Here is a 57,671-nt window from a genome sequence, read left to right on the forward strand (position 1 = left end):
GTATCCAGCACGACTCGTTGATCACTACGTCTACTGCAGAGCCGATCCGAAGTCCACCACTCCACGGGGCACTATCCGGGACTCGGCGTCGCGATACGGACGGTGTCGAAGCGGACGGTCTCCAAGGGACTCGCCCGGCGGCGCTGACACACAGCGAACGGGTCGGACCGGCGCCCGGGTTCGGCGGGCCTGGGTTTGGCGGGCCGGGCATCGGAAACCCGATATCCATGAACAGCACCGAAGGACCCGCAGACCGTTACGACCCCAGCCAGGATCCGGACGCCGATCCAGAGAATCTCCGGTCCGGCGCACCCCTGCAGCCGGACCAGGCCGAAGGGGAAGACGATCCCGAGGAGACCGATCCCGAGTGACGTACAGGGCCGCCGGGGAGCGGCTCCGCGGGGGGAAGGCACCACGATGACAACGATCGCACCGGGTAGCGACACACTCGGCCACCGCCTCGCCCGGCTTCACGGCTCGCTGAATGTCGCCGGAGGGCTGTGGCCCCTTGTACACAGGCAGAGTTTCGAAGCCGTTTTCGGGGCGAAGGTGGATCGGTGGCTGCAATACACCGTCGCCGGGCTCCTAGTGGGCAACGGGATCGCGCAATTGCGGGCCGAGGACAGTCCCGAAGGGCACCGCCATGCTCGACGGGTCGGCGTGGCCACAGCCGCGACCCTCCTGGCCGTGGACCTGATCTACGTGCCGGCAGGCAGGATCCCCAAGACCTACCTGCTCGACGCCGCGATGGAAGCCGCACTGCTGGCGGGCTGGGGGATGCACGCCGCCGGTGGGGGAGGGAAGCGTTAGCGTCCCTGCACACGAGTGGGGCCCGAACCTTGGAAGGTTCGGGGCCCCACTCGTGATGAAACGTGCCGGTCAGTGCTTCGTGTCGGGCAGGTTCGTCGTCGTCTCGGAACCGTTCGACTCGCCGTGCACGCGCTCCTGGTACTCACGGAGCGTGGTGCGCAGTTCGGCCTCGGCCTCGTGATGAGCCGCTTCGAGTGCAGCCGTCTCCTCAGCGGGGTCCGGACGCCACCAGCTGCCGGCCCCGGGCTTACCGGCGGTACCGAGACGGTTCATCGTCTTCGGGATCGCGGCGCCCTGGTACTCGAGCGGAACCGGGTGGCCGTGCTCGTCCACCGGGCCGAGCGGCTGGTGGATCTCGACGTACTCACCGTGCGGCAGGCGACGGACGATGCCCGTCTCGATGCCGTGCTCGAGGACCTGGCGGTCGCTGCGCTGGAGGCCCAGGCAGAACCGGTAGGCGATGTAGTACGCGAGCGGCGGCAGCACGACCAGGCCGATACGGCCCATCCACGTCGTTGCGTTGATCGAGATGTCGAACTTGTACGCGATGATGTCGTTGACACACATGATGGTCGCGACCGCGTAGAAGGCCAGGGCCATCGCGCCGATGGCGGTACGAACCGGCACGTCGCGCGGACGCTGCAGCAGGTTGTGGTGTGCGTCGTCCTTGGTGAACCGCTTCTCGATCCACGGGTAGATCGTCAGGATCACGAACACCAGGCCCATGATCAGGGCGATCCAGAAGGGCTGCGGGATCGTGTAGCGGTTGAACAGGTACAGCTCCCATGCCGGCCAGATACGTGCCAGGCCGTCCGTCCACATCATGTAGATGTCGGGCTGAGAACCTGCGGAGACCTGCGATGGGTTGTACGGGCCGATGTTCCAGACCGGGTTGATCTGGAGGAGGCCGGACATCAGCGCGAGGACCGCGAAGGTCATCGCGAAGAACGCACCGGACTTCACTGCGAAGACCGGGAGGATGCGCACGCCGACGACGTTCTGCTCGGTGCGGCCGGGGCCGGGGAACTGGGTGTGCTTCTGGTACCACACCAGCGCGAGGTGCGCGGCGATGAGCGCCAGGATGATGCCCGGAACCAGCAGGACGTGCAGGACGTAGAAGCGCGGGATGATCAGGTCACCCGGGAAGTCGCCACCGAACAGGGCCCAGTGCATCCACGTGCCGATGACCGGGATGCTCAGCGTGATGCCGGAGAACGCGGCGCGGAGACCGGTACCGGAGAGCAGGTCGTCGGGGAGCGAGTAACCGAAGAAGCCTTCGAACATCGCCAGGATGAGCAGCAGCGAGCCGATCACCCAGTTGGCCTCACGAGGACGCCGGAACGCACCGGTGAAGAAGATGCGCAGCAGGTGCACCACGATGGACGCGGCAAACATCAGGGCAGCCCAGTGGTGGATCTGCCGGACGAACAGGCCGCCACGAACCTCGAAGGACAGGTTCAGGGTGGTCTCGTAGGCACGGGACATCCCCACGCCGCGCAGCGGCTGGTAGACGCCGTCGTACACGACGTGAGCCATCGACGGGTCGAAGAACAGGGTCAGGTAGACACCGGAGATCAGCAGGATGATGAACGCGTAGAGCGCGATCTCGCCCAGCAGGAACGACCAGTGTGTCGGGAAGACCTTGTTGATCTGCCGACGGATGCCTGCCGACAGGTGATACCGGGAATCGATGTTCTCGGCGGCCTGTGCGGCGCGGGATGGAGTTGCAGTACTCACGGGCGACGCTCCCAAAATGCCGGGCCGAGTGCCTCGGTGAAGTCACCGTTGGCGACCAGGAAGCCCTCTTCGTTCACTGTAATAGGCAGCTGCGGCAGTGCACGAGCAGCGGGACCGAAAATCGGCTTGCAGTACTCGAGTGCGTCGAACTGCGACTGGTGGCACGGGCAGAGAATGCGGTTGCTCTGCTGCTCGTACAGCGAGGTGGGGCAGCCGAGGTGGGTGCAGATCTTCGAGAAGGCGAAGTAGTCGCCGTAGTTGAAGCTCTCCTGGCCCTTGCGCTTGATGGCGCGTTCGGCATCCTCCGTGCGCAGACGGATGAGCATGACGGCGTTGCGGATGCCGCGAAGGCTCTGCAGCAGCGCGTGGTCGTCGCCACGGTCGGATTCACGGAACGGGAAGACCGTCTCCATGCCGCCGGCGTCGAGATCCTCCGGGCGAACCAGGACGATGTCCTGGGGCCGTCCGGTGTCGCGGCGCAGGTAGATGGTTTCGCCCTCGTAGTTCGGGGTCCAGCCCGAGACCCACAGCGGAGACTTGTCGCCCTGTGCCCACGGGTTCTTGATCAAGCCGCCGAGCGGCATGATCAGGCCGACGCCCAGTGCGCCGCCGCCGAAGATCGCGGTGCGCTTGATCAGCTTGCGACGCGGGAGCGTCGACGTGTCGAGCGAATCGGCGAGCTCGGCGACGATCGTCTTGCGATCGACCTCCGTCGACGGGCCGTCGTGGCGATCCTGGATCGACACCTCTTCGGGGATGAACTTCTTCGTGAACTGCACCGCGCCGACACCGATACCGAGGATCGACAGACCCAGGGTGAGGCCGAGCATCGGGGTGTACAGGTTGTACAGGGTGTAGTTCGGGTCGCCCGGGCCCTGGTACTCCCACGGCCAGAACAGGTAGATCGCGATGAACGCGATACCTGCGATGCCGGCGAGCGCGAACCAGATCGCGACGCTTCGCTCGGCGCGCTTCTCGGCGCGGGTGCCCTCGACGGGCCACCGATCCTTGCGGAATGCGACATCGACACCGTCGAGATTCGTCCCGAGCGCGACGAGGTCGTCGCGGCTCATCTGTTCGAGGTTCTCGACCGAGTGCTTGTTAGTCGGCGTTTCGCCGCCACTCATGACCTTGCTCCGATCCACAGTGCAGCGCCGACGACGGCGACAATGCCGATGACCCACATCGTCGGACCTTCGGCGGCCGGGCCGAACCCGCCCAATCCGTAGCCGCCGGGGTTCGTCGTCTCGCTGGCCGACTTGACGTACGCGATGATGTCCTGCTTCTCCTCGACCGTCAGCTGACGGTCGGAGAACTTCGGCATGTTCTGCGGCCCGGTGAGCATGGCCGTGTAGATCTGCTGTTCATTGGCCGGATCGAGGTTCGGCGCGAACTTTCCGGACGACAGCGCGCCGCCGCGGCCGGTGAAGTTGTGGCACGAAGCGCAGTTCTGGCGGAACAGTTCCGAACCGCGGCCGATGTCGTTGCCACGGAGCGAAGACTGGGAGATCTCGCCGTCTTCGTCACGGATGACCGTCGGGCCGCCGCCGTTCGCCTGGATGTAGGCACCGAGGGCGTCGGTCTGGGCCGCGTTGAACTTCGGTTCCTTGCGGAGCGCCTGGGCCTCGTTGCGCGAGGCCGGCATGCGACCGGAGGACACCTGGAAGTAGACGGCTGCCTCACCGACACCGATCAGGGTGGGACCGCGGTCCTGCACACCCTGCAGGTTGATGCCGTGGCATGTCACGCAGGAGGTCTCGTAGAGCTGCTTGCCCTCGCGGATCAGTGCGCTCTGATCGTCCTGCGCAGTGGCCACCTGCGGGGCAGGGGTCAACGCGGAGGCGAGGAAGCCGGCGCTGAGCAGGCCGACCGCCAGAACCAGGGCGCCCGTGACGCGCCGGCGGAATTTGCGCTGGCGGCGGGACTTGGCAGCGGAAGCTGTCGAGGATCGACCGGGCATGTCACCCTCGGAACCGAGAGGTGGGGATGAACTCATCTGTATCCCTTTTTGTTTTGGGACGGACTGGACGTCAGGGGGCTGCCTGTGCGTTCAGCTGGCTAACGGATGAAATAGATCGTGGCAAACAGTGCGATCCACACGATGTCGACAAAGTGCCAGTAATACGAAACGACGATGGCTGCGGTGGCCTGCGCGGGCGTGAACTTGCTGACGCGGGTACGGACCAGCAGGAACACGAAGGCGACGAGGCCGCCGATCACGTGGAGGCCGTGGAAGCCGGTGGTGATGTAGAACACCGAGCCGTAGACGCTGCTCGAGATGGACGTGCCGTCCGAGACCAGCGTGATGTATTCGTAGCCCTGCCCGAGCACGAAGAACGTGCCCATGGCGAGGGTGATCAGGTACCACCGTCGCAGCCCGAAGACGTCGCCGCGCTCGGCAGCGAACACGCCCATCTGGCATGTGAAGGAGGAGGCGATCAGCACCGTGGTGATCGGAACCGCCAGCCACAGGTTCAAGTGGGTGGGCGGCGGGGGCCACATGCCCTCCGGCGCCTGCGCCCGTGCCACGAAATACATGGCGAAGAGCCCTGCGAAAAACATGAGCTCGCTGGACAACCACACGATGGTGCCGACGCTGACCAGGTTGGGCCGGTTCAACGAGTGCACGCGCTGTGTGATTGCAGATCCTGAAGTCCCTACTGCGCTCGTCACGCTGGCTAGTATGACCCGTCGTAGTACGTCTTGGGCAATCGGGGCCGAAATAGGCGCGTCAGTGCTGGTCGCGCCCAGATAATTTCCCTGGTGGGGTCACTGTGCGGGCCTTCGGGGGACGTGCGAACCTGGTGCTATGAGTACCGGAAGTGGCTTGTGGGACCGGCTCCGCGCGATGGTGTCCAGGCGCCGGGCCCCCCTCGACCGGGAGCGTACGGATCTCGTCGTAGTGGTGTCCTCGTTCGACGACGCCGAGGCGTGTTCGACGGCCTTGACGCGCGGTGCCGAATCGGAGCCGTATTGGACGGAATCCGACGAGGCGGTACTGCGCCACCATCTCACCCTTCCGCCCGACGCTGTCGACCGAGCCGTCGAACTGGCCGCACAGGACGGCTATACCGTCAGCGGCGCCCCGATGGAGGCGCCGGTCGCCGGGGACGAAAGCCTGACAGCACTGGTGTTGCAGCGCACCCAGGTTCTGGACGCGATGCACTGCGCCCAGGAGAAGTCCCGCATGGTCTCGCTCGCGCAGCGACTCGGTGGCACCGCGCTGGGGTGGGACGCGCTACAGCCCCCGGTATCGCCTGACTAAGCTTCGCGGCGGAGGGCACACCGGTGCCCGGTAGGGAGCGGCATGCGGCGAGGTCAGGTGCGATGAACGCGACTCGAGTGGTGGACGGGACGGGGACCACCTGGTCGTCGGTCCTCGGTGCGCTGACTGCCGGGCACGATCTCTCGCGCGAACAAGCACAGTGGGCGATGGAGGAGATCTTCTCCGACAACGCGACCGCCGCGCAGATCGCCGCCTTCGGTGTCGCGCTGAAGATGAAGGGGGAAACCCCCGACGAGCTGCGCGCGCTCGCGGACACCATGCTCGGCTACGCCCGGCTCGTGCCCGTCGACAACGACGTGGTCGACGTCGTCGGCACCGGCGGTGACCGCGCCGACACCGTGAACATCTCGACGATGGCGGCGATCGTCGTCGCGGCGTCCGGCATCCGCGTCGTCAAGCACGGCAACCGGGCGGCATCGTCGAAGAGCGGCGGCGCCGACGTGCTCGAGGCACTGGGCGTCCACATCGACCTCGGGCCGGAGGCGGTGGCCCAGTCGGTCGCCGAGGCAGGCATCGGTTTCTGCTTCGCGCCGGTCTACCACCCCGCGCTCCGGTTCGCCGCGGCCCCGCGCAAGCAGATCGGCATCCCGACAGCGTTCAACGTGCTGGGGCCGCTGACCAACCCGGCGCGCCCGCGCGCGGGTCTGATCGGATGCGCTTTCGAGAACCTCGTCGGCACGGTCGCCGGTGTGCTCGCCCAGCGCGGGAACTCCGCGCTGGTGGTACGCGGCGACGACGGCCTCGACGAACTCACCACGTCGACCACATCCACCGTCCACATCGTGCGGGACGGCGAGGTCCGGGTCGTCACCCTCGACCCGACCGATCTCGGCATCACCCGGGTACCGCTCGAGGCGCTACGCGGCGGAGACGCAGAGAAGAATGCCGCCATCGCCCGCGCGGTCCTGGCGGGGGAGACCGGGCCGGTGCGCGACGCGGTCCTGCTGAACGCGGCCGGCGCGATCGCAGCGTTCCGGGGGATCGGCGACAGTCTCGAGGAGGCACTCGCGGCCGGACTCGAGGCCGCTGCTGCCGCGATCGACACCGGCCGGGCCGAAGAAGTCCTCCGCACGTGGTCCGAGGTGACCACCCGGCTCGGTGCCGCGCCGGGAATATAAGGAGTACGCGAACGGAGTGTGGGCCCGGACTCGTCGGAGTCCGGGCCCACACTCGTCCGCCGGGCGGATCAGCTACCGATCGAGAAACCCGCGTCCACGTCCGCGCTGGAGTAGGACTGGAAAGCGATGTGCGTGACGGTCTTCGTCACGCCTTCGACCTTGTTGATGCCGCGCGTGACCACTTCGGCGATCTGCTCGTGGTCGCGGACGCGCACCAGGGCCACCAGGTCGACGTCCCCGGCGCACGAGTACACCTTGTCTACCCCGGCCAGGTCGGCCACCGCTTGCGCGGTCTCCGGAATGCGGTGCGCTTCGGCGTCGATCAGGACGATGGCGTTGATCATGAGGGCTCCTTGCCTTCCTCGGGTTCCATCAGACTAGGTGGTCGTCCGCTCGTCGGGCGCCACCGCCGATACCGCGCGGGCGTCACGTGCCTTCTCGGCCCACTCGTTCCAGCGACCGGCGCCGAGAGCCGGTTCGCACCACCCGTGGCTGGTGCGGACGATACGGACGCCCCCGGAGTCCAGCCAGCGTGCCACCAGACCCAGTTCTTCGGGTGAGGCGCCCCGGAACGGCCCCGGGATCGGTCGCACCGTCTCCGCAGCCGCGACGATCGCGTCCACGACGGGCATCGGCGGCACCCCCCGAGGCGCCACCCCGGCGGAGGCGAGTCTTCCCGCCCGCACGACCGCGAACTCCCACCCGCCCTCGTCGCGTGGACGCGCCGCGACGAGTTCGTCCACCGCGGCGAGCGCGGCGAGTCGCTGGGTGCGTCGCAGGGCCAGCAGCGTGCCGGCCGCGCGGTCGCGCAGACGTGCCGCATTCTCGAACAGTTCGTCGAGAACGAGCCGGTCGAGCCGGCCGTGCAGGTCGCGGAGAACCTCGTCGTCGCTACCCCGGATCACGGCGCGGGCCCGTTCGACCTGCGTCGAGTACGCGGCCGCGTCCTGAACTCCGAAGGTCGCGGCTGCACACGCACCCACGGCCTCGGGCAGGCACCGGTCCCCGTGCTTGCCCGTACGGCCGATCCGGCGCGTACAGGTGCGGATCCCGCACAGTTCGGCGAGGTGGGCCGCGACCTCGGACGCCGCTGTGCGCGCCGAGAACGGCCCGATCGCATCGGTCGCGGGGGTGCGGCTGACCGCGAAACGCGGGAACGGGTCGTCTGTGAGCACGATCCACCACCCGCGGGTGGGGTACTTCGAGCGGCGGTTGTAGGGCGGCGCATGCGCTGCGAGCAACCGGAGTTCGCGCACACCCGCTTCGAGGCCGTGGGCGCACTCGACGTGGTCGATGCGGGTGGTCACCGCGACCATTTCACGCAGCCGTGGACGCGTCTCCGACCCGGTGAAGTAGGAGCGGACCCGGCGGTGGAGATCGACGGCGGTGCCGACGTAGAGCACTTCGTCCGACGGTCCGCGGAACATGTAGACACCCGGTCGCCGGGGCAGGTGCGCGGCGAGCGTGCGCTTGGCCCGTTGTTCGCTGGTGACGGCCGGGATGTAGTCCCGGAGCTCGGTGAGACTGTGGACGCCGAGATTGCCGACGCGCTCGATGAGCGCGTGCAGGACGTCCACGGTGGCGCGGGCGTCGTCGAGCGCGCGGTGTGTCGGCTGCGTCGAGACGCGGAAGAGCTGGGCGAGTGCCGAGAGTTTCACCGAGGGTGCCTCGTCGCGGCCGAGGACGCGACGCGCCAGTTTGACTGTGCAGACCACGGGGAAACGCGGCCACGCCGCGCCGCAGTGGGCAGTCGCGGCCTTGAGGAAACCGACGTCGAATCCGGCGTTGTGGGCGACGAGTACCGAACCCGCGGCGAACTCGAGAAACGCCGGCAGCACCTCGTCGATCTTCGGTGCGGCGTACACCATCGCGGTGGTGATGCCGGTGAGCTGCACGATGTGCGGTGGGATCGCACGTCCCGGGTCCACCAGCGTCGCGAACTCGCCGAGGACCTCTCCACCGCGGATCTTGACCGCGCCGATCTCGGTGATCGCGTCGTCGCCCGCCCGGCCCCCGGTAGTTTCCAAGTCGACGACGACGAAGGTGGTGTCTCGGAGCGGGGTGTCCAATTCGTCGAAGCCGAGCTGGACTCCGCGACCGGATTCGGTGAACCGTGGCGGCGACGTCATGCGGCGAGCCTAGGAATCGGCACCGACACGGCCTCCGGCCCCTCCGTCACGGCGTGTGCCCGGGCCGTGACATCACCTCGGAAAACGACGCCGGCAGGGGTCTGGACGGGCGCAAGAGACGAGCGTCACAGGGGTCTTTCGGTTTGGGACACAGGGCCGTTGGACTGCCCCGAAACATACCGATCGGCCCGGCGCGGGAGCCGCGCCGGCACGGGGCGACCGTGGGGGCACGCCCGCCGGGATAATAGGCCGGAGACCTGGGAAGGCGTCCGCACGGACGTCGTAGGAACCATGGTGGGCCCCGCCGCGGCGCGCGCGGCGGCAGCGGTAAAGCAGACCGGTCGTTATTGCTTCGTTACCGAAAGGGAGCGCCGGGCGAAAAAGTGACGAAAATTAAACCAAAAGGGACAATGCTCACGCGAGGCACTCGACTTCTCCGTTGCCGTTTCGTAATCTTCTCGAGACCAAGCGGAGAGTTTTCCGGCCCACTCCCGTGTCGGAGCCGCTCGGTCACCGCCTAATCGGAGGCTCCAGTCGCGGAGCATCCGAGCCGGGGACCCACTTAGTACCTGGGGTGAATCCCTTCAGCCGCTCGCCGGCGAAGGGTAGGGCTGACTTCCGGCCCGAACCCGTCAGCTAACTCGGTCGGCGGGTGAACGGAAGAAATGGAGCACCCCCCTCGTGGTTTCGCAGAACAACAAGCGCACCGTTCGGCGCGCGCTCGTCGCCGGAGCCATCGCGCTCGGCGCAGTCACCGTCTCGGCCGGCCCCGCCATGGCGGACACCGTCACCATCCCCGGTGTGGGATCCTTCGACCTCCCCGCCGGCGTCACCCTGCCGCCCGAGGTCGCCAACCTCATCCCCCAGCAGGCCGGAACCGCCCCCGCGCCTGCGGCATTCACCGCTCCGTACACCTCGGTCGGCCAGCGTGCGGCCGACGCCGCCCAGAGCAAGATCGGGTCCCCCTACGTGTACGGCGCCGCCGGCCCGAACTCGTTCGACTGCTCCGGTCTCGTGCAGTGGGCCTACCAGCAGGCCGGACTGAACGTTCCCCGCACCAGCTACGACCAGGCATCTGCCGGTCAGGCCGTGAACATCTCCGACCTGATGCCGGGCGATGTCGTGTCGTTCTACGGCGGAAGCCACACCGGGATCTACGTCGGTGGCGGCAACATCGTGCACGCGTCCACCTCGAGCCAGCCGGTGAAGATCGCGCCGCTCGACTCGATGCCGGTCGATGGAGCACGCCGCTTCTGATCCGTCGGTATGCAGCTACGTGAGGGTGGGTCCGGCTCAGGCCGGGCCCACCCTCACGTCGTAGTCCGGGTTGCTACCACCGGGTAGACACAAACGTATGCCGTTCCGTAACCTCATCGAGACCTTTGGAAAGGATGCGCCTTCGTGGTTTCCGATAGGACGAAGCAGGCAATTCGTGCGTTGCTGGCGGTTGCGGTCTTGATGGCACTGGCCGTCTCCACCTCGCCCGCGGGGGCGCAGCCGGTGGACGACAGCCCCACAGCAAAGCTCGAACACCTGGCGGACCTGTCCCGTCGGTCCGAACAGACCACCGAAGCCCTTCACAACGCCGGGCTGGACCTCGAGAAGAAGATCGCCGACCAGCAGTCCACCGAGGCGGTCGCCGCCGAGGACCGCGACGCGCTGGATCTGGCGCGCGCCGAGGTCGCCCGGTTCAAGCCCACCGTGGACAAACTCACGCAGGCGAACTACCGGGGTGCCCGCACCAACCGGCTCTTCGCCCTCATGGTCAGTGATTCCCCGCAGCAGATGCTCGACCAGATGGTGCTGCTCGACGTCCTCGGCGCCCAGACGGCCCGCGACGTCGAACGATTCAAGGTCGCCACGGCCGCGGCCGCCGAAGTGGCCGCCTCGTCACAGCGATCTGCGGAAGCCGCCGCCGTCGCCGCCGAGGAGGCACAGGTACTCCGGGACGATCTGCAACGCCGCAAGGCCGAACTCGAATCCGATATCGCCGGCGTCCTCGACGCCTTCGACGCGCTGAGCGACCAGGAAAAGGAAGTGCTCGCGGGCACTCCCTTCCCGCCCGGTCTCGACGCCGACACGATCCTGCAGCACCTCGTCCCCGGCACCGGTGGGGGAGCGCTCCGCGCTGCCATGACCCGGATCGGCGACCCGTACGTGTGGGGCGCGACCGGACCGAACCAGTTCGACTGCTCGGGTCTCGTCGTGTGGGCGTACAACCAGGTGGGCAAGACCCTGCCGCGCTCGAGCCAGGCCCAGGCACAGGGTGGCATTCCCGTCTCGCGCGACAACCTTCAGCCCGGCGACGTGGTGATCTTCTACGACGACGCCTCCCACGTGGGCCTCTACGCGGGCGACGGCAACATCGTGCACGCGTCCACGTTCGGTGTGCCGGTGAAGGTGCAGTCGATGGCAAGCTTCCCTTTCCACAGCGCACGCCGCTACTGACCGGGCGGGCGGCCCCTTACACTGGCCGCCGTGCCTGCGCCTGCGTCGACAAACCGTCATCGGCGGTGGGAACGTCTCGGCTTGGCCGGGCTCGTCCTCGCCGTCGTCACTGCCGGTGTGCTGCTCGTCGTCGCACCCGCGGACTCGGCCGACACCGATCAGACGACCCGCACCGAACTGCAGTCGCTGGTCGATCGCTGGGCGGATGCGGTGCGCCGCGCCGACCGCGACGCGCTGGCGTCGGTGATCGACCCGGCCGCCACAGCGCTGCTCGAGTCCGAAACGCTGCGCGCGGAGTCGCTCCGGGCGGTGCCCCTCGCCGATTTCGGATACGAGATGGGACCCGAACCGGACCTCGACGTACCCACGACGCTCACCGCCGCGTTCGGCGCGGACCCGGTGCGCGCGCACATCGTCTATCTCCGCTACGCGGTCGACGGCGTAGACGAGGAACCGACCCGCCGTCCCGTCACGGCGTTGTTCGTCGAGCGGTCCGGCGGATGGCTGCTCGCAGACGATGCACCCGTGATCCCCGGCGCGGTCACGTGGCGCGGCCCCTGGGACCACGGACCCCTCCACGTCGCGGAGGTCGCGACCGCCGGAGGCCGCTCGCTGGTGATAGGACCCACCGACCGCCACGACCTCATCGAGGCGACGGCGACCGAACTCGACTCCGCCGTCGACGCCGTCTCCGAAGTATGGGGAGAGGAATGGTCACGGCGCGCCCTCGTGGTCGCGACGGGATCGCGGGAGGAATTCACACACCAGGTGGGAACCCGCCACGACGGGGAGGAAATCGCGGCCGTCGCCGTCTCGGACGCCGTCCGGCCGGGGACGGACACCGCGACCGGGCAGCGGATCGTCTTCGCTCCGGATGCCGGGGAACGCCTCACCCGTCAGGGTCTGCGCGCACTGCTGCGGCACGAGATGGTGCACATCGCCACCCGGACCGAGACGGTCGACGGCTCCCCGCTGTGGGTCCTCGAGGGATATGCCGACTACATCGGGTACCGCGGAACGGGCACGGACCCCGCGGGCGGCGTCACCGCGAACGACCTTCGCCGGATCGCACCGACCCTCGTCCAGGATTCCCTCCGCAACGGCCTGCCCCGTGCGCTACCCGACGATGCCGAGTTCACCGCCGGTCAGGGCGCACGCAGCGCCTACGAGAAGGCGTGGTCGGTCGCGGCATTCACCGCCGAGGAGTTCGGCGTCGACAGTTTGACGTCGCTGTACCGGGCGCTCTCGACGGGACCGGCCGAGCCGGACGAGGTCGACGACGCGCTCCGGGAGGTCGTGGGACTCGGGACCGGCGACTACGTCGGCCGGTGGGGCGACTGGGTCTCCGAACGACTCACCGTGGGCTGAGCCGACCCGTCCATCCGGATCCGGTCCGGACATCGCTACGGTGTAGCCATGTCGCGAACTCTGCTGGTCACGAATGACTTTCCGCCCCGACCCGGCGGTATCCAGTCGTACCTGCAGGCGTTCGCCGGGCAGTTGCGTGCCGAGGATCTCGTTGTCTATGCGCCTCGCTGGCGCGGGGACAGTCACGTGACGTTCGACGCGCAGCAGCCGTACGAGGTGGTGCGGCATCCCACGACGCTGATGCTCCCCACCCCGGACGTCGCTCGACGCGCCGCGCGGCTCGTGTCCGAGTACGGCTGCGACAGCGTGTGGTTCGGAGCATCCGCACCGCTGGCGCTGATGGCTCCCGCCATGCGACGCGCCGGGGCGCAGCGCGTGATCGCGAGTACCCACGGTCACGAGGTCGGCTGGTCGATGGTGCCGGGCGGACGTCAGGCGCTACGCCGGATCGGCGACCACACCGACACCATCACCTATGTGAGCCGCTACACGCGCAGCCGATTCGCGTCGGCGTTCGGCCCGCATGCCGCGCTCGAGCACCTCCCGTCGGGCGTGGACACCGACGTCTTCTGCCCGGACCCGGTCGCACGCGCCGAGTTGCGCGCCCGGTACCGGCTCGGCGACCGCCCGACGGTGCTGTGCCTGTCGCGGCTCGTGCCGCGCAAAGGCCAGGACATGCTGATCCGCGCGCTGCCCGAGATCCGGCGCCGGATCGACGGCGCGGTCCTCGTCATCGTCGGCGGTGGCCCCTACGAGGACCGGCTCCGCGACCTCGCGCACCGCACCGGTGTCACCGACCACGTCGTCTTCACCGGTGGCGTTCCCGCCGCCGAACTCGCGGCGCATCACACCATCGCCGACGTGTTCGCCATGCCGTGCCGGACCCGGGGTGGGGGACTCGATGTCGAAGGACTCGGCATCGTGTATCTCGAAGCGTCCGCGACGGGTGTCCCCGTGGTCGCGGGGCGGTCCGGGGGCGCGCCCGAAACCGTGCGGGACGGGGAGACCGGGTTCGTCGTCGACGGCACGTCCGTGACCGCGATCGCGACAGCCGTCAGCGGGATCCTCGCCGACCGGGACCGGGCCGCGACGATGGGTGCGGCGGGACGCGAATGGGTCTCGACAGAGTGGCAATGGGACGTACTGGGCGCAAAGCTGCGCCGGCTCCTCGAGGTGGACCCTGCGCCTTCGGCGACGGATCCCGATCGGCGGGGCGACGGACGGACACCCTCGGCGGATATGTGAAGCTGTCCCCGTGAGCAGCATTCAGGTGGCGGACCAAACCTTCATCGCCGCACCCCCGGAACGGATCGCGACCGCGCTGGCGTCGCCCGCGCGATGGCGCGAGTGGTGGCCCGAGCTCGCGCTCACAGTCCGGGAGGACCGAGCCGAGAAGGGCATCCGGTGGGCCGTCGCAGGCCCGCTGAACGGAACGATGGAAGTGTGGATCGAACCGGTTCTCGACGGAGCCGTCGTCCACTACTTCCTGCACTGTGAACCGACGGGTGTCGCACCGTCGCGCATCGCATCGCTGAACATCGCCGGCATCACCCGCGAGCGGCGCGTCGCGGGAAAGAAGATGGCGTTCGAGGTGAAGGCACGCCTCGAGGCGGGTCGTCCGGCGGGCGAATCCCCGCGCCTGTGAGGTCGTAGCCGCCGGATACGGTGTGTGGTAGACAACGGCGACGGCGCCGAGCGCGCCGTGTCGGGTGGACGGACGAAAGGGAGCATTCATCGCATGGCCGATAAGACCAAGAGGTCGATCACCATCGATGCGCCGGCCGATCGGGTCATGGCTGTCATCGCCGACTTCGCCGCCTACCCGACATGGGTCGAAGCCGCCAAAACCGTCGAGGTACTGAGCACCGGGCCGGACGGTCTCGCCGACCGGGTCCGCTTCGTGCTCGACGCCGGAATCGTGAAGGACACGTACGTCCTGCGATACCAGTGGGCCGAAGACGGCCGCGCCGTGAGCTGGGAACTCGAATCCGGAGAGATCCAGAAGGCGCAGTCCGGCTCGTACGTTCTCAACGACACCCCGGACGGCGGAACGGTCGTCGACTACCAGCTCACCGTGGACGTCAACATCCCGATGATCGGACTGTTCAAGCGCAAGGCGGAGAAGGTCATCACCGACACCGCGCTCAAGGAACTGAAGAAGCAGGTGGAGGGCTGAGCACCTCGAGCGAGGCCACCCCCGCGCGCGTGCGTGTGTTCTTCGGCAAGGGCGGAGCAGGCAAGACCACGCTGGCCGCGGCGACGGCGCTCGGCATCGCCCGCACCGGCGCACCGGTGCTCATCGCCTCGATCGACCAGGCGCATTCGCTGTCCGGCGTCCTCGACGTCGCCCCCGGTGAAGGTGTGCGCTCGGCAGGCGACGGAGTCGACCTGATCGAGGTCGATTCGCTCGCGTTGCTCGAGCAACGCTTCGCGAGCCTGGCGTCGCTGGCGTCCGTCGCCGCGGGCCACGAGCACGGCGACCGCTTCGCTCTGCCCGCGCCCGAAGAACTCACCGGCCTTCCCGGGGTGGAGGAACTGCTCGGCCTCTCGGAAGTGGCGCGCTTGGCCGACAGCGGACGCTGGCACACCGTGATCGTCGACGCCCCCGCATCGGCCGACGCGGTGCGCATGCTCGCGGCGCCGCGCACGATCTCGGATTACATGGACCGCATCTGGCCGCAGCACAGCCGCGTCGAGGCGGCGATCGGACCGGACCCGCGCCTGACGGTCGTCGTGGCGTTGTTCGACCGGATTCTCTCCGGGATCGCGGCCACCCGCGACCTGTTCGAGAACCCGGACAGGACCACCGCCGTGCTCGTCTCCACTCCCGACCGTGCGGGTCGTGCGGAGATGGTCCGGCTCCGCTCGTGGGCCGCTCTGATCGGCCTGACACTCGAGGCCGTCGTCGCCAACGGGATCGTGCCGGCATTCGACGGCGACGGTCCGGCAGCCGGGTGGCTCGCGCGCCGGCGTGCCGACCAACTGGCGGTGCTCGACGAGATGACCTCGATCGTCACCGAGGTGCCGGTGGTCGGGTGTGAGCAACGCGACGAAGAACCGGTAGGGTGGGCGTCTCTCGGAGACCTGGCGACCGATATCCGGGATCTCTGCGATCCGGCCACCCTTCGCGACGGCGTGGAACGGGTTCGCGTACAGCACGAATCGGGGACGGGGGTGGACGCGGTGTATGCGATGCGGATGTATCTGCCGCTGGCGGACCCGGCGTCGCTGACATTGGGACGAGTCGACGACCACCTGGTGGTCGGTGCCGACGGCATCCGCCGCCGGGTGCACCTCGCCTCGGTGCTGCGCAGATGCACGGTGTCCGACGCGGAGTTCGACGGCACCGATCTGCTCGTGCGCTTCGTGCCCGACCCGGCGGTGTGGCCGCAGTGAGCAAGAACGACCACGACGCCCTCCTCGCCGACTTGCGGGTCCTGGCCGACACGGTTCTCGACTACATGGACGGCGTGGCCGAACAACTTGCCGGTCGCGGCGACGTCCCGGACCCGGTTCCGGAGAAGGCGGCAGCGCACGCCGACGCAGGCGAATCCGGGCGGCCGGCGACCACCGGATGCTCCTGGTGCCCGGTGTGTGCGGTGGCGGCGCTGGTCAACGGCGAGAACCACGAGTTGCTCACACGCCTCGCGTCCCAGCTCGCGGCGTTCATCGCGCTGGTACGCGAACTGCTCGCGCGGTATCTCCCACCGCGGCCCGACCCGTCGGCGCCCACGGATCCGACGCCCCCGGAGCCTCGCGACAACGGCGGGGGATTCGTGCCGATTTCCGTCACCATCCGCCCCTGACCCCGCAGGCTGTAGGTATGAACCCGGACCCGCGGCAGCGCGATTCATCCGACCGCCACACGATCGGAATCGATGTGGGCGGCACCAGCATCCGCGCTGCGGTGGTGAACCGTGGCGGCGAAGTGGTCGATTCGGTGCGAGCGCAGACTCCCGGGTCGGCCCCCGTACTCGAGGACGCCCTGCACCGCGTCGTACGGCAGCTCGCCGAACGTAACGATGTCGCTGCGGTCGGTCTTGCGGTCGCGGGATTCCTCACGGCCGACTGCACCACCGTGCGGTTCGCGCCGCATCTCCCGTGGGTCGGTGCCCCGGTCGGGGCGACGCTCACCGAGAGATTCGGGTTGCCCGTAGTGCTCGAGCACGACGCCAACGCCGCGGCGTGGGCCGAGTACCGGTTCGGGGCGGCGGCCGGGAGCAGAGTCGCGGTGGTCGTCGCACTCGGAACCGGAATCGGTGCCGCCCTGCTCATCGACGGCCGGCTGTACCGCGGGGCCTACGGCGTCGCGCCGGAACTCGGCCATCTCCAGGTGGTGCCGGACGGGCGGCCGTGCCCGTGCGGCAAGCGTGGGTGCTGGGAAAGATACTGCAGCGGAACAGCACTCGTCGATACCGCGGTGGAGATGCTTGCCGCGGACCCCGGCAGGTCTCAGCTCGCGGCACATGTCGCCGCCGATCCCGGTTCGCTCACCGGGCGCCGGATCGCCGGCGCCGCGCAGGACGGCGACCCACTCGCGGTGGCCGCGATCGCGGAGTTCGCCCGGTGGCTCGGGCTGGGACTGGCGATGGTGGCCGACATCTACGACCCCGAAATCATCGTGGTGGGAGGCGGGGTGTCCGGCTCGGCGTCGTTGTTCCTCGACGACGCCCGAGAGCACTACGCCGCCGCGACCACCGGTGCCGGGCATCGGCCTCTCGCGCGGGTCCGCGTGACCCAACTCGGCGACGCGGCCGGGCTCGTCGGGGCGGCGGACCTCGCCCGCGCGGCGATCGAGGAGTGAGATCCTCGTCACCTCGGCGGCGTATGCGTGGGGCCGGGCACGTTGCCGATGTGCGTGTGGTGGGCGCATCGTCGTAGAGTCGACCGACGGGCCGGTTGTGCTGCCCGCACCGATCTATGTCGGGGACCGATCTATGTCGGGGAAGGATGCCATGTGGTACTGGCTGTTGAAGTACGTTCTGCTGGGCCCGCTGCTCTTGCTGATGGGACGCCCGAAATTCGAAGGCGGCGAACATATCCCCGTCAACGGTCCGGCCATCCTGGCGAGTAATCACCGCGCGGTCCTCGACTCGTTCTACCTTCCCCTCCTGGTGCGGCGGCGGATCACCTTCCTCGCCAAGAGCGAGTACTTCACCGGCACGGGCCTCAAGGGTCGCTTCCAGCGCTGGTTCTTCTCCGCGGCCGGCCAGGTGCCCATCGACCGCACCAGCGCCGATGCCGCGCAGGACGCTCTCGCGGCCGGCATCCGCGTCCTCGGTCAGCAGAAACTCCTCGGCATCTACCCGGAGGGCACCCGCTCGCCCGACGGGCGTCTGTACAAGGGCAAGACCGGCCTCGCCCGGCTCGCGCTCGAGACCGGCGTCCCCGTCATTCCGGTTGCGATGATCGGGACCGACCAGATGAACCCCATCGGATCCAAGATGTGGCGTCCGGCGAAGGTCACCGTACGCATCGGCAAGCCCATCGACTTCTCGCGTTTCGAAGGGATGGGCGGCAACCGGTTCGTCGAGCGCACCGTCACCGACGAAGTCATGTACGCGCTCATGCAGTTGTCGGGCCAGGAGTACGTCGACATCTATGCGGCCTCCCTCAAGGAGCCGAAGCCCCAGGACATCGCGGAAGGGAAGGCTGCCGTCGAGCCTCCGGCGGCGGATCGCCTGCCCGACACCCAAGCGGGCTGATCGCGCCGCGACCCCGCGGGCACGCTCGCCGGTCCCACCGGCATAATGTGAGTACGTGCGCTACTTCTACGACTGCGAGTTCATCGAGGACGGTCGAACCATCGAACTCGTATCGATCGGTGTCGCCTGCGAAGACGGACGCGAGTTCTACGCGGTGTCAACGGAGTTCGATCCCGACCGGGCCGGGGAGTGGGTGCGCCGCAATGTTCTCCCGAAGCTGCCTCCTCGGTCGCATCCCGCGTGGCGTTCGCGCGAGCGGATCCGCGACGACCTGCTGAAGTTCCTCGTTCCCAGGCCGGGCGTCCAGCCGGAACTCTGGGCGTGGATCGGCGCATACGACCACGTCGTCCTGGTGCAATTGTGGGGAACCATGCCGGAACTGCCGGAGGTACTCCCGAGGTACACGCGCGAACTGCGCCAGCACTGGGAATACGCAGGCCGGCCCCCGCTGCCCCGGGTCCCGGACGACAACCACGACGCGCTCGCCGACGCCCGCCACAACCTCGCGAAGTTCGAGGCGATCGAGGTCGCGCGCCGCTCCCGGTGACACCGCGATACGGGGTGATCGCACGGCAGAGCGCGCCGGGTCATATCCTGGTTCTGTGAACTGGACTGTGGACGTGCCGATCGACCGCTTGCCCGAACTGCCTCCACTTCCGGCGGAGCTGCGCGACCAACTCGACGCGGCGCTCGCCAAGCCGGCGTTGCAACAGCCGAGCTGGCCGGAAGATCAGGCGGCCGCGATGCGGACCGTGCTCGAGAGCGTGCCCCCGATCACCGTGCCGAGCGAGGTCGAGGAGCTGCAGCGACAGCTCGCGTCCGTCGCCCGCGGCGAGGCCTTCCTCCTGCAGGGAGGCGACTGCGCGGAGACGTTCGCCGACAACACCGAACCGCATATCAAGGGCAACATCCGCACGCTGCTGCAGATGGCCGTCGTCCTCACCTACGGAGCGTCGACGCCCGTGGTCAAGGTCGCGCGGATCGCCGGTCAGTACGCCAAGCCCCGCTCGTCCGACACGGACGCGCTCGGCCTGAAGTCCTACCGCGGCGACATGATCAACTCTCTCGTCGCCGAGGAGAGTGTGCGCGCACACGACCCGTCGCGGCTGATACGCGCCTACGCCAACGCCAGTGCCGCGATGAACCTCGTGCGCGCCGCCACCGCCGCCGGTGAGGCCGACCTGCACCGCGTGCACGACTGGAACCGCGCCTTCGTGGCGTCGTCGCCGGCCGGTGCGCGGTACGAGGCGCTCGCCTCCGAGATCGACCGCGGCCTGCGCTTCATGGATGCCTGCGGCGTGGTCGACCCCAACCTGCGCGCCGCGACCATCTTCGCCAGCCACGAGGCACTCGTCCTCGACTACGAGCGCGCGATGTTGCGTCTCGACACCTCCGGTGACGAACCGCGTCTGTACGACCTGTCGGCCCACTTCCTGTGGATCGGCGACCGCACCCGTCAGCTCGACGGAGCGCACATCGCGTTCGCCGAACTGCTGTCGAACCCGATCGGCCTGAAGATCGGCCCGTCGACCACACCGGAGATGGCCGCCGAATACGTCGAGCGCCTCGACCCCACCAACAAGCCCGGTCGCCTGACGTTGATCTCCCGTATGGGCCACGGGAAGGTCCGGGACGTGCTGCCCGGTATCGTCGCCGCCGTCGAGGCCACCGGCCACAAGGTGATCTGGCAGTGCGATCCGATGCACGGCAACACCCACGAGGCATCGACCGGGTACAAGACCCGCCACTTCGACCGCATCGTCGACGAGGTGCAGGGCTTCTTCGAGGTGCACCGTGCGCTCGGCACCCACCCCGGCGGCATCCACATCGAACTCACCGGCGAGAACGTCACCGAGTGCCTCGGCGGCGCTCAGGACATCTCCGACCTCGACCTGCACGGTCGGTACGAAACGGCGTGCGATCCCCGGCTCAACACCCAGCAGTCGATCGAACTGGCGTTCCTCGTCGCCGAGATGCTGCGGGGCTAGCACTCCGCCCCCGATACGGCTCCGCCCCGGATATCACTACCCCGGTGGCGGAACCGATCAGGGCAGCGCGGTCAGTGTGATCGTGCTGCCCTCTTCGGCGCGACCGTTCGCGCCCGGGCTCTGAGCGATCACCACGGAGCGGTCGGAGTCGGCGACCTGCCGCACCGACACGTCGAATCCCAGTTCCCGCAGTTCGTCCCGTGCCGAGCCGACGGACCGTCCGAGCATCGACGGCACCTTGACCGCGTTGGACACCAGCAATGTCAGAGTGCTGCCCGCGCGGACTTCGGTACCCGCCTCCGGATCGGTGCCCGCGACGCGACCGCCGTCGACCTCGGGATCGAACACCTCCCGCACGTCCTGCACCGTCAGGCCGGCTTCGTCGAGGATGCGCCGGGCGTCGTCGACGGTCCGTCCGGCGAGGTCGGGCAGGTCCACCGGCGGGGAACCCTTGCTCACCACCACTTCGACCTGCGACCCGACGGGCAGGACTGTCCCGGGCGCCGGATCGAGCGCTGCGACCCCGCCCTCGGGGACAGTCGTGCTGAAGGCGCTTCCGCCGTCCACGGGCTCGAACGTGCGCCGGCGCAATTCGTCCTCGACGACCGACAGCTCACCTGATCCGGGGACGTTCGGAACCGTGGGCGGCCCCAGCGAGACCAGTAGCGCCACGGAGTTGCCGTCCGGGACACGGGAGCCCGTCGGGGGATCGGTGCCCAGCACCGTCTCGGGCGGGATGTCGTCGGAATACTCGCCGCGTACCTCGGCCGTCAGCCCGGCCGCCTCGATCGCGGAGACCGCGGCCGCGCGGTCCAGTCCGTTGACCGTCGGTACGTCCGTGAGCCGGCCGGCGCCGAGCCACCATCCGGCGATGCCCATGAACAGGGCGAGTACGAGAATCGCCGCGATCCACCCGACTACCGAGCGCCGGTGCCGATGATGCTCGTGCGCGTAGTCGGGCTGCGGCGCGGGCTGCTCCGGGTCGGAGCGAGGATGCGGCTGCGTGACGACCTTGGTGTGCATCGTGCGGGTGGGATGCAGCTCGGCTTGCGGCACCGCGCCGGGATCCGCGGCGGCGCCCTGCTCGGCTACGGCCGGGTGGACGGCGGTGGGAGCGTGCGACGACGTCGACTCCGGCGACGTGATCACCGCCGTGGCAGGTTCCGCCCGGGACGCCGCACCTCCCGCCGCACCTCCCGCAGAGGCAGTAGCTGCGGCGGCGGGCGCCGCGCTCGTCGCGAGAGCCGACCGGCGAGGAGCCGGTACCCGGTAACGGGGAAGGTCGAGCGCTTCACACGCGTCGTTGAGGGCGCGGGCCATCGCCTCGGCGTCGTCGAACCGTTCGCCCGGCTCGCGTTCGGTGGCGCGGCGTACCAACTCGTCGAATTCCTCGGGCACCCCGTCGATCCAGGACCCCGGATCGGGCACGTCCTTCTCGACGCGCTGGTATGCCACGGACAGTGACGTGTCGCCCGAGAAGGGCGTGCGGCCGGTGAGCATCTCGAACACGAGGACGCCGGCGGAGTAGACGTCGCTGCGGGCGTCCGCGCTCCCGGCGGTGACCTGCTCGGGAGACAGGTACGCCGCCGTGCCGAGGATGACGCTGCGCGAGGTCGTGGTGGCCGCCGCGACGGCCCGGACCAGACCGAAGTCGGCGATCTTGACCTCTCCGGCCTCGGAGATGAGAACGTTCTCGGGTTTGACGTCGCGGTGCACGAGACCCGCGCGGTGGGCGACAGCCAGCGCTCCGAGGACGGGCGCGGCGACGGCAGCGGCGGCGTGCGGCGGCATCGGTCCGCGTTCGCGGAGCAGTTCGCGCAGCGTGCCGCCTTCGACCAGTTCCATGACCAGGAAAACGTGGTCACCGTCCTGGCCTTGGTCGTATACGGCGACGAGACCGGGGTGGTTGAGTCGTGCGACGGCACGTGCCTCGAACTCGAAGCGGGCGAGGAACTGCGGATCGGCCGCGAACTGCGGATCCATGACCTTCACCGCGACCGGACGATCGAGACGCAGATCTGTCGCGCGGTAGACCGTGGACATCCCGCCGCGCGCAATCCGCGATTCGATCCGATAGCGCCGATCGAGCACGACGCCGACCATTCGGTCGCCTCCAGCGGTCACCCGGTGTACTCCCGTCTCTGGTGTGGAACATCGGTGTGGAGCATTGATGTGGAACATCGAACCGGCACCGGACGCGACTGCCGTGGTGCCGGCGAGACGGAGTACGTCGTCGCCTGCGCGGAAGCCGATCTCGTCCTCTGTAGATGGTAGCCAGCCCACAAAAGCGGCAGCCGCGTAGATGGCTGCGGGTAGGCGACGATACCGTGGAGCAGTGAGTTCGATTCCCTATTGCGACGACGTCCTCGACCCCTCCATATCGGTCTATCAGCTCGTCGACGTGGCAAAACGCCTCGACGTCCCGATTGTCCGCGTGCACCAGATGCTGCGCGACCGGCAGTTGCTCGCCTTCAAGCGCAACCGCGTCCCCGTGGTGCCCAAGGCATTCTTCGGCGACGACGGGCAGGTGCTCCGCCAGCTTCGCGGCCTTCTCGCCCTGCTCCACGACGGTGGATTCCGCGACGAAGAGATCCTCGAGTGGCTCTTCCAGGAAGACGACACGCTGCCGGGTGACTGCCCGATCGCCGCGCTGCACACCGACTCGGCGCGCGAGGTCATGCGGCGCGCTCAGGCTGCCGCCATCTGACGGACGCCCCGACCGATCCCGCGACGAACTGCGTGAGCACCACCGCCGCGCGGGTGCGGCGCGGGACCGTCACTCGCCGGTCCAGAACCCGGAAGCCGCTCGCCTCGACCTCGTCGAGGATCCGTCCGTAGAGCACGAACGCGGCACGGATACCCGGTCGCACCCGGTCGGGTAGCAGATCCAGACCCGGTTCGGCCTTGCGGTATTCGGCGCGGGCCAGCGCGACCGCGTGGGCCAGAGCCCGCCGGACACGGGGATCCACCGTGCCGGTGCGGCGGCCCTCCCGCAGCAGTTCGACATCGACCCCGAACGACGCCCACAGCTCGACCGGAAGATAGAGACGGTCGCGGTCGAGATCCTCACCGACGTCGCGGATGAAGTTCGTGAGCTGGAATGCCGTGCCCAGCGCGGAGGCGTGCGGCACCGCGTCCGGGTCGTCGACGCCGAACACCGGGAGCAGTTCGAGACCGATCACCACGGCGGAGCCGTACATGTAGTCGTACAACTCGGCCATGTCGCGGTAGTGGCTGTGGTGCTCGGGCGTACCGGGCACATCCATGCGCATCGATCGGAGGAACGCCTCGAAATAGGCGATCGGAACATCGTATCGGCGCACCGTCTCGGCGAGAGCACGCAGTACGAGGCCCAACTCGTCCGGCCGGCCCGGTTCTCCGGCGAGAGCGGCCCGGAACCGGCGCTCTGTGGCGGCGAGCCCGCGGGCGGCCTCGACGGGATCGTCGACCGCGGTCACGTCGACGAGGTCGTCGACCACCCGCGCGAACCCGTACAGGGCGTGGACCGCGCGTCGCTGCGAGGCCGGGAGCAGCCGCGCCGCGAGGTGGTACGTGCGCCCGTGCTCCGCGGTGAGACGAGCACAGTGTGCGAACGCCGCGTCGAGGTCGTCGGGGCGTGGCCGGGGAGCGTGCGGATCGAACACTCCGGTGATCAGGCCCCGCCGACAGGTGCGGAGCCCGGACCGTCGACCTGTGCGGTGCGGGAGCGCGAACTCAGGCGCAGCGGGTCGCGGGTGGTCAGCGACCGAGCGGCGATGACGGCTGCCACCACAGCGAGCGCCACGTGCGCGATGTTGTACATGCCGATCGAACCGTCGGGATTGAAGACCAGCATGAGCCATGTGGACAGGGCGACCAGGATCATCAGGGTGCGATCCGACATGGCGAAGGCCGCGGCCACCGCGAGCGGCCACGAGTAGTACCAGGGCAGCGCCGCGGGGGACAGCAACGTCACGGCGGTGAGCGCCACGACGATGCCCAGCACGGCGTCGCGTTCGGTGCGGCGGAATCGCCACCATGCCCACACGAGGATCACCACGAGCGCGACCGCACACAGCATGCGGGTGACATCGAGGATCGATCCGAGTCGCCACGGCGTGATCCAGGTGCCCACGTGCGCCACCATGGTGGGGAGCGAGAGCCAGTTGATGATCTTCGAAGATCCGGACAGCGCCGTGAGCCAGCCGATACCCACGCCGGCGAGGAGCGAGGCACCGCCGAAGACCGCCACGAACACCGCGAATCCGGCGGCCGCCGCCTTGAAGAACAACCGCACCGGGGCCGCCGGTTCGCGCCCCTCGGCGAGCGCCCGGTCGCGTTCGTGGATCATCCACACCCAGACCAGGAACGGCAGCGCGATCCCGGCGGTGGCCTTGATCGCCGCACCCGCCGACACCAGGGCGATGCCGCCGACATGGCGGCCCTGGAGGACGAGCACGATGCCCGCCGTCATCAGACCGACCATGAGCAGTTCGTTGTGGACGCCACCGACGAGGTGGATGAGCACGAGGGGATTGAGCACCGCGAGCCACAGGGCGATCGCCGGGTTGCCGCCCATGCGGCGTGCGAGGCGGGGCACGGCCCAGGCCATGAGGAACAGGCCCGGCAGCATCGTCACCCGCCACAACCAGGTGCCCGACACGACATTGTCGCCGGTGACGGCCGTGATGCCGGAACCGAGCAGCAGGTGCACCGGACCGTACGGCGTGGTCGTGGTGGTCCATACGTTGCTCACGTTGTCGAGCAGGACGCCGGGGTTGACCACCGGGCCGTCGGTGTAAGGATCGAAACCGGCCCGCAGCATCGCACCCTGCGCCAGATACGAATATGCGTCGCGACTGAACATCGGCGTGGCGACGAGGAGCGGCGCGGTCCAGGCGGGCAGCACGGTCCACAGGTCGCGGAGGCCGACCGTGCCGGCGAGCGTCGCGCGCCCCACGCGGACCCACGCGCCGATCATGATCAGCACGCCCACCCAGAGGATGATCATCGACAGCAGTTGACCGTGACCGAACCGCAGCCACGACAGGAACATCTCTTCGAGAAGCGGGTCCTGCCGCCGGACGCTACCGGCGCCGAAGCTGCCGAACGTCATCAGCACCGAACCGCAGGTCCCGAGGAGGGCTGCGTTGCCGGCGGGGCTCCGCAGAAAGGCTGTGACCCTGCCGGCCGACGTTCTGCCGTCCGGCGCCCGGTTCTTCGAGGCAGGGAGGTCAGAGGGTGGGGACGCTGCCGAATCCGCCGCCGATCGGTCCTGCGGGTCGGCGTCGGGGGCGGCGGGGGACGACATGGGTGTGGGTTCCTCCCCGGAAGCGGTGCCGGCGCGGAGCGCAGGGTCTGGCGAACGATGTTGACGAACAGGTGCTGACGAACGGTGACAGTTTAGTGGAGGCGTGATGTCCCCGGCTCCCTAGTCCGTCGGGTCCGCGGGACCCCGAGTCGTTCCGCGGCCAGCCGTCCCGACATGAGCACAGTGGGGACACCGACTCCGGGAACCGTATCCGACCCCGCGAGCACGACATTCGGGAACCGCGGATCGACATTGCGACGACGGAACGGCCCCGTCTGGCGGAACACGTGCGCCGCGGCGAACGGGCTTCCGGCGATCATGCCCCGGGCGTGCCACGTGGCCGGCGTGTCGACGTGGTCGACCCGGAACTCGTTCGCGACGCCGCGGTAGCCGCGCGACTCCAGCACCGCGAGCAGTTCCCGGCGGTACGGGCCGGACAGCGCGGACCAGTCGAACGGCGCGCTGTCGAGATTCGGGCACGGTGCGAGCACCGAGAGCGGTTCGTGTTCTCTGCCGTCACGCTCGAGCAACTGTCCCGGGTCGGACAGAGCGGGCCGGGTGATGAGCAGAGACGGATCCGACATCAGCCGTCCACGGCCTCGCCGCCGGGTGATCTCGGCGAACGTGCGTTCCCACGCGCCACCGAAATCGATGACGTGGTGATGCCGGGCGCTCCATGCGCCCGAGACCGCGGTGGGGACGGTGCCGTGCAGCACGACCGCCGACGGTGCGGCGAGCGTCCGGCGACGCCGGCGCGCGGGCAGCAGGCTGTCCACCACGGGCGAGCCCGGCGTGAGCACCACGGCGTCGCATGCGTAACGGTCACCCGCCGCCGTGGATACCGCTGTGACACGCCCCGTGTCGACATCGAGCGCCGTGACCTCGCTGCCGAGGTGCAGGCGCCCGCCCGCACCGACGAACGCTGCGGCCATGGTCCGGGCGATCTGGCGCATCCCACCCTCGACGGTGTACACACCGAGTGTGGTGTCCATGTGCGCGATCGCCCCGTACACCGCGAGTGCCTGCGCGGGAGCGACCCCCGCGTAGAGCGCCTGGAACGTGAAGACCCGCCGCAGCCGCGGGTCGGTGACCCGGCGGCCCACCTGAGTGCCGAGTCGGCCGAACCCGCCGATCCGGAGCAAACGCAGCAGGTCGCGGACGGCGGCCGGAGAGGAGACGAGGTCGAGCGGCGAATCGAAATTCGCGTCCATGAAGCGGTCGTACTCCGCGTCGAAGATGTCCGCGAGCCACGCGCGCAGGCGCAGATACCGCTGCGCTTCCTCGGCTCCGCACACTCGCGTGATCTCGGCGGTCATCGCGTCCGGGTCCGAGTGGACGTCGAGGGTGCTGCCGTCGTCGAACCGGGCGTGATAGGCGGGGGAGAGCCGCGTCGTGCGCAGTGGCGGATCCACGGAACCGGCATCGGCACCCACCGCGGCGAGTGCGTCGGCGATCAGTTCCGGCATCGTCAGCACCGTCGCGCCGTTGTCGATCTCGTAACCCGGGCCGGTGTACGTCCCGACGCAGCCCCCGACGGTGTCGGCGCGCTCGAGGACGGTGACCTCTTTCCCGGCACCACGGAGGTGCAGGGCGGCAGCGAGGCCGGCGAGGCCCGCACCGACCACGACCACCCGGTGGGCTCCGGGCACGACGCGCGTGCCGGTCATCAGGCGGCGCGGCGCGTCGCGGCGACCGCCGACGCACGTAACCGCGCTTTGCCCTCCTCGGTGGCGCCGGACGCGTCGAGAGCCTCGAACGCGCTTTCGGTGAGGGCCGTGATCCGCTGCTCGACCTTGTCGACTGCGCCGAGGTCGACGAGCACGCCGCGGATCTCCTCGACCTGATCGTCCGTGAGGTCGGCGCCGATCGCCGCGCGCAGCGCTCGCGCGACAGCCGGGTCGGTCGCGTCCGCGGACTCGAGCGCAAGTGCGAGCAGTACGGTGCGCTTGCCGGACCGGAGGTCGTCTCCGGACGGCTTACCGGTGACGGCGGGGTCGCCGAAAACTCCCAGTAGGTCGTCGCGAAGCTGGAATGCGAGACCGATGTCGGTGCCGAACCGGCGATAGGCGGCGATCAGGTCGTCGTCGGCGCCGGCGAGCACCGCACCGATGTGCAGCGGGCGCTCGATCGTGTACGCCGCCGTCTTGTATCGGTTCACGCGCGTCGCGGACGCGACCGTCTCGTCCGACGCGACCTCACCGACGATGTCGAGGTACTGGCCACCGAGGACTTCGGTCCGCATCGCCGACCACACCGGCGTCACCCGTGCGAGTTGCTCGGCGGACAATCCCGATTCCCGCAGCATGTCGTCGGCCCAGACGAGAGCGAGGTCGCCGACCAGGATGGCAGCGGCCTCACCGAACTGCTCCGCCGAACCCTGCCACCCGGCGTTGCGGTGCCCGCTCGCGAACTCGACGTGCACGGTCGGAAAGCCCCGGCGGGTGGTCGACGCGTCGATGATGTCGTCGTGGACGAGCGCACCGGCCTGCACCAATTCGAGGGCCGAGCAGGCGCGCAGCACGGCGTCGGCGTCAGGTCCGGCCGGATCGCCGCCGGCGCCGAGCCAGCCGGTCCAGGCGAACGACGGCCGGACCCGCTTTCCGCCGCGTAGCACGAACGACTGGAGTGTCGCGACGGCGTCGCGGTATCCACCGCCGACCGAGTCGACCAGTTCGGCGCGGGTGGCGAAGAACTGCCGCAGGGCGTCCTCGACGAGTCCGGGGAGTGAGGGGGCGGGCACGGGATCGGCTCCGGTGGACAGGACAAACCTCCTGGTCGATGTGCACGGCACCGTCGGACGACCACGGTCCCGGCACCGCGGTCCACCCTATCCGGCCCCCGCAGGGGTCGCCGCGGACCGGACGCGAATGCCCGCGCCTTATGCTGAACGCGTGGAAAACGATCTGGTCAGGGCGACCGAGGACAGCGGAGAGTCCCGCACCCCATCCATCGTGGACCGTCTCGGTGCCACACGGTCCGGCAGGATTCCGTTCTCGGTCGAGTTCTCCCCGCCCCGGGACGCCGACGCCGAGGCGCGACTGTGGCGAGCCGTGCGCGCGTTCGAGCGCCTCGGCCCCGCCTTCGTGTCCATGACGTACGGCGCCGGTGGATCGACCCGGGACCGTACCGTTCGCGTCACCGGCGACCTCGCCGAAGAAACCACGATGCTTCCCGTCGCCCACCTCACCGCGGTGGGGCACAGCGTCGACGAGATCCGCGCGATGGTCGGTGCCTATGCCGACCGCGGCATCACCAATATTCTCGCGCTCCGTGGCGACCCGCCGGGAAATCCGCTCGGCGAATGGGAGAAGCACCCCGACGGTCTCGAGCACGCCGACGAACTCGTGCGACTGGTGCGCGACCTCGGCGACTTCCACGTCGGAGTGGCCTCGTTCCCGGAGGGGCACCACCGCTCGCCGGACCTCGACCACGACACCCGCTACCTCGTACAGAAGTTGCGTGCGGGTGCCGAGTACTCGATCACGCAGATGTTCTTCGATGTCGAGCACTACCTGCGACTGCGCGACCGGGTCGCCGCGTGCGATCCCGAACAGGCGGCCAAGCCGATCATTCCGGAGATCATGCCGATCACCTCGCTGCGCTCGGCGCGCCGGAGCCTCGAGCTGTCCGGTTCGAAGCTGCCCGCCGCGCTCGAGGAGCGGTTGGTCCGCGCAGCCGGAGACGGGCCCGAAGAGAATCGCGCCGCTGTGCGCGAGGTGGGCATCGAGGTCGCGACCGAGATGTGCGAGCGGCTGATCGCGGAAGGCGCGCCCTGCCTGCACTTCATCACGCTGAATTTCGCCCGCGCGACCAGCGAGGTGCTCTCGCGGCTCGGGATCGAGGTCCGTTCCTCCGTGCCGGCCGGGCAGCCGGTCTGAGACCCGGCCCGCCCGATCCCCGGGTCACGGCAGCAGGCGGTCCTTCCATACCGCGCGACCCGCGCTGCGGGCCCGCACGGATGCGGCGGTCAGCCACCCGAAGATGACGACGGACACCGGATGCGCGGCGATACCGAGGGCGTCCGCCGCGTCCAGGCGCTCGCCCCGCTCCGTCGATCGTGCGACCGCGCGGGACAACAGTGCCGCGCCGGTGCCGAGCACCCCCCAGCGGCGAGTGTGGCCACGCCCCGCCACCGCGGCGACGGCGGGAACGACGTAGGCGACTGCGTATGCCGTCACGACGGCTGCCGCGCCTGCCGGTGATCCGAACGCCGACCACAACCACCGCGTGTAGCCGCCGGTCAGCGTATGTCGGCCCTCGTACATCCGGCACGACACGAGCGGCCCGCCCGCCGCGACGACGGTGGTGCGCCCGGACCGCCGCAACGTCCGCGCCAGGTCGAGGTCCTCGGTCGGGCTCGCCGCGACCGCGGAATGGCCCCCGATCGCGCGATAGTCGGCCGTATCGAACGCGAGGAACTGACCACAGGCGACGGCCATCGACGGACGACGGGTGCGATGGGCGACGGCGACCGGCAGTATCGAGAACCAGGACCAGAACAGCAACGGCTGCACCAGACGCTCCGTCACGGTGCCGGCAACCTGGTACGGCCACGGCGACACCAGTGCCGCCGATCGGGACCGGAGAAGTGTGACCGCCGCGGCGATCGCGCCCGGCCGTAGCCGGACATCCGCGTCGATGAAGACCACGACACCGGTCTCGTCCGGGTGGGACTCGGAGAAGGCGCGCTCGCACGCCGCGGCTTTTCCGGTCCAGCCGTCCGGGGGCGGCGTGCTCGATCGCACCACCGTGATCCGCGGATCGCTGTCCGCCGCGCGTCGTGCGATCTCGAAGGTGCCGTCGGAGGAGTCGTCGTCGAGCACGAGCACCCGCAGCCGCGGAACACCGCGCTGTTCCCGGAGGTCGGCGATCACGGATGCGATCCGGGGTGCCTCGTCGCGGGCCGGGACCACCACGGTCACCGATTCGGTGACGGCGGCTCCCTCGCGCAGGCGAGGCAGAGCGAACCGGTTGGCGGCCGCGACGACCGCTCCGTACAGAGCGGCACCGGCGCCCAGCGCGACCACTCGGCGGGGGAGGCGGACCCGGCTCAGGATCGGTCCTCGTCGTCGGGCACCGTGGTGCGCCGGCGTACCGGGTCGCGGGTCCACCAGGCGAGTACGCCGACCAGGAGCGCGACACCGAATGTTGCACCCGCCATGATTCCGGCCCAGCCGGCCAGGCCCCGGGTGTTCGGGTCGGAGTAGCGCACCTCGGCCCGCAGGGTGCTCACCTCTCCGGCGGGCAGCTTCCACGTCACGATGGAGTCGGATTCACGCGTGCCGTTGGTGGTCGCGACCCGGGCGGGGAAGGCGAGCGTGAACTGCACGTCGGTGCCCAGCGACGGGGCCGATTCGAGGTCGACCCGGCCGTTGAGCGAGACCAGGTCCCCGTTGCGCTGGAGGTTGAGCTGGAGCATCCCCGCACCCTGCTCGGACATCGTCATCAGCTGTTGCACATCGCCGAACGTCAGACCGCTGAAGTAGACCTGGCTGCCCACATAGCCGTCCTGCTCGTATTGCTGGACCTGGACCTTGCCCTCCAGCGACGGGGGTGCCACGAGCTGTGGGCCGGCGTCTTCCTCGTCGGCGGGAATGGTCGCGGCGACGATCTGCCCCGACACACGGTCGTCGGACGAGATACCCATCGACGCCTGGACCCGCAGACAACCGGTGAGGAACGGAAGGGCGAGAAGGACGAGGCCCGCGACCGCGAGGGCGCGGCGGACAGACATGGTGGACTGCTGCACGGGGAATATGGTGCCAGGCGCGGTCACGGTCGGCGGGCCATCCGGGTCGTTGCGGCGAGTCGCACCTCGGAGTCGTCCGGTGGCGTGGACACGAGGGACCGCAGTAGCGGAACGCCGAGAATCCCCATGACGACGAGACCGTAGATCGCGGAAAAGCGGAGTTCGGACGCCTGGAGGAACACGGTGTGGGCAAGGGCGGAGCCGAGCCACGTCCACAGGAACAACGCGATCGGGACGGTGTCGTGCCGGGGTGAGAGGCGTCTCGAGCGGGAGTCGAACACCAGAAGGACTGTGGCCATCGCCGCGGCGACCACCACCCAGCCCGCGTAGTTGGTGGGGGGAATGTGCGCGATGCCCGGCAGACCACCGCCGTTGCACCACACCCACTGGCCGTCCGCGACCATCTGGGGATCGAGGTACAGGTCCCAGCCCACCATCCCGACGGTGACCGCGGCGACGCGGCCCGGGGCCGTACGGGTGATGCGCGTGGCGACACACCACACGGGGTAGAGGCCGGCGGTCCAGGCGAGGGGAACCACGAGCGGTACGTCCGCCACGGCCGGACCGATCCGGTCGACCGCGTAGGCATAGCAGCCGTACGGGTAGCCGGTGGCGGTCCCGATCACCTCGGAGGCGAAACCCCCGCCCGCGGAGACCACGAACAGCACCGCGGCCCACCCGAGGCCGCGGCGCGCGGCGGCATGGGTGAGGGACGCTGCGGCGAGCAGGAGTACCACCGCGACCGTGACCCGGTCCCGCGCGGTTCCCTCGGTGAGCGGATAGGCGATCTGGGCGGCCACAGCGCCCGCGGCCAGTGCGACCGGCACGGCCGTCTGCCACGCCGGGACCCTCCGCCCGGTGCCGGCATCGGTCACCGGGAGATCCGGTTCCAGGTCCGCCGCAGTACACCGCCCCGTGCATCCGCGAGCACCGTGCGCGCGGCACTGCGGCCACTGGCGCCGGAGACCCCGCCGCCCGGGTGGGTCGACGCGCCCGTGAGATACATACCGGGAGCGTCGGGCACCCGGTAGCCGGACAGTTCGGGCAGCGGACGCCACAGGAACATCTGGTCGAGCGACATCTCGATGTGCATCACGTTGCCGCCCAGCAGTCCCAGTTCGCTCTCGATCGAGGCGGGAGTCTGCACGTACCGGTGCCGGACACTGTCGGTGAAACCGGGTGCGCGCAATTCCATCTCCGCGAGGATCCGGTCCGTCTCGCTCTCGGCGACCTCGTCCCAGCTGCGTCCACCGCTGAGCCGGTACGGATGCCACTGCGACCACAGGGTCACCTGGTGCTCGCCCACGGGGGCGATCGTGGGGTCGATCGCGGAGAAGCTCATCCCGAGCACGGAGGGGCGCGGCGGCAGTTCGCCCGCCATCGCAGCACCGTGTGCGAGGCGAAGGTGCGCGCGATCGTCGACGAGCAGTTGCAGACCGGTGGTGGTGTCGGCGGGTTCGTCGGCGCCGAGGTAGCGGGGAAGAGCATCGGTGCCGAGTCGGAGCACCATTCCGATGCCCGGTCCCACCCGTACCGCGCGGCGCCAGCGTGTCAGTGTGTCGGGGTCGTAGCCGCCCTGCCCGAGCAGTTCGAGGGTGGTGAGGATGTGGCAGCCGGCGATCACGGTGCGAGCGGTGAAGGTGCTCCCCGACGCGGTGCGCACCGTCCACGTCGACCCGGTCCGGCGGATCTCGGTGACGGCATCGCCACAGGTGACCGATCCGCCGTCCGATTCGAGGCGGGACAGGAGCGCCTGGGTCAAGGCGCCGCTCCCGCCGATCGCGCGGCCCGGTGGAAGCGTGTGCATCAGCGCGGCGAAGCCGACCATGGCGGCGGTGCCGGGTTCGGACATCGGCGGCCCGGACTGTGCGCCGAACCAGGCGAGCGCGGCCTTGAGCGGTTCGTCGTCGAAGTACTCGTCGAGGAGGGTGTCGCCCGTGGTCAGGAAGCGGCGCGACAGTGCGCTGCCGCCGTCCTTCGCGTCGAGACCCCAGAACGACGACAGCAGATGTCGGCCGGTCGGGGGGTTCGCAAACGACTTCATGACGGCGGCGCTGCGCGGTCTCCAGTCGGTCACGAAGCGGCGGTAGGCGTCGGCCTCCCGTTTGCCGGCTGCCTTCTCGATCGACACGCACGTCCGGTCGAGGTCGCGGTGGAACACGATCCCGGGACGGTCGGTGTTCGGAGGCGGCGGCGCGAAGGCCCAGGGATCACAGTCCAGATACCTCAGCCCGTGTGCGGCGAGGTCGAGTTCCTCCACGATGCCGGAGTGCCGCACCATGATGTGCGCCGACGACCCGCGGTCCACCGCGTAGCCGGGAAATCGTTCGACGGTGGACACGGCCCCGCCCGGCACGGTGTCACGTTCGAGCACGTGGACCGACCAGCCCTCCCGGGCCAGATAACACGCCGATACCAGCGCGTTGTGTCCCGAGCCGACGACGAGGGTATCCAGAACTGGCGTCATGAGGGTCCTGTCGAAGCGGGAGGGGCGAGATGTGGTTCGAGCGGAAGCGTGCGGCCGAGGACGGCGAAGGGCCGCGCGTCGCCGGTGAAGACGAATCTACGTACGACGTCCACGAAACCGAAGCTCCGGTACAGCCGCCACGCACGATTGTCCTCGCCCGGGACCTCCGGGGTGGAGAGCAACACGGTGCGTTCGGTGCGGTCGCGGAGAAGCCGGTACAGCAGGGACCGGCCGAGGCCGAGGCCCTGGATATCGGGTCGCACGTGCAGTTCGGTGAGTTCGAAATAGTCACCGAGGACCGACTCTATGTAGTCCTGCGTCCGGCCCGTGTGCCGCATCCCCGTGCGGACCTGCTGGTTCCACCACTGGTGCGGGTCGCCGCGGTATCCGTAGGCGATGCCGACGAAGGTTCCGGGGTCCTCGGGAAGCGCGACCGCGACGGCCTGCCATCCGGCGCGCCCGGCATGTTCGGACCACATCGGTGCGCGATGCTGCTCCGTCCCGCGCGGGTATCTCATCGCGGCTACGTAGACCGCCAGCAATTGGGGCAGGTGTGCCCGGAACGCCGCGGGGGACAGGTCGACGAAGATCGGTGCGCCGCGAGAGGGCTCGGGACGACGGTCGTTGCCCGTCTCGGCGGGCGGTTCGTTCGATGGGTTCACAGAGGATCGATGCTCGTCTGGGATCGGGGGCCGCCTTCTCTTGACGGGTTGTCGGTGGGTCCGGTTATCATTCAATACGTCGAACGCATGTTCGATACCGGTGATCCGGTGATGTTCGAGGGAAGCGAACATCCCCGGATCACTCCGGGCTCCTACCGGAACACCGGTAATACCACCATCGAGACCACGGTGGTGGGTGGCACTACCGGACACCGGTGGTGAGGTCGAGGAGGTGCACGGCATGTCCACCATAGATTTCGGCATACGAGGACCACGCCACGTTCCGGGCGAGTCGCCCCGCGGCGCCGCGCGATGCGCCGGGCATTCGACATCCGCCCGCGCGGCCACGCTGCTCCGCAAGGCGGACGCACTTCTGTCCGCGGCTGCCGGTGCGGACGCCCCTCCCGAGCGCTTCCGGCTCGCCTATCTCGCTGCGCTGCGAGGTGCGGGCGCGGTGGTGGCGGCGGCGGAGCTGCGCGCCCCGGCTCGTCCGCTGCGGCGGCCCGGCACACGCAACGCGTGGGTCCTGATGGCGCGCGCCGACGAGTCGTTCGCGGTCTGGGCGGACTACTTCGCCGATCGCTCCGCCACGCGCACCGCGGTCGAAGCCGGGGTGGCGCGAGCGGTGGATGTCGACGACGTCGGCGAGTTCTACGACGAGGTGGGCCGCTTCCTCCACGACGTCGAGGACTATCTCGCCAGTGAAGAAGGTGCCGAAATCGCCTCTACGCGGTGACTTTTGTCCCCATCCGGCCCCCATTTTCGTGAGCCGTCCGGGAACTCGGCCACAGAGTTGGTGGTCCCGGGAGAGATGTACTCGTATTATCAACACCAGGCGGCCGTCAAAGTCGGCCCCCCGTCGGATTCACCCAGAATTCGGTGGCCACCGTTTAGTGCCGGGGGAGGTACCGTGCCACTCTCCGAGCACGAGCAGCGCATGCTCGATCAGATCGAGAGCGCGCTCTATGCTGAGGACCCCAAGTTCGCCTCGACCGTCCGCGGGAAGCGGCTGGGGATGGCGTCGAACCGACATCGGCTACAGGCCGGTGTGCTGTTCGTCTTGGGATTGACACTGTTGATCGCTGGAGTCGCGTTGCCGGTCAAGCCCGGTGGATTCCCGGTCATCAGTTTGCTCGGGTTTCTGGTGATGTTCGCGGCTGGTGTTCTGCTCCTGGTAGGCGGTCGTCGACGATCGAATGCGGGAGACGCACCCACCCGGCCTGCTTCCGGGAGGACCGGCGGTACCGGACCTCGGGGCGGAAAGAAGTCCGGCGGAGGGTTCACCCACCGCATGGAGGAGCGCTTCCGAAGGCGCTTCGAACAAGACTGACGCATCACCGCTTCACACGTATTACGGCGCGACCCGACGGGTCGCGCCGTAGTCGTGTCCGGGGAGGTCAGCGGCCTGCGGGCGGCCTGGCGCGGCCGTATCTCCACGACGCCCCACCTTCCGGCTCGGTGTCCTCGACGGTCCTCCGACGTTGTCGCGCCACCAGGGCTTTTGTCCGGCTACGTGTGATGGAGATCGCACCGGAACGTCGGCGTGTTCGGGGCCGCCGGCCGGGTGACGAAATCGCCCCCACTTTCCGCCACTACGGGTGAGCTGGAACTTTTGCCGCAACACACGCGAAACGGGTGCGGTAATCGGGCTGCGGTGGGGGAAAGTGGGGTACTGTGGGTCGCGGCGGGAGGCAGGCTGAGCCCGTCATAGACGAAAGATCCGTCCGACCAAGGCGGGAGGTGCCGAGTGTTCCTCGGTACCTACACGCCGAAGCTGGACGACAAGGGCCGGCTCACGCTGCCGGCCAAATACCGAGACGAGCTGGCGGGAGGGCTGATGATCACCAAGGGGCAGGATCACAGCCTCACCGTGTTCCCTCGGGAAGAGTTCGCTGCCTTGGCGGAGCGCGCTGCGGGTGCTTCTCGCAGCAATCCCCAGGCTCGCGCGTTCCTTCGGAGCCTCGCTTCGGGAACGGACGAGCAGCGTCCGGACGGTCAGGGCCGCATCACGTTGTCCTCGGCGCACCGCAAGTACGCGGGGCTCACCAAGGACTGTGTGGTGATCGGCTCGGTCAAGTATCTGGAGATCTGGGACGCCGAGGCGTGGGACAGCTACTTGGCCGAACACGAAGAGGACTTCTCCGAAGCGAGAGACGAGGCACTGCGCGACATCCTGTGACCGCGACATCTCGTGACGGAGCCACGGCTGCGCGGCGAATGCCGCGAGGTCTCTGCCCGACGCCGGCCCTGACGCACTTCCCCAGCGCCAGGTCCGGACAGGGAAGCCCTGACGCACTTCCCCAGCGTCAGGTCTCCCTCGCTCGGACAGAGACCTCGAGGCATTCGCCGTCGCCGTATCCGGAACCGGTGCGACACCGAGCATCTCGAACGAGTAACCGACAGACCGTATGCGGCCCGAGCAGGATTCCGGAGGAGACATGGTGGACGGCGAGGACGAGTCGACCGCGGACGAGCACGGAGAATTCGGGCATGTCCCCGTCCTTCTCGGCCGGGCCGTCGAAATCCTCGGCCCCGCGATCGAAGCGGTCGGCCCCGGCGGCGAAGGTGCGGTCTACGTCGACGCCACGCTCGGTCTCGGTGGGCACGCCGAGCACTTTCTGAGAACCTATCCAGGTCTTCGCCTCGTCGGACTCGACCGCGACCCGGATGCGCTGTCGATCGCGCAGAACCGGCTCGCCGAGTTCGCCGATCGCACCGACTTCGTGCACACGCGATACGACGGCTTCGCCGACGCGCTCGAGCAGTGCGGCCTCGACAGCGTCGGGTCCGTGCACGCCGTTCTGTTCGACCTCGGAGTCTCGTCGATGCAACTCGACGAGGCGGAACGCGGTTTCGCGTACTCCAAGGACGCTCCCCTCGACATGCGGATGGATCCCACCACGGGCATCACGGCCGCGGACGTGCTCAATACCTACAGTCACGGCGACCTCGCGAGGATCCTCCACACCTACGGGGAGGAACGCTTCGCGGGCAAGATCGCCTCCGACATCGTCCGCACCCGGGAGAAGACCCCGTTCCGCACCAGCGGCGAACTCGTCGAACTGCTCTACCGGGCGATCCCTGCTGCGGCGCGACGTACCGGCGGCCACCCCGCCAAGCGGACGTTCCAGGCGCTACGCGTCGAGGTCAACAGCGAACTCGACTCGCTGCGTGACGCGATTCCCGAGGCTCTCGACGCGTTGGCGGTGGGCGGCAGGATCGTCTTCATGTCGTACCAGTCCCTCGAAGACCGAGTGGTGAAGCAGGAACTCGCTCCTCGCGCGAAATCGCGCAGCCCCGAGGGACTCCCGGTGGAACTGCCGGGGATGGGACCCGAGCTTCGCATGTTGACCCGTGGCGCCGAACGCGCCTCGGACGACGAGATCGAGATCAACCCACGTTCGGCTCCCGTCCGCCTGCGTGCTGCAGAACGAATCGCCAGGAGGTAACCGATGACCGTACAGGTGGCGTCGTCGCCCCACCGCGGGCCGGCTCGATCCACGGCGGCGCAACGCGCATATCAGCGCCGGAACCAGCGCGCCGCGCAACTCGGTGTGCCTGTGGCGCAGACGCGCGGACGTACCACCGGAGGCGGTCGTGTCCGGACCCGAATCCCGTTCGTGGCTACCATTCTGGCCCTGCTCGGGGTGGGTATGGCCGCGACGCTCCTGCTCACGAGCGGTGCCGCGGAGGACACCTACCACCTGAGTACCGCGCGCGCCCACAACGAGACTTTGATTCAGCAACGAGCAGTGCTGCAGCGCGACGTCGAGGCAGGAAACTCCGCACCGGTACTCGCCGTGGAAGCCGCGAAGCTCGGCATGATCCCCAGTTCGCAGGTGGCGCGGATCGTCGTCGCCGAGGACGGATCCGTCCGCGTCGTGGGAGAAGCCGTCCCTGCGCAGGGCGCTCCTCCGGCTCCGCTCAACCGCGGGCGGGCGAGCACCGAGACACGTGGGCAAGCGCCCCTGTCGGGTAGTGCCGGCGTCGAAAACCCGCGCCCGCTGTCCGAGGTCGGTGAAGAACCGACCCCGCGCCCGAGCGGAACGGACGCGCTGGCCGAGAACGCTGCGCCCCGCCCGGCGAACCCGCAGACCGCCACGCCGGAGCTCCCGAATGCCGGGGCCCCCGGGGTGGAAGCGGAACAATTGGTTCCCGTGAGCGAGATGCCCCGACCCGAGGACGCCGCGCCGCAGGCCGCCGAGGCTCTGGGCGCCGGGCAACCGGCGGAGCCCGAGGACGGGCGCCGGTGACGCGAGGCTCCACCTCTCGCCGTGTACCGCCGGGTCGTGCGACACCGGCAGCACGCGGCGGCGCCCGACGCGCTCGACAGGCTCCGGCTCGTGGCGGCTCCACCGGCTTCGAGTTCCGGAACCGGATCGGGCGCGGGGTCATGTTCTTGGCGTTGGCCGCCGTCGCCGTGCAGTTGCTGGTGGTCCAGGTGTTCCAAGCGCCGACGCTGTCGGCCGAGGCTGCGAGCCAGCGGACCACCCGTCTCGTCGAACCTGCGACCCGGGGGACGATCGGCGACCGCAACGGGAACCCGATCGCCTACACGATGGAAGCGAAAGCGCTGACTTTTCAACCGGTCCGCGTCCGAAAAGAACTGGAAGAAGCACGCGAGAAGGACCCGTCGGCGCCTGCGACCGACGAATACCTCGAGGGCGTCGCCAAGGCCGTGCACAAGGCACTCGGTACGGCGGCACCCGAGAAGGACGTGCTGGAGAAACTCGAAAGCGACGAGAGTTTCGTCTATCTCGCGCGCGGGGTCGACCCGGGTGTCGCAGCCGAGATCGTCGAGGAATACGACATGGTCGGTCTCGAACGGCAGGACATCCGGCTGTATCCGGGCGGTTCCCTCGCCGCGAACATCGTGGGCGCGACGGGCTGGGACGGACACGGTCTCATCGGCCTCGAAGCCTCGATGGATTCGATGCTGGCCGGTACGGACGGTTCGTCGACGTACGACCGGGGTTCCGACGGTGCGGTGATCCCGGGCAGTTGGCGTGACCGGCAACCCGCCGTGAACGGATCGTCCGTCGAACTCACCATCGACAACGACATCCAGTACTACGTCCAGCAGCAGGTGCAACGTGCCCGCGACCTGTCGGGTGCGAAGAACGCGTCGGCCGTCGTCCTGGACGCGCACACCGGCCAGGTGCTCGCGATGTCCAACGACAACACGTTCGACCCGTCGATCGGCGTGGCCAACAACCCGCCCGACGCGGAGCAGGGCAACCTCGCGGTGAGTTCCCCGTTCGAGCCCGGGTCGGTGAACAAGATCATCACTGCTGCCGCGGCCATCGAGGACGGCCTCACCACCCCCGCCGAGGTACTCCAGGTGCCCGGCACCATCACCATGTCCGGTGCCACGGTCAAGGACGCGTGGGACCACGGGGTGGTCCCGTACACCACGACCGGCGTGTTCGGAAAGTCCTCGAACGTGGGCACACTGATGCTCGCGGAGCGGGTCGGTGAGGACCGCTACGCCGAAATGCTGAACCTGTTCGGACTCGGGCAGCGCACCGAGGTGGGCCTGCCGGGCGAATCCGCCGGCCTGGTACCCAGCCGCGAGCAGTGGTCCGGTGGCACCTTCGCGAACCTGCCCATCGGGCAGGGCCTGTCGATGACGTTGTTGCAGATGACGAGCATCTACCAGGCGATTGCGAACGACGGCGAACGCGTACCTCCGCGGATCGTCCGGGCGACGATCGGACCGGACGGGTCCCGGGAGGAGACACCCCGGCCGGACCCGGTGCGTGTCGTGAGCCCGCAGACCGCCGCGACCGTGCGCGACATGTTCCGGTCGGTGGTGCAGGACGACACCGGTAACCAGCGCGGGACGGGCACCGGAGCCGCGATCGAGGGTTACCAGATTTCGGGTAAGACGGGCACCGCCCAGCAGATCGACCAGAACTGCAAGTGCTACTCGAATTCGGACTACTGGATCACCTTCGCCGGTATCGCCCCGGCGGACGATCCTCGGTACGTCGTCGGGATCATGCTCGACGCACCGACGCGCAGTGCCGACGGGTCCGGCGGTCAATCGGCCGCGCCGCTGTTCCGCGACATCGCGTCGTGGTTGCTGCAGCGCACCGGAGTGCCGCTGTCCACCGATCCGGGGAGCAAGTTGATCCTGCAGATCGACTGATCGTCCGACCGCCTGCTGCCCTTGCCCCGGCACGTCGGTAACGTGATACGCCGGAACGAACGCAACCGTTGAGCCCGGCAGCGAGACGCTGCGGCGATAGTGAGAGGAACCTGGTGCCTGTGTCATCGAGTCCGGATCCGACGCCTCCGGAGGAGGGCCGTCGGCCCGAACATCCACCGGTGACGCGGATCGAGGATCTCGCCGCCGCGATCGGCGCCGAGCTGACCGCGGTGGGGAACGAAGCGCCGGCCGGGGACACCTCGGTGACCGGCATCGATCTCCGGGCACAGGGCATCCGACCCGGCGATATCTTCGCGGCCCTGCCCGGTGCACGCGCGCACGGCGCGTCCTTCGCAGCCGAGGCCCTCGACCGGGGTGCCGTCGCCGTCCTCACCGATGCGGAGGGATGCGACCTCGTCGCTGCGGTCGCGTCCGGCCCCGTCGCGGTCCTGGTGCATCCTGATCCTCGTTCGGTACTGGGCGCTGCCTCGGCGACGGTGTACGGACATCCGTCCCGCCGGATGCGCGTCGTCGGCATCACCGGCACCTCCGGCAAGACGACCACCGCCTATCTCGTCGAAGCGGGGCTGTCCGCGGCCGGGCATGTCGCCGGTCTGGTGGGCACCGTCGAGACCCGCATCGACGGCATCCGGATACCCAGCGCCCTGACGACGCCGGAAGCTCCCCAACTCCACGCTCTGTTCGCCGTCATGCTCGAACGCGGTGTCGACACCGTGGTGATGGAGGTGTCGAGCCATGCGCTGGCGCTCGGACGCGTCGACGCCACGGACTTCGACGTCGGTGCGTTCACCAATCTGTCGCAGGATCACCTCGATTTCCACAAGGACTTCGAGGATTACTTCGGTGCGAAAGCGCGACTGTTCGCGCAGGACTCCCCGGTGCGAGCCGCACGCGCGGTGGTATGCGTGGACGATCCCTGGGGCGAGCGGATGGCCGAGGTCGCCGCGACCGGCCGCGCCGGCGAGGACGCGGTGTGGACGCTCGGCACCGCACCGGGGACCGGGGCCGATTGGACGGTTTCCGACCCGACCACCGACCCCGACGGAGCGCAGGACTTCACGCTGACCGGACCCGCCGGCGACGGGCACCGCATGTCGGTCGCTCTGCCCGGGCGGTACAACGTCACCAACGCCGCCCTGGCGGCAGCGATCTGCGCTGCCGTGGGCGCCGACCTCGACGCCGCGATCCGCGGCATCGCCACCGTCTCGGTTCCCGGACGGGTCGAACGTGTCGAGCGAGGACAGGACTTTCTCGCGATCGTGGACTACGCCCACAAACCCGCGGCTCTCTCGGCGGTGGTGGACACTCTGCGCGGCAGCGCCACCGGCCGGATCGCGGTCGTCGTCGGGGCCGGAGGAGACCGCGACCGCGGTAAGCGACCGCTCATGGGCGAGGTCGCCGCTCGCGGAGCCGATCTGCTCATCGTCACCGACGACAACCCCCGCAGCGAGAACGCCGCCGCGATCCGCGCGGCGGTGCTCGACGGGGCATGGGCCGTCCCCGACACCGAACGCGGTGACATCCTCGAGATCGGCGACCGTGCGGCCGCCATCGATGCCGCCGTGCAGTGGGCCCGCCCGGGGGATGTCGTCCTCGTCGCCGGTAAAGGCCACGAGACCGGTCAGGAAATAGACGGCACGAAGCATCCTTTCGACGACCGAGAGGTGCTGGCCGCGTCCATCGACCGCCGCGGCACCTCCGGGTACGACGGTCACATCCCGCCCGCTGTGGGCGGTCCGCATCACGGAGGCACTGCATGATCCCGATGACACTCGAACGCATCGCGGAGGTGGTCGGGGGAACGCTCTACGACACCGATGATCCGTCCGCCGAGGTGACCGGCACGGTGGAGTTCGATTCCCGGAAGATCGGCCCCGGGGGCCTGTTCCTCGCGCTGCCCGGCGCCCGGTCGGACGGCCACGACCACGCGGCCGCAGCGATCGAGGCCGGGGCGGTCGCGGTGCTTGCGGCGCGACCGGTCGGTGTTCCCGCGATCGTGGTGCCGGCGCTCGCCCCCACCGACACCAACGCGCTCGCCCTCGAGCACGACGCCGACGGTTCGGGCGCTGCGGTCCTCGCGGCGCTGGCCGCTCTGGCACGGTCGGTCGTCGACGCCCTCACCGCACGCGGGCTGACGGTCGTCGGCGTCACCGGATCTGCCGGCAAGACGTCGACCAAGGATCTGCTCGCGGCGGTGCTCTCACCCCTCGGCCCGGTGATCGCGCCGCCCGGATCGTTCAACAATGAACTGGGTCATCCGTGGACGGCGTTGCGCGCCACCGAGGACACCCGGTTCCTCGTGCTGGAGATGTCCGCGCGTGGTCGCGGGCACATCGCGACACTCGCCGCCATCGCACCGCCGAAGATCGGCGTGGTGCTCAACGTCGGCACCGCGCACCTCGGCGAGTTCGGGTCGCAGGAAGTCATCGCCCAAACTAAGGGCGAACTGGTCGAGGCACTGCCCGACGCCTCGGAGGGTGGCGTCGCGGTGCTCAACGCAGACGATCTCCTCGTGGCGCAGATGGCAGCGCGGACAACGGCACGCGTGGTGTGGGTCGGCAGCGGAGACACTGCCCATATCCGCGCCGAGGACGTGCGCCTCGACGACGAGGCGAGGGCGTCGTTCACCGCCGTCTTCCGCGAGGACGCGGGGGAGCGCCGCGTACCGGTGACCCTCGCGGTGCACGGTGAGCACCAGGTCTCCAACGCCCTGTCGGCCCTCGCCGTCGCGGTCGAGTGCGGTGCGACCCCCGAGCAGGCCGCCGGCGCTCTCGCCGCCGCATCGCCCGTATCGGCGCACCGTATGGCGGTGCGCACGCGCGCCGACGGCGTCACGATCATCGACGACGCCTACAACGCCAACCCGGATTCGATGCGGGCGGGTATCAAAGCACTGGTGACGATGGCGCGAGCCGGAAACACCCGTCGCCGCACCTTCGCGGTGCTCGGCGAGATGGCAGAACTCGGCGACGACTCCGTCGTCCAGCACGACGCGATCGGCCGCCTCGCGGTCCGGCTCGACGTCAGCCGCGTCATCGCGGTCGGACCCACGAGACAGGTCCGTGGCCTCTACCAGGGCGCTGTGATGGAAGGATCCTGGGGCGAGGAAGCCTGCCACGTGCCCGACGCGGACGCGGCGATCGCTCTCCTCCGTGAAGAACTGGAGCCGGGCGACATCGTTCTCGTCAAGGCGTCACAATCGGTCGGACTGTGGGCGGTGGCCGATGCCCTGCTCGGCGACCCCGCCGACAACACCGCTGCTACGGGGACGGAGGACGCCCGGTGAGACAGATTCTCTTTGCCGCAGGTATCGCACTTGCGGTGTCGATCCTGCTCACCCCGGTCCTCATCAAAGCCTTCTCCCGGCAGGGCTTCGGCCAGGAGATCCGGGTGGAGGGCCCGCAGAGCCATCAGGCCAAGCGCGGCACGCCCACGATGGGCGGCGTCGCGATTCTCGCCGGCCTGTGGGCCGGATACTGGGGGTCGCACCTGATCGGCCTGGGCTACGACGCTCAGGGACCCACGGCGTCGGGCCTGCTCGTCCTCGGCCTGACCACCGCATTGGGCGGCGTCGGTTTCCTCGACGACTTCATCAAGATCCGCAAGCAGCGCAACCTGGGTCTGAACAAGACGGCCAAGCTCGTCGGCCAGCTGGTCGCAGCCGTGGCCTTCGGCATCCTCGCGCTGCAGTTTCGCAACAGTGACGGACTGACGCCCGCCAGCACCGACCTGTCGTACGTGCGCGACATCGCCACGGTGTCGATGGGTTCGATCGTGTTCATACTCTTCGTCTATCTGCTGGTCAGCGCGTGGTCGAACGCGGTGAACCTCACGGACGGACTCGACGGGCTCGCCGCGGGGTCGATGGCGCTCGTGCTCGGTGCGTACGTGATCATCACGTTCTGGCAGTACCGCAATGCGTGCGTGGTCGAACCGACCGCCGGGTGCTACGACGTCCGCGACCCGCTCGACCTCGCGCTGCTGTGCGCGGCCGCAGCGGCCGCGTGCATCGGCTTCCTGTGGTGGAACGCCGCTCCCGCGAAGATCTTCATGGGCGACACCGGTTCGCTCGCCCTCGGCGGGATGCTCGCCGGTCTGTCGGTCACCACCCGTACCGAACTGCTCATGGTCGTCATCGGCGCGCTGTTCGTCGCCGAAGCCGCATCGGTGGTCATCCAGGTGGCGGTGTTCCGCTCCAGCCGACGGCGCGTGTTCCGCATGGCGCCGTTCCACCACCACTTCGAACTCGGCGGATGGGCGGAAACCACGGTCATCATCCGGTTCTGGTTGCTCGCCGCCATCGCCTCGGCGATCGGCCTCGCCCTGTTCTACAGCGAGTACCTCGCGGCGATCGGGGACTGACGCCATGACCTACGATCTGGAGCGACTGCGCGGAGCCCGCGTCCTCGTCGCGGGTGCCGGGGTGTCGGGCCGGGCGACGATCGCGCCGCTGTCCCATCTCGGCGCCCACGTCACCGTCACGGACCGCAACGCCGATGCGCTGGCACGGTGCGCCGAACTGGGAGCCGACACGGTCGAGCTGGACCGCCTGCTCGAAGACAACACGTCGCTGCGTGATTTCGCCCTGGTCGTCACGAGCCCCGGTTTTCCGCCGAGCGCACCGCTGTTGTCGCGGGCGGCCGGTGCCGCCCTTCCCATCTGGGGCGATATCGAGTTGTCGTGGCGCATCGACCGGGCGGAGATCTACGGTCCTGCCCGCAGGTGGCTGGTGGTGACGGGCACCAACGGCAAGACCACCACGACGACGATGCTGCACGCGATCCTCGAGGCTGCCGGGATCCCCAGCGCGGCCTGCGGCAACATCGGTCTGCCGGTGCTCGACGTGCTTCGCCGCAGTGAGCCCCGCGCGGACGTGCTGGCCGTCGAACTGTCGTCGTTCCAGCTGCATTGGGCTCCGTCGGTGCGGCCCGACGCCGGCGTGATCCTCAACATCGCCGAAGACCATCTCGACTGGCACGGCGGCATCGAGAACTACATCGAGGCGAAGCTTCGCGCGCTGACCGGGACCGTCGGGGTGCTCGGACTCGACGACCCCATCGCAGGGTCGCTGCGCGACCGATCGCGCGCCGTCTTCACCGTCGGATTCACGCTCGGCTATCCCGATGCCGGCGAACTCGGGATCAGCGGCGACGTTCTCGTCGACCGCGCATTCGCGGACTCCGCGGTGCTCGCGTCCGTCGACGACGTCACACCGCCGGGGCCCGCGGGCCTGTCCGATGCGCTGGCGGCAGCGGCGCTCGCCCGTGCCATCGACGTCCCGGAATCGGCCGTGCACGACGGACTGCTGCGGCACCGGGTCGGGCCGCATCGCGCCGCACCCGTCGGGGTCGTCGACCAGGTCCACTACATCGACGACTCGAAGGCCACCAACCCGCACGCCGCGCGCAGTTCACTTCTCGCCCACGATCGCGTGGTGTGGATCGCTGGAGGCCTCCTCAAAGGCGCCCGCGTCGACGATCTCGTGGTCGAAGTGGCACCGCGGCTCTCCGCGGTGGTGCTGCTCGGACGTGACGCCGGGGAGATTGCCGACGCACTCACGCGACACGCACCCGAGGTCCCCGTGGTGCTGGTGGACACGCGCGACGATGGTGCGATGACCAGTGAGCTCGCCGGAGAGGCGCGTGGGCAGGCCGGACCGAGACGAGTCGCCGTGCCCGGCGCCGACGCCCCCACGGCGATGCGTGTCGCCGTGCAGGAGGCCGCCGCGCTCGCCCGGCCCGGTGAGGCGGTGTTGCTGGCACCGGCCGCCGCGTCGCTCGACATGTTCGCCGACTACGCGCAACGCGGTCGCAGTTTCGTCGCCGCTGTGGAAGAACTCCGCCGGGGCGGGACCGAGCGGTGATCTCGAAGCCAGGCCGAGCGTCCCGACGTCCGGCCGTGGAGGCCCGTGGCGGGCGGCTCGGCGCGTGGATGGCCCGGCCACTCGCATCGTTCCACCTCGTGGTGACGATCGCCGTGCTGCTCACCGTGCTCGGCCTGGTGATGGTGCTGTCGTCGTCCAGCGTCGGGGCCGTGGTGTCGGTGGGGTCCGCCTACGGGCTGTTCACCTCCCAGCTGGTCTTCGCCGCGATCGGCATGGTCATCTTCTATATCGCGTTGCAGATACCGGTCCGGTTGCTGCGCAAGTACTCGTTCGTCGCATTCGCAGCGTCGGTCGCCGCGCTCGTCCTGGTGCTCATCCCCGGCATCGGCACCCTCTCGCAGGGCACACGAGGCTGGTTCGTCGTCTTCGGAGTGTCCCTGCAGCCGTCCGAGGTCGCCAAGATCACGCTCGCATTGTGGGGCGCCCACCTGCTGGCATCGCGACGCGCAGAGAACTCCACGCTCAAGGAGATGCTCGTCCCGCTCCTCCCCGCCGCGCTGGTCGTGACGGGGCTGATCGTGTTGCAGCCCGACCTCGGTACCACGGTGTCGCTGGTCATCATCGTGCTGGCGCTGCTGTGGTTCGCCGGGTTGCCGCTCAAGGTGTACCTCGGGATGCTCGGGACCGCGGTCGCGCTCGCGGCGATCCTCGCGGTCACCGCCGGTTACCGCTCACAGCGCGTGCGCGCCTTCTTCAATCCGGGCGACGACCCCCAGGGCATCGGATATCAGGCACGCCAGGCCAAGTTCTCGCTGGCGGACGGGGGGCTGTGGGGCCGCGGCCTCGGCCAGAGCCGCGCGAAGTGGAGCTACCTTCCGAACGCGCACAACGACTTCATCTTCGCGATCATCGGCGAAGAACTCGGTTTTCTCGGCGGCGCCGCGGTCATCGGCCTGTTCGGCCTGTTCGCCTTCGTCGGGCTCCGCATCGCGATGCGGTCGGTCGACCCGTTCCTGCGTCTGTTCACCGCCACGGCGACCACCTGGATCATCGGCCAGGCCTTCATCAACATCGGCTACGTCGTCGGTGTGCTCCCCGTGACGGGTCTCCAGTTGCCGCTGGTGTCCGCCGGTGGCACCTCGACCGCGACGACACTTCTCATGTTCGGGCTGATCGCCAATGCTGCCCGCCACGAACCGGAGGCCATCGCCGCACTCCAGGCGGGCCAGGACGGCCGGTTCGCGCGGCTGATCCGGTTGCGGCAACCGGAACCGTACCTGCCGCCCCGGGGCGGAACGCGTACCGTCACAGCACGGGCAGCCCAGCGCCGTGGAGACCCGCGGGCCGCCGGCCGCGACGACCGTGGCCGTTCTGCCGGTGCCGGTACCCGGACGCGCCGCGCGCCCGCCCGGGTGGACGGCGCACCCACGCGCAGAGCCGAACCCGCACGGGAATCGGCCCGTGCCGCCCGTCAGAAGACCGCCCGCACCACACGCGGTGCGAATGGACGAACCGGAGAGCGAGGGAATCGTAGGTGAGTGGGGAGAAGTCTGCCCTGTCCGTGGTGGTGGCCGGAGGTGGGACCGCCGGCCACATCGAACCGGCACTCGCCGTGGCCGATGCCGTCCGGGAACTCGTGCCCGATGCGAGGATCACCGCGCTCGGCACCGCGCGCGGATTGGAGACGACGCTCGTGCCGCGGCGCGGGTATCCCCTCGAGCTGATCCCGCCGGTGCCCCTGCCCCGCAAGCCGACCCTCGACCTGGCGAAGCTGCCCGCCCGTGTGGTGGCCTCGGTGCGCCGCACCCGCGAAATCCTCGACGAGGTCGATGCCGACATCGTCGTCGGGTTCGGTGGATACGTCGCGTTGCCCGCCTATCTCGCCGCCGGCGCCGGACCGCTCCGGAGGCGGCGGCGCATCCCCGTGATCGTGCACGAGGCCAACGCGAGCGCCGGTATTGCGAATCGGATCGGCGCGCTGCGCGCCGAACGGGTACTCGCGGCAGTGCCGGGATCGGGGATCCTCCGCCGCGGTGACGCGCAGATCGTCGGTATCCCGGTGCGCTCGTCCATCACCCGTCTCGACCGTCGGGCGCTGCGCGCCGAAGCGCGCCGCCATTTCGGGCTTCCCGACGACGTGCCGGTACTGCTCGTCTTCGGCGGATCCCAGGGCGCACGCTCGCTCAACGAGGCGGTCGTCGGGGCATCCGGCGCGCTGGCCGAGGCGGGGATCGCCGTGCTGCATGCGCACGGTCCGAAGAACACCGTGAGCGTTCCTTCCCATCCCGGCCATGCGACCGCGCCGTACGTCGCGGTGCCGTACCTCGAGCGCATGGACCTCGCCTACTCGGCGGCCGACGCCGTCGTGTGCCGTTCGGGTGCGATGACCGTCGCGGAGGTGTCGGCCGTGGGACTGCCCGCGGTATACGTGCCGCTTCCACACGGAAACGGGGAACAGGCACTCAACGCCCGTCCCGTCGCCGCCGCCGGGGGTGCGATGATTGTCGCGGACGGCGATCTGACGCCCGAGTACATCGCCGGCACTGTGGTCCCGCTCCTGCGCGACCGGCAGCGAATCGACGAGATGGGTCGGCGTGCGGGCGCGGCCGGACACCGCAGTGCCGCCGACGAAGTGGCACGAATCGTGCTGGACGTGGCCGGTACGGAACCGAACAGGAGCGAACGATGAGTGCGCAGTTGCCCGCAGAACTCCAGCGGGTGCACATGGTCGGGATCGGCGGCGCCGGAATGTCCGGTATCGCACGCATCCTCCTGGCTCGCGGCGGACAGGTATCCGGGTCGGATGCGAAGGAGAGCCGCGGCGTGCTCGCACTGCGAGCGCGCGGCGCCCAGGTTCGCATCGGGCACGACGCCGGTGCCCTCGACCTGCTCGAGGGCGGTCCGACCGCGGTGGTGACCACGTTCGCCGCGATCCCGCAGAACAATCCCGAACTGGTCGCGGCACGGCAGCGCGGTATCCCGATCCTGCTGCGACCTACGGTCCTCGCATCGTTGATGCGCGGGCACCGGACCTTCCTCGTCTCCGGTACGCACGGCAAGACCTCGACCACGTCGATGCTGGTGGTCGCGCTGCAGCACTGCGGGTTCGACCCGTCCTTCGCGGTCGGCGGTGAACTCAACGAATCCGGCACCAACGCCCATCACGGCAGTGGGGACGTCTTCGTCGCCGAGGCCGACGAGAGCGACGGCTCGCTCCTGCAGTACGACCCCGACACCATCATCGTCACGAACATCGAGCCCGACCATCTGGACTACTTCGGCACTCCCGAGGCCTACACCCGCGTGTTCGACGACTTCGTCGCGCGCCTGCCCGAAGGTGGGCTGCTCGTGGTGTGTCTCGACGACCCGGGTTCGGCCGCGCTCGCCGAGCGTGTCGTCGCGTCGGGCCGCCGCGACCTGCGGATCCTCGGGTACGGCACGTCCGATGTCATCGGCACGGATCCCGAATACCGTGGCGTGCCTGTGGGCGTGCGACTGCTGGACTGGGAAGCCAAGGACATCGGCGGTGTCGCCGAGTTCCATCTCACCGGTGAAGAGGGTCCGCGCACGGTGCGCCTGTCGGTGCCCGGCCGGCACATGGCGCTCAACGCTCTCGCGGCGTTGCTCGGGGCACTCGACGCCGGTGCCCAGGTCGACGAAGCGATCGAGGGTCTCGCGGGATTCGGTGGGGTACACCGCCGTTTCCAGTACACCGGCCGCGAACACGGCGTGCGGGTGTTCGACGACTACGCGCACCATCCCACCGAGGTCCGGGCCGTTCTGGCCGCAGCCGCCGAACTGGTCGCGGGGGAACCGCTGCGGTACACCGAATCCGGGACGGAACGCCCCCGGGTGATCGTGGTGTTCCAGCCCCATCTGTATTCGCGGACAGAGACGTTCGCCACCGAGTTCGGTGCCGCGCTCGATCTCGCGGACGAGGTGGTCGTCCTCGACGTGTACGGAGCCCGTGAGGAACCGATTCCGGGGGTGAGCGGCGCACTGGTCGCGCGGGCGGTGACCAAACCGGTGCACTATCAACCGGATCTGTCCGCGGTGCCCCGTCAGGTGGCGAACCTCAGCCGACCCGGTGACATCGTGATCACCATGGGCGCGGGCGATGTCACGATGCTCGGCCGGCAGATTCTCGACGCCCTGCACAGCCGGCCCAGCCGGTTCCGGTCCACCGCTTCCGGACCGGAGTCGGCAGGCTCGTGACGCCCTCCTCCACCCGAACGCGGGATCGACGCGACCGCAACACCGCCCGGCGCCCGTCGGGTCGTTCCGTGCGGGTGCGAACGGTGTTCCTCGGCGCCGGTGTCGTGGTGGCCTTGCTCGCCGCGATCGCCGTCGCCTGGTTCTCGCCGCTGTTGTCGGTGCGCACCATCGACGTCGAAGGAATCGGCGTCGTGACACGGGAAGAGGTGCTCGACGCGCTCGCGGTCGCAGAAGGCACACCGCTGCTCCAGGTCGATACCGCCGCGGCAGCGCAGCGCGTCGCGACTCTCCCGCGTGCGGCGTCCGTCCGGGTGCAGCGTGAGTACCCGTCGTCGGTGCGGGTGACAGTCACCGAGCGTCAAGCGGTCCTGTATTTCGAGGCGTCCGACGGCACCCACTCGGTCGACGCCGAGGGCGTCGATTTCGCGGTCGAACCACCGCCGCTCCTGACTCCCCGTCTCGTCACCGCGACACCGGGCACCGGCGATCCCGCGACGGTGGCCGCGGTGCGCGTGCTCGACGTGCTGCCACCGGAACTCGGTGTGCAGGTCGACGCCGTGGAAGCCCGCTCGGAGACGGATATCTCGCTCGTTCTGGCGGACGGCCGGGTGGTGGTGTGGGGGAGTGTGGAAAGATCGGAACGCAAGGCAGCGGTGATTCTTCCGTTGCTCACCCAGCCAGGTCAGCAGTTCGATGTCGCCAGCCCGGACCTCCCGACGGTCCGCTGAGGAGATCGCCGCGAAATTCGTGCGCTCTCTCCGGCGAGTCCACTAGCAAATCCCCGTTGTGGTGCCATAGCGTTTCGAACCAGTCGCGCACTTGACATCACCTTCAAGCTATGGTTGAGGGTTTTCACGGTGGCGGCGACATCGATTGATCGAAGCGTGACCCGAAAACCCAGGAAGGCGAGAGCCCATGACGCCCCCGCACAACTACCTCGCCGTAATCAAGGTCGTCGGTATCGGCGGTGGCGGCGTGAACGCGGTCAACCGCATGATCGAGCAGGGACTCAAAGGAGTCGAGTTCATTGCCGTCAACACCGACGCGCAGGCTCTGCTGATGTCCGACGCCGACGTCAAACTCGACGTCGGCCGTGAACTGACCCGCGGACTCGGCGCCGGCGCCGACCCCGAGGTGGGCCGCAAGGCCGCCGAGGACCACAAGGACGAGATCGAAGAGGTGCTCAAGGGCGCCGACATGGTCTTCGTGACTGCCGGCGAGGGCGGCGGAACCGGCACCGGTGGCGCACCCGTCGTCGCGAGCATCGCCCGCAAACTCGGCGCCCTCACCGTCGGCGTCGTCACGCGTCCGTTCTCGTTCGAAGGCAAGCGGCGCGGGAGCCAGGCAGACAACGGCATCCAGTCGCTGCGCGAATCCTGCGACACGCTCATCGTGATCCCCAACGACCGGCTGCTCCAGCTCGGGGACGCCGCGGTGAGCCTCATGGACGCCTTCCGTTCCGCCGACGAGGTGCTCCTCAACGGCGTTCAGGGCATCACCGACCTCATCACCACCCCGGGTCTGATCAACGTCGACTTCGCGGACGTGAAGGGCGTGATGTCCGGCGCGGGATCCGCACTCATGGGTATCGGCTCGTCGCGGGGTGAGGGTCGCGCGATCAAGGCCGCCGAGGCCGCGATCAATTCGCCGCTGCTCGAAGCGTCGATGGAAGGCGCACGGGGCGTGCTGCTCTCCATCGCCGGCGGTTCGGATCTCGGCCTGTTCGAGATCAACGAAGCGGCATCGCTCGTGCAGGAAGCCGCGCACATCGACGCCAACATCATCTTCGGCACGGTCATCGACGACTCGCTCGGAGACGAGGTGCGGGTCACCGTGATCGCCGCCGGCTTCGATGCCGGCACTCCCGCCCGCCGACCGGTGGAATCCGCTCAGCCGGCACAGACCACCACCCGCTCCGCGGGCATCGGGGCCGGTCGGGCCGGTGAACTCGGCCGTTCCGAGCGTGAGAACGCGGACGCGGTCTCGTCCCGGGAACCCGCTTCCACGCCGGTGGGCGGCGGTCTTCCGCCGACGACCGGTGGCGCTCAGCCGCGTCCCGTCGACGACGAGGACGACGGCGACGACGTGGACGTGCCGATCTTCATGCGCCGTTGACCGATTCGCACACCGGGTTGCGTTCTCGCCGGGTCGTGACCACACGAGCCGGCGGGATCTCGGCCCCGCCCTACGACAGTTTCAACCTCGCCGGCCATGTCGGCGACGATCCCGCGGCTGTGGCCGCCAATCGTCGCCGGCTGGCATCGGTGATCGGCTTGCCCGAAGAACGCTTCGTCTGGATGGAGCAGATCCACAGCCGGAACGTGACGGTGGTGGACGGCCCGGTGCAGGGGGAGGTTCCAGCAACCGACGCCCTCGTGACACGGGCGACGGATCTTGCCCTCGTTGCCCTCAGCGCCGACTGTGTGTCGATTCTGCTGTCGGACGACGAGGCGGGCGTCATCGCGGCGGTGCACGCGGGGCGTGTCGGTGCCCGGATCGGGATCCTCCCGCGCGTACTCGACGTGATGCGCGATCTCGGCGCACGACCGGAACGCATTGCCGCGCTGCTCGGTCCGGCCGCCAGTGGGGCCAACTACGAGGTTCCGGCCGCGATGCGTGACGACGTGGAGGCGCATCTCCCCGGCAGCGCCACCCGAACAGCCCGTGGCACACCCGGTCTCGACCTCCGCGCGGGACTGAGGAGGCAACTCCTCGACCACGGTGTCACCTCGGTCGCCGAGGACCCGCGGTGCACGATCGAGGATCCGATGTTGTTCAGCCACCGGCGCAGTGCGCCCACCGGCCGGTTCGCCTCGGTGATCTGGCTCGAGGACACCACCGCGGGCGGTGCGAAGGAGGACCCGGCGTGAACTCGGCCGAACAATCCCCGCAGGATCGCCGCGCGGAACTTTCCGCCCGATTGCAGGCGGTGCGAGAGCGTCTCGCTGCCGCAGCCCGCGCGGCAGGACGCGATCCGTCGGAGGTCTCGCTGTTGGTGGTGACCAAATATTTTCCCGTCACCGATGCGGTGCTGCTCCACGAACTGGGTTGCCGCGCTTTCGGGGAGTCCCGGGAGCAGGAGGCGGCGGCGAAGATCGCGCAGTTCCGCGAGAGGGTGCCGGACGAGGTCGAGTGGCACATGATCGGCCGACTCCAACGGAACAAGGCGCGTGCCGTCGCACGCTGGGCGCACACGGTCCATTCGGTCGACAGTCTTCGGCTCGCCGGCGCTCTCGCCAAAGGTGCTGCCGCCGCGCAAGATTCAGGAGAACGCTCCACGCCGGTGCGGGTGCTTCTCCAGATCAGCCTCGACGGCGACCGCGAGCGCGGTGGTGTGGTCGCCGACGAACTGGACTCCCTTGCCGACGCCGTCGCCGATTCCGGTGAGCTCGAACTCGGGGGAGTGATGGGTGTCCCGCCACTCGGGTGGGAACCGGACGCGGCCTTCGAACGCCTGGCGGAACTGCACGCGCGGTTGCTCCAGCGATATCCCGGCGCAACGGAGTTGTCGGCGGGCATGTCGGGTGATCTTGAACACGCGGTGCGATGGGGATCCACTTGTGTGCGTGTCGGAACGGCTGTGCTGGGTATACGGCCGTTAGCCTGATGGGAACCGCCACGTGAGGGAAGGGCGATCGATGAGCACGCTCCACAAGTTCAAGGCCTACTTCGGAATGGTGCCGCTCGAGGATTACGAGGACGATTACCTCGATGATCCGTCGAGTGCGCGCCGTGAGCGGGATCGCGACTACGGCGAACCGCCGTACTCCTCGTACGCCCCGTCGCACCGCGACGAGTACCCGCCCGTCCGGCGTGACGACAGCGTCCGTGAATTCGCGGACGACGACTTCGATCGCTACGAGCCGCCGGCCCGGGCTCCCCGGGTCGAGCCGATCACGGCGCGGGCACCCCGATCCGTAGCGCCGGCACGTGTGCCGGCCCGTTCGGCGCTCGGCGCCGAAGCTCGACTCGACCGCGTGGAACCCCGCCGCGGCGCTCTGTTCGACGAAGGTGGACCGTTGTCGAAGATCACCACCCTGCGACCCCGGGATTACGGGGAGGCACGCACCATCGGCGAGCGGTTCCGCGATGGCACGCCGGTGATCATGGATCTGGTGGAGATGAGCAACGCCGACGCCAAGCGACTCGTCGACTTCGCGGCCGGCCTCGCCTTCGCCTTGCGGGGTTCTTTCGACAAGGTCGCGACGAAAGTGTTCCTTCTCTCGCCCGCAGATATCGACGTCTCCGCCGAAGAACGCAAGCGCATCGCGGAGACCGGCTTCTACAACCAGCAGTAACCGACGCGCGCCGTCACCCTCACGGCTCGCGAACACGCCCGGCCATGATGCAGATCACTGCAGGCCGGGCGTTTCGGTTTGGCTAGCTTGTGTTCGTCGGGCATTGTGGAAACGTGGCCGTATTCGAGGTGCTCTGGTTCCTGCTCTTCATCTTCTGGCTTCTGCTGATCGGGCGGATCATCGTCGAGTTCATCAGGACTTTCGCTCGGGACTGGAAGCCCTCGGGTTTCGTCGTGGTGGTGCTCGAGGCAATCTTCACCGTCACCGATCCGCCGGTGAAGTTGTTGCGGCGGTTGATTCCGCCGCTCAATCTCGGCGGTGTCCGGCTCGACCTTTCGATCATGGTCCTGCTGTTCATCGTGTACTTCCTCATGGCGTTCCTGCCGCGTGGCGGGGTTGTATGACGCGCCGTCCCGGCGCGGCCACGAGGCTCGTGACGACCGCGATGTGCCAGAATGGGAAGCCGGATACAGTGAGTTTTGATACGCGTGACGCACTGTCGATAACACCGAACGCCTGCTTGACCGCTTATTTGACGCGTGAAGGGACCCTTCCATGCCGCTGACACCAGCTGATGTGCACAATGTCGCGTTCAGCAAGCCCCCTATCGGGAAGCGCGGATACAACGAGGACGAGGTCGACGCATTCCTCGATCTCGTCGAGCAGGAATTGACCTCCCTGATCGAGGAGAACGCCGACCTCCGTCAGCGCGTGGCCGAACTCGACCAGGAACTGGCCGAGGCCAAGAAGGCCCCGCGCTCGGCCTCCTCCGCTCCGGCAGCCCAGGCCAAGCCCGAGCCGGCACGGGTGGTCGAGACTGCGAAGCCGGAACCCGCACCGACGCCGGCGCCCGTGGCGGCTGCCGCGCCGACGAGCGGTGACGCCAGCATGCAGGCCGCCAAGGTGCTCGGACTTGCCCAGGAGATGGCCGACCGGCTCACCGGCGACGCCAAGACCGAGGCCGAAGAGCTCGTACGCAACGCGCGGACGAACTCGGAGCAGCTCGTCTCCGACGCGCGGACGCGCAGCGAAGCGATGATTGCCGACGCACGCCAGAAGTCCGACGCGATGCTGTCGGATGCGCGTACCCGGTCCGAGACGCAACTGCGTCAGGCCAAGGAGAAGGCCGATGCCCTCCAGGCCGACGCGGAGAAGAAGCACACCGAGATCATGGCGACGATCAACCAGCAGCGTTCGGTGCTGGAAGGACGAATCGAGCAGCTCAAGACGTTCGAGCGCGAGTACCGCGTCCGCCTGAAGTCGTACCTCGAATCGCAGCTCGAGGAACTCGAGCAGCGTGGCTCCGCGGTGCCCGTCGACGGCGGCCAGGATGCGTTCAATCAGTCCAATTCCTCGTCCTTCGGTTCCACGTCCTTCGCGAAGGGCACCAACTGACCGAGCTCTACGGTCGCTGTTGCCCCGCGGTTGAGGAGGAGCGTCGTGCTGGTCGTGACGCTGGTGCTCGCAGCAATCGGATTCGGTCTTCTCGTCATTGCGCTGATGACCGGTTCGGTGGTGTGGGCGTGGGGTTGCATCGCGGTGTGCGTGGTGGGGGCGGTGCTCCTGCTGGTCAGCGCACTCGGCGCGCGTAACGCGTCGGCAGGCGATCGCGCCGCCCGAACGGGCCGCTCGTCGTCTCGCACGCCGAAGAAGGCCCCGGAAGACCAGGGTTCCTCGGACGAGTGATCGCTCCCTACAATGGGAAGCGCACAATCGTCGAAGATGAGCAGTACCCCCGCCCAGCGGGGCGGCGTCGATCCGGCCATCACCGGGGAGCCTTCGGAAGAACAGCGATGCACCGCTCGTGTGGGCACCGCTCAGTAGAACCGAACGGGTGGGCCCGTCACAGCCCGAAGAACGAGTGGCTCGTTCCGCAGGAGCGAGCAAGCGGGGTGGTACCGCGGTGACCGTGCGAAGGGCACGGTGATCGTCCCCGTGCCGGAAGACACAGGCACGGAGGTATCAACGCTGTGACCGACAATCACGCTGCATCGGATCGCACCCCGGAACCCACGGCGACGCCGGCGGAAGGCAGCGGGTATCCCCGAGTGGACTACGGGCTCCCGCGCGATTCCGGCGTCGACTTTCCCGACCTCGAGGAACGGGTCCTCGCACACTGGGCGAAGGACGACACGTTCCGGGCGTCGCTCGAGCACCGCGCCGGCGCCGAGGACTACGTGTTCTACGACGGCCCGCCGTTCGCGAACGGTCTGCCGCACTACGGCCATCTCCTCACCGGGTACGTCAAGGACCTCGTGCCGCGGTTCCAGACCATGCGCGGCAAGAGGGTCGATCGCCGATTCGGGTGGGACTGCCACGGACTTCCCGCCGAGCTCGAGGCGGAGAAGCAACTCGGCATCACCGACAAGTCGCAGATCGACACGATGGGTCTGGCGGAGTTCAAC

Annotated in this window: 56 protein-coding genes and 1 riboswitch (1 of these 57 running past the window's edge); of the genes, 40 read left to right on the forward strand and 16 right to left on the reverse strand. The window is 69.0% G+C overall.

From position 1 onward, the window contains the following. Nucleotides 1-227: 227 nt before the first annotated feature. Together HF886_RS17845 and HF886_RS17850 are read left to right on the forward strand one after the other, a co-directional pair. A complete protein-coding gene (locus tag HF886_RS17845; RefSeq protein ID WP_169620198.1) occupies nt 228-371 on the forward strand; it encodes a hypothetical protein in 144 nt (47 codons plus the stop codon). Nucleotides 372-417: 46 nt separating this feature from the next. Beyond that, complete coding sequence (locus HF886_RS17850) at nt 418-810, forward strand: hypothetical protein (RefSeq protein ID WP_169620197.1); 393 nt, start codon at nt 418-420, stop codon at nt 808-810. Nucleotides 811-879: 69 nt separating this feature from the next. On the opposite strand, the gene HF886_RS17855 is transcribed toward HF886_RS17850, so the two are convergent. From HF886_RS17855 to HF886_RS17870, 4 genes are all read right to left on the reverse strand, one after another. Then, entirely contained in the window at nt 880-2,547 is a 1,668-nt protein-coding gene (locus tag HF886_RS17855; protein WP_169620196.1) for a cytochrome bc complex cytochrome b subunit, read from the reverse strand. Beyond that, the gene (locus HF886_RS17860) at nt 2,544-3,674 is read right to left on the reverse strand and encodes a ubiquinol-cytochrome c reductase iron-sulfur subunit (RefSeq protein WP_169620195.1); all 1,131 of its coding nucleotides are present in this window, start codon (nt 3,672-3,674) and stop codon (nt 2,544-2,546) included. Before HF886_RS17860 ends, HF886_RS17855 begins: the two co-directional genes overlap by 4 nt. Beyond that, the gene (locus HF886_RS17865) at nt 3,671-4,543 is read right to left on the reverse strand and encodes a cytochrome c (protein ID WP_206036642.1); all 873 of its coding nucleotides are present in this window, start codon (nt 4,541-4,543) and stop codon (nt 3,671-3,673) included. The genes HF886_RS17860 and HF886_RS17865 overlap by 4 nt, the downstream gene beginning before the upstream one ends. Nucleotides 4,544-4,605: 62 nt before the next feature. After that, nucleotides 4,606-5,220 carry a heme-copper oxidase subunit III gene (locus tag HF886_RS17870; RefSeq protein WP_169620194.1) on the reverse strand — a complete coding sequence of 205 codons (615 nt, stop codon included), beginning with the start codon at nt 5,218-5,220 and terminating at the stop codon, nt 4,606-4,608. 136 nt (nt 5,221-5,356) lie between these two features. On the opposite strand from HF886_RS17870, the gene HF886_RS17875 reads away from it, so the two are divergent. Next, the gene (locus HF886_RS17875; RefSeq protein WP_240955208.1) at nt 5,357-5,812 is read left to right on the forward strand and encodes a hypothetical protein; all 456 of its coding nucleotides are present in this window, start codon (nt 5,357-5,359) and stop codon (nt 5,810-5,812) included. 62 nt (nt 5,813-5,874) lie between these two features. Next, entirely contained in the window at nt 5,875-6,951 is a 1,077-nt protein-coding gene (gene trpD / locus HF886_RS17880) for an anthranilate phosphoribosyltransferase (RefSeq protein WP_169653052.1), read from the forward strand. Between the two features lie 68 nt (nt 6,952-7,019). Here the strand turns inward: trpD and HF886_RS17885 are convergent, their stop codons facing one another. Beyond that, nucleotides 7,020-7,295, reverse strand: a complete 276-nt coding sequence (locus tag HF886_RS17885) for an Lrp/AsnC ligand binding domain-containing protein (protein ID WP_072699135.1) — start codon at nt 7,293-7,295, stop codon at nt 7,020-7,022. Nucleotides 7,296-7,328: 33 nt separating this feature from the next. Continuing rightward, nucleotides 7,329-9,080 (reverse strand): DEDD exonuclease domain-containing protein, encoded by a 1,752-nt coding sequence (locus HF886_RS17890; RefSeq protein WP_169653053.1) that lies wholly within the window; start codon nt 9,078-9,080, stop codon nt 7,329-7,331. A 504-nt stretch (nt 9,081-9,584) separates the two neighbouring features. Beyond that, nucleotides 9,585-9,747, forward strand: a riboswitch (cyclic di-AMP (ydaO/yuaA leader). 14 nt (nt 9,748-9,761) lie between these two features. On the opposite strand from HF886_RS17890, the gene HF886_RS17895 reads away from it, so the two are divergent. The 12 genes from HF886_RS17895 (at nt 9,762) to HF886_RS17950 (ending at nt 20,589) form a co-directional block, all read left to right on the forward strand. Further along, entirely contained in the window at nt 9,762-10,337 is a 576-nt protein-coding gene (locus HF886_RS17895; protein ID WP_169620191.1) for a C40 family peptidase, read from the forward strand. A 201-nt stretch (nt 10,338-10,538) separates the two neighbouring features. Continuing rightward, nucleotides 10,539-11,528 (forward strand): C40 family peptidase, encoded by a 990-nt coding sequence (locus HF886_RS17900; RefSeq protein WP_169653120.1) that lies wholly within the window; start codon nt 10,539-10,541, stop codon nt 11,526-11,528. A gap of 30 nt (nt 11,529-11,558) precedes the next feature. Then, nucleotides 11,559-12,896: a hypothetical protein gene (locus HF886_RS17905; protein ID WP_169653054.1), complete on the forward strand. Its 1,338-nt coding sequence runs from the start codon at nt 11,559-11,561 to the stop codon at nt 12,894-12,896. Between the two features lie 48 nt (nt 12,897-12,944). Then, entirely contained in the window at nt 12,945-14,141 is a 1,197-nt protein-coding gene (locus tag HF886_RS17910) for a glycosyltransferase family 4 protein (RefSeq protein WP_169653055.1), read from the forward strand. Between the two features lie 10 nt (nt 14,142-14,151). Further along, entirely contained in the window at nt 14,152-14,541 is a 390-nt protein-coding gene (locus HF886_RS17915; protein WP_169620188.1) for a polyketide cyclase / dehydrase and lipid transport, read from the forward strand. A gap of 93 nt (nt 14,542-14,634) precedes the next feature. Continuing rightward, nucleotides 14,635-15,072 carry an SRPBCC family protein gene (locus tag HF886_RS17920; RefSeq protein WP_169620187.1) on the forward strand — a complete coding sequence of 146 codons (438 nt, stop codon included), beginning with the start codon at nt 14,635-14,637 and terminating at the stop codon, nt 15,070-15,072. 29 nt (nt 15,073-15,101) lie between these two features. Then, nucleotides 15,102-16,292 carry an ArsA family ATPase gene (locus tag HF886_RS17925; RefSeq protein WP_169653056.1) on the forward strand — a complete coding sequence of 397 codons (1,191 nt, stop codon included), beginning with the start codon at nt 15,102-15,104 and terminating at the stop codon, nt 16,290-16,292. Beyond that, entirely contained in the window at nt 16,289-16,702 is a 414-nt protein-coding gene (locus HF886_RS17930; protein ID WP_169620185.1) for a hypothetical protein, read from the forward strand. The genes HF886_RS17925 and HF886_RS17930 overlap by 4 nt, the downstream gene beginning before the upstream one ends. A 17-nt stretch (nt 16,703-16,719) precedes the next feature. Further along, the gene (locus HF886_RS17935; protein ID WP_169653057.1) at nt 16,720-17,700 is read left to right on the forward strand and encodes an ROK family protein; all 981 of its coding nucleotides are present in this window, start codon (nt 16,720-16,722) and stop codon (nt 17,698-17,700) included. 151 nt (nt 17,701-17,851) lie between these two features. Beyond that, on the forward strand, nt 17,852-18,601 hold the full coding sequence (locus HF886_RS17940) for a lysophospholipid acyltransferase family protein (protein WP_169620382.1): 750 nt from the start codon (nt 17,852-17,854) through the stop codon (nt 18,599-18,601). 55 nt (nt 18,602-18,656) lie between these two features. Beyond that, entirely contained in the window at nt 18,657-19,148 is a 492-nt protein-coding gene (locus HF886_RS17945; protein ID WP_169620183.1) for a polyadenylate-specific 3'-exoribonuclease AS, read from the forward strand. Between the two features lie 55 nt (nt 19,149-19,203). Next, on the forward strand, nt 19,204-20,589 hold the full coding sequence (locus HF886_RS17950; RefSeq protein ID WP_169620182.1) for a 3-deoxy-7-phosphoheptulonate synthase class II: 1,386 nt from the start codon (nt 19,204-19,206) through the stop codon (nt 20,587-20,589). A gap of 57 nt (nt 20,590-20,646) precedes the next feature. On the opposite strand, the gene pknB is transcribed toward HF886_RS17950, so the two are convergent. Next, a complete protein-coding gene (gene pknB / locus HF886_RS17955) occupies nt 20,647-22,713 on the reverse strand; it encodes a Stk1 family PASTA domain-containing Ser/Thr kinase (protein WP_169653058.1) in 2,067 nt (688 codons plus the stop codon). Between the two features lie 211 nt (nt 22,714-22,924). On the opposite strand from pknB, the gene HF886_RS17960 reads away from it, so the two are divergent. Continuing rightward, nucleotides 22,925-23,296 carry an Rv2175c family DNA-binding protein gene (locus HF886_RS17960; protein WP_296549052.1) on the forward strand — a complete coding sequence of 124 codons (372 nt, stop codon included), beginning with the start codon at nt 22,925-22,927 and terminating at the stop codon, nt 23,294-23,296. Here HF886_RS17960 and HF886_RS17965 read toward each other — a convergent pair. The 4 genes from HF886_RS17965 to HF886_RS17980 all read right to left on the reverse strand — a co-directional run bounded on the left by HF886_RS17965 (nt 23,265) and on the right by HF886_RS17980 (nt 28,619). After that, nucleotides 23,265-24,233 (reverse strand): phytoene/squalene synthase family protein, encoded by a 969-nt coding sequence (locus HF886_RS17965; RefSeq protein WP_169653059.1) that lies wholly within the window; start codon nt 24,231-24,233, stop codon nt 23,265-23,267. The genes HF886_RS17960 and HF886_RS17965 overlap by 32 nt on opposite strands. 8 nt (nt 24,234-24,241) lie before the next feature. Next, nucleotides 24,242-25,879, reverse strand: coding sequence for an alpha-(1->6)-mannopyranosyltransferase A (locus HF886_RS17970; RefSeq protein WP_169653060.1), 1,638 nt, complete (start codon nt 25,877-25,879; stop codon nt 24,242-24,244). Nucleotides 25,880-25,971: 92 nt separating this feature from the next. Then, a complete protein-coding gene (gene crtI, locus HF886_RS17975) occupies nt 25,972-27,546 on the reverse strand; it encodes a phytoene desaturase family protein (RefSeq protein ID WP_169653061.1) in 1,575 nt (524 codons plus the stop codon). Beyond that, nucleotides 27,546-28,619 carry a polyprenyl synthetase family protein gene (locus HF886_RS17980; protein WP_169653062.1) on the reverse strand — a complete coding sequence of 358 codons (1,074 nt, stop codon included), beginning with the start codon at nt 28,617-28,619 and terminating at the stop codon, nt 27,546-27,548. Before HF886_RS17980 ends, crtI begins: the two co-directional genes overlap by 1 nt. A gap of 211 nt (nt 28,620-28,830) precedes the next feature. Between HF886_RS17980 and metF the strand changes: the two genes are divergently transcribed. Then, nucleotides 28,831-29,757, forward strand: coding sequence for a methylenetetrahydrofolate reductase [NAD(P)H] (gene metF, locus HF886_RS17985; protein ID WP_169620381.1), 927 nt, complete (start codon nt 28,831-28,833; stop codon nt 29,755-29,757). A 24-nt stretch (nt 29,758-29,781) separates the two neighbouring features. Here the strand turns inward: metF and HF886_RS17990 are convergent, their stop codons facing one another. Genes HF886_RS17990 through HF886_RS18010 form a run of 5 tightly spaced genes read right to left on the reverse strand, consistent with a single transcriptional unit; the run spans nt 29,782 to nt 34,685 of the window. After that, nucleotides 29,782-30,990, reverse strand: coding sequence for a glycosyltransferase family 2 protein (locus HF886_RS17990; RefSeq protein WP_296549055.1), 1,209 nt, complete (start codon nt 30,988-30,990; stop codon nt 29,782-29,784). Continuing rightward, on the reverse strand, nt 30,930-31,613 hold the full coding sequence (locus HF886_RS17995) for a DUF3153 domain-containing protein (RefSeq protein ID WP_169653122.1): 684 nt from the start codon (nt 31,611-31,613) through the stop codon (nt 30,930-30,932). Before HF886_RS17995 ends, HF886_RS17990 begins: the two co-directional genes overlap by 61 nt. 38 nt (nt 31,614-31,651) lie before the next feature. Beyond that, nucleotides 31,652-32,503, reverse strand: a complete 852-nt coding sequence (locus tag HF886_RS18000) for a carotenoid biosynthesis protein (protein WP_169653063.1) — start codon at nt 32,501-32,503, stop codon at nt 31,652-31,654. After that, nucleotides 32,500-34,095 (reverse strand): NAD(P)/FAD-dependent oxidoreductase, encoded by a 1,596-nt coding sequence (locus HF886_RS18005; protein WP_169653064.1) that lies wholly within the window; start codon nt 34,093-34,095, stop codon nt 32,500-32,502. Before HF886_RS18005 ends, HF886_RS18000 begins: the two co-directional genes overlap by 4 nt. Next, nucleotides 34,092-34,685, reverse strand: coding sequence for a GNAT family N-acetyltransferase (locus tag HF886_RS18010; protein ID WP_296549101.1), 594 nt, complete (start codon nt 34,683-34,685; stop codon nt 34,092-34,094). Before HF886_RS18010 ends, HF886_RS18005 begins: the two co-directional genes overlap by 4 nt. A 268-nt stretch (nt 34,686-34,953) precedes the next feature. Here HF886_RS18010 and HF886_RS18015 point away from each other — a divergent pair, with 268 nt between their 5' ends. The 22 genes from HF886_RS18015 to ileS form a co-directional block, all read left to right on the forward strand. Beyond that, nucleotides 34,954-35,493, forward strand: a complete 540-nt coding sequence (locus HF886_RS18015) for an SAV_6107 family HEPN domain-containing protein (protein ID WP_346765404.1) — start codon at nt 34,954-34,956, stop codon at nt 35,491-35,493. 174 nt (nt 35,494-35,667) lie between these two features. Further along, complete coding sequence (locus HF886_RS18020; protein WP_169620171.1) at nt 35,668-36,087, forward strand: DUF3040 domain-containing protein; 420 nt, start codon at nt 35,668-35,670, stop codon at nt 36,085-36,087. A gap of 417 nt (nt 36,088-36,504) precedes the next feature. Next, nucleotides 36,505-36,936 carry a division/cell wall cluster transcriptional repressor MraZ gene (mraZ, locus tag HF886_RS18025; protein ID WP_169653065.1) on the forward strand — a complete coding sequence of 144 codons (432 nt, stop codon included), beginning with the start codon at nt 36,505-36,507 and terminating at the stop codon, nt 36,934-36,936. A gap of 259 nt (nt 36,937-37,195) precedes the next feature. Next, entirely contained in the window at nt 37,196-38,206 is a 1,011-nt protein-coding gene (gene rsmH / locus HF886_RS18030; RefSeq protein ID WP_169620169.1) for a 16S rRNA (cytosine(1402)-N(4))-methyltransferase RsmH, read from the forward strand. A gap of 3 nt (nt 38,207-38,209) precedes the next feature. Continuing rightward, a complete protein-coding gene (locus HF886_RS18035) occupies nt 38,210-39,010 on the forward strand; it encodes a hypothetical protein (protein ID WP_240952031.1) in 801 nt (266 codons plus the stop codon). Nucleotides 39,011-39,135: 125 nt separating this feature from the next. Continuing rightward, nucleotides 39,136-40,908, forward strand: a complete 1,773-nt coding sequence (locus tag HF886_RS18040) for a penicillin-binding protein 2 (protein WP_296549103.1) — start codon at nt 39,136-39,138, stop codon at nt 40,906-40,908. Between the two features lie 179 nt (nt 40,909-41,087). Continuing rightward, nucleotides 41,088-42,689: a UDP-N-acetylmuramoyl-L-alanyl-D-glutamate--2,6-diaminopimelate ligase gene (locus tag HF886_RS18045; protein WP_346765405.1), complete on the forward strand. Its 1,602-nt coding sequence runs from the start codon at nt 41,088-41,090 to the stop codon at nt 42,687-42,689. Beyond that, nucleotides 42,686-44,215 (forward strand): UDP-N-acetylmuramoyl-tripeptide--D-alanyl-D-alanine ligase, encoded by a 1,530-nt coding sequence (gene murF, locus HF886_RS18050; RefSeq protein WP_169653068.1) that lies wholly within the window; start codon nt 42,686-42,688, stop codon nt 44,213-44,215. The genes HF886_RS18045 and murF overlap by 4 nt, the downstream gene beginning before the upstream one ends. Then, nucleotides 44,212-45,291 (forward strand): phospho-N-acetylmuramoyl-pentapeptide-transferase, encoded by a 1,080-nt coding sequence (gene mraY / locus HF886_RS18055; protein ID WP_169620165.1) that lies wholly within the window; start codon nt 44,212-44,214, stop codon nt 45,289-45,291. The genes murF and mraY overlap by 4 nt, the downstream gene beginning before the upstream one ends. A gap of 4 nt (nt 45,292-45,295) precedes the next feature. Continuing rightward, the gene (gene murD / locus HF886_RS18060; RefSeq protein WP_169653069.1) at nt 45,296-46,792 is read left to right on the forward strand and encodes a UDP-N-acetylmuramoyl-L-alanine--D-glutamate ligase; all 1,497 of its coding nucleotides are present in this window, start codon (nt 45,296-45,298) and stop codon (nt 46,790-46,792) included. Nucleotides 46,793-46,860: 68 nt separating this feature from the next. After that, nucleotides 46,861-48,291, forward strand: a complete 1,431-nt coding sequence (ftsW, locus tag HF886_RS18065; protein ID WP_169620379.1) for a putative lipid II flippase FtsW — start codon at nt 46,861-46,863, stop codon at nt 48,289-48,291. After that, complete coding sequence (gene murG / locus HF886_RS18070; RefSeq protein ID WP_169653070.1) at nt 48,288-49,442, forward strand: undecaprenyldiphospho-muramoylpentapeptide beta-N-acetylglucosaminyltransferase; 1,155 nt, start codon at nt 48,288-48,290, stop codon at nt 49,440-49,442. The genes ftsW and murG overlap by 4 nt, the downstream gene beginning before the upstream one ends. After that, nucleotides 49,439-50,968, forward strand: a complete 1,530-nt coding sequence (gene murC, locus HF886_RS18075; protein ID WP_169620162.1) for a UDP-N-acetylmuramate--L-alanine ligase — start codon at nt 49,439-49,441, stop codon at nt 50,966-50,968. Before murG ends, murC begins: the two co-directional genes overlap by 4 nt. 68 nt (nt 50,969-51,036) lie before the next feature. Further along, nucleotides 51,037-51,696, forward strand: a complete 660-nt coding sequence (locus tag HF886_RS18080) for an FtsQ-type POTRA domain-containing protein (RefSeq protein ID WP_169620161.1) — start codon at nt 51,037-51,039, stop codon at nt 51,694-51,696. 187 nt (nt 51,697-51,883) lie between these two features. Further along, nucleotides 51,884-53,083, forward strand: coding sequence for a cell division protein FtsZ (gene ftsZ / locus HF886_RS18085; RefSeq protein WP_169620160.1), 1,200 nt, complete (start codon nt 51,884-51,886; stop codon nt 53,081-53,083). After that, complete coding sequence (gene pgeF, locus HF886_RS18090; protein WP_169653071.1) at nt 53,080-53,838, forward strand: peptidoglycan editing factor PgeF; 759 nt, start codon at nt 53,080-53,082, stop codon at nt 53,836-53,838. The genes ftsZ and pgeF overlap by 4 nt, the downstream gene beginning before the upstream one ends. Next, entirely contained in the window at nt 53,835-54,575 is a 741-nt protein-coding gene (locus HF886_RS18095) for a YggS family pyridoxal phosphate-dependent enzyme (RefSeq protein ID WP_169653072.1), read from the forward strand. The genes pgeF and HF886_RS18095 overlap by 4 nt, the downstream gene beginning before the upstream one ends. A 31-nt stretch (nt 54,576-54,606) precedes the next feature. Continuing rightward, complete coding sequence (locus tag HF886_RS18100) at nt 54,607-55,266, forward strand: cell division protein SepF (protein ID WP_169620157.1); 660 nt, start codon at nt 54,607-54,609, stop codon at nt 55,264-55,266. Nucleotides 55,267-55,379: 113 nt separating this feature from the next. Further along, nucleotides 55,380-55,670 (forward strand): YggT family protein, encoded by a 291-nt coding sequence (locus HF886_RS18105; protein WP_169620156.1) that lies wholly within the window; start codon nt 55,380-55,382, stop codon nt 55,668-55,670. A 151-nt stretch (nt 55,671-55,821) separates the two neighbouring features. After that, the gene (locus HF886_RS18110; protein WP_169620155.1) at nt 55,822-56,661 is read left to right on the forward strand and encodes a DivIVA domain-containing protein; all 840 of its coding nucleotides are present in this window, start codon (nt 55,822-55,824) and stop codon (nt 56,659-56,661) included. Between the two features lie 45 nt (nt 56,662-56,706). Continuing rightward, nucleotides 56,707-56,952: a hypothetical protein gene (locus tag HF886_RS18115; protein WP_169620154.1), complete on the forward strand. Its 246-nt coding sequence runs from the start codon at nt 56,707-56,709 to the stop codon at nt 56,950-56,952. 362 nt (nt 56,953-57,314) lie between these two features. Continuing rightward, nucleotides 57,315-57,671: the 5' portion of an isoleucine--tRNA ligase gene (gene ileS, locus HF886_RS18120; RefSeq protein ID WP_346765079.1), read on the forward strand. 2,742 nt of this gene lie beyond the right edge of the window; 357 of the gene's 3,099 nt are visible here — the first part of the coding sequence; its start codon is at nt 57,315-57,317; the stop codon falls past the right edge of the window.

The sequence above is a fragment of the Rhodococcus sp. 105337 genome (assembly GCF_012844225.1).
Lineage (GTDB): Bacteria > Actinomycetota > Actinomycetes > Mycobacteriales > Mycobacteriaceae > Rhodococcus.

Bases quoted from the DNA above. Each gene is read 5' to 3' on its own strand.
- rsmH (WP_169620169.1), top strand. From the start codon at position 37,196: ATGGTGGACGGCGAGGACGAGTCGACCGCGGACGAGCACGGAGAATTC.
- murD (WP_169653069.1), top strand. From the start codon at position 45,296: ATGACCTACGATCTGGAGCGACTGCGCGGAGCCCGCGTCCTCGTCGCG.
- HF886_RS17900 (WP_169653120.1), top strand. From the start codon at position 10,539: ATGGCACTGGCCGTCTCCACCTCGCCCGCGGGGGCGCAGCCGGTGGAC.
- HF886_RS17920 (WP_169620187.1), top strand. From the start codon at position 14,635: ATGGCCGATAAGACCAAGAGGTCGATCACCATCGATGCGCCGGCCGAT.
- HF886_RS17875 (WP_240955208.1), top strand. From the start codon at position 5,357: ATGAGTACCGGAAGTGGCTTGTGGGACCGGCTCCGCGCGATGGTGTCC.
- ftsZ (WP_169620160.1), top strand. From the start codon at position 51,884: ATGACGCCCCCGCACAACTACCTCGCCGTAATCAAGGTCGTCGGTATC.
- HF886_RS18110 (WP_169620155.1), top strand. From the start codon at position 55,822: ATGCCGCTGACACCAGCTGATGTGCACAATGTCGCGTTCAGCAAGCCC.
- ftsW (WP_169620379.1), top strand. From the start codon at position 46,861: ATGGCCCGGCCACTCGCATCGTTCCACCTCGTGGTGACGATCGCCGTG.
- crtI (WP_169653061.1), bottom strand. From the start codon at position 27,546: ATGACCGGCACGCGCGTCGTGCCCGGAGCCCACCGGGTGGTCGTGGTC.
- HF886_RS17845 (WP_169620198.1), top strand. From the start codon at position 228: ATGAACAGCACCGAAGGACCCGCAGACCGTTACGACCCCAGCCAGGAT.
- HF886_RS18100 (WP_169620157.1), top strand. From the start codon at position 54,607: ATGAGCACGCTCCACAAGTTCAAGGCCTACTTCGGAATGGTGCCGCTC.
- HF886_RS17910 (WP_169653055.1), top strand. From the start codon at position 12,945: ATGTCGCGAACTCTGCTGGTCACGAATGACTTTCCGCCCCGACCCGGC.
- HF886_RS17935 (WP_169653057.1), top strand. From the start codon at position 16,720: ATGAACCCGGACCCGCGGCAGCGCGATTCATCCGACCGCCACACGATC.
- HF886_RS17970 (WP_169653060.1), bottom strand. From the start codon at position 25,879: ATGTCGTCCCCCGCCGCCCCCGACGCCGACCCGCAGGACCGATCGGCG.
- HF886_RS17850 (WP_169620197.1), top strand. From the start codon at position 418: ATGACAACGATCGCACCGGGTAGCGACACACTCGGCCACCGCCTCGCC.
- HF886_RS17995 (WP_169653122.1), bottom strand. From the start codon at position 31,613: ATGTCTGTCCGCCGCGCCCTCGCGGTCGCGGGCCTCGTCCTTCTCGCC.
- murF (WP_169653068.1), top strand. From the start codon at position 42,686: ATGATCCCGATGACACTCGAACGCATCGCGGAGGTGGTCGGGGGAACG.
- HF886_RS18005 (WP_169653064.1), bottom strand. From the start codon at position 34,095: ATGACGCCAGTTCTGGATACCCTCGTCGTCGGCTCGGGACACAACGCG.
- murC (WP_169620162.1), top strand. From the start codon at position 49,439: ATGAGTGCGCAGTTGCCCGCAGAACTCCAGCGGGTGCACATGGTCGGG.
- HF886_RS17865 (WP_206036642.1), bottom strand. From the start codon at position 4,543: ATGAGTTCATCCCCACCTCTCGGTTCCGAGGGTGACATGCCCGGTCGA.
- HF886_RS17940 (WP_169620382.1), top strand. From the start codon at position 17,852: ATGTGGTACTGGCTGTTGAAGTACGTTCTGCTGGGCCCGCTGCTCTTG.
- HF886_RS17860 (WP_169620195.1), bottom strand. From the start codon at position 3,674: ATGAGTGGCGGCGAAACGCCGACTAACAAGCACTCGGTCGAGAACCTC.
- HF886_RS17885 (WP_072699135.1), bottom strand. From the start codon at position 7,295: ATGATCAACGCCATCGTCCTGATCGACGCCGAAGCGCACCGCATTCCG.
- trpD (WP_169653052.1), top strand. From the start codon at position 5,875: ATGAACGCGACTCGAGTGGTGGACGGGACGGGGACCACCTGGTCGTCG.
- HF886_RS17890 (WP_169653053.1), bottom strand. From the start codon at position 9,080: ATGACGTCGCCGCCACGGTTCACCGAATCCGGTCGCGGAGTCCAGCTC.
- HF886_RS18035 (WP_240952031.1), top strand. From the start codon at position 38,210: ATGACCGTACAGGTGGCGTCGTCGCCCCACCGCGGGCCGGCTCGATCC.